This window comes from Blattabacterium cuenoti (assembly GCF_014252295.1).
Classification (GTDB): Bacteria; Bacteroidota; Bacteroidia; order Flavobacteriales; family Blattabacteriaceae; genus Blattabacterium; species Blattabacterium cuenoti_V.
Map to the genome: position 1 here is coordinate 1 of NZ_CP059215.1, position 57,671 is coordinate 57,671.

At 25.3% G+C, this 57,671-nt stretch carries 46 protein-coding genes, 3 tRNA genes and 1 other RNA gene (1 of these 50 running past the window's edge); 34 read left to right on the forward strand and 16 right to left on the reverse strand.

Features of this window, described 5'->3' with window-relative positions:
- The 3 genes from nusA to aspS are packed head-to-tail and all read left to right on the forward strand — an operon-like array spanning nucleotide 1 to nucleotide 5,622.
- On the forward strand, nucleotides 1-1,254 hold the full coding sequence (gene nusA, locus H0H40_RS00005) for a transcription termination factor NusA (RefSeq protein WP_185869036.1): 1,254 nt from the start codon (nucleotides 1-3) through the stop codon (nucleotides 1,252-1,254).
- A gap of 40 nt (nucleotides 1,255-1,294) precedes the next feature.
- The gene (gene infB / locus H0H40_RS00010) at nucleotides 1,295-3,913 is read left to right on the forward strand and encodes a translation initiation factor IF-2 (RefSeq protein WP_185869037.1); all 2,619 of its coding nucleotides are present in this window, start codon (nucleotides 1,295-1,297) and stop codon (nucleotides 3,911-3,913) included.
- Nucleotides 3,913-5,622, forward strand: coding sequence for an aspartate--tRNA ligase (gene aspS, locus H0H40_RS00015; RefSeq protein ID WP_185869038.1), 1,710 nt, complete (start codon nucleotides 3,913-3,915; stop codon nucleotides 5,620-5,622). The genes infB and aspS overlap by 1 nt, the downstream gene beginning before the upstream one ends.
- On the opposite strand, the gene H0H40_RS00020 is transcribed toward aspS, so the two are convergent.
- Nucleotides 5,608-6,105, reverse strand: a complete 498-nt coding sequence (locus H0H40_RS00020) for an inorganic diphosphatase (RefSeq protein ID WP_317167207.1) — start codon at nucleotides 6,103-6,105, stop codon at nucleotides 5,608-5,610. The two genes, aspS and H0H40_RS00020, sit on opposite strands and share 15 nt — an antisense overlap.
- A gap of 16 nt (nucleotides 6,106-6,121) precedes the next feature.
- Complete coding sequence (locus H0H40_RS00025) at nucleotides 6,122-7,342, reverse strand: dihydrolipoamide acetyltransferase family protein (RefSeq protein WP_185869039.1); 1,221 nt, start codon at nucleotides 7,340-7,342, stop codon at nucleotides 6,122-6,124.
- 102 nt (nucleotides 7,343-7,444) lie between these two features.
- Between H0H40_RS00025 and H0H40_RS00030 the strand changes: the two genes are divergently transcribed.
- A complete protein-coding gene (locus H0H40_RS00030) occupies nucleotides 7,445-8,983 on the forward strand; it encodes an NAD(P)H-hydrate dehydratase (RefSeq protein ID WP_185869040.1) in 1,539 nt (512 codons plus the stop codon).
- On the opposite strand, the gene lnt is transcribed toward H0H40_RS00030, so the two are convergent.
- The 7 genes from lnt to H0H40_RS00065 all read right to left on the reverse strand — a co-directional run bounded on the left by lnt (nucleotide 8,965) and on the right by H0H40_RS00065 (nucleotide 16,550).
- Nucleotides 8,965-10,548 carry an apolipoprotein N-acyltransferase gene (gene lnt / locus H0H40_RS00035; RefSeq protein ID WP_238785684.1) on the reverse strand — a complete coding sequence of 528 codons (1,584 nt, stop codon included), beginning with the start codon at nucleotides 10,546-10,548 and terminating at the stop codon, nucleotides 8,965-8,967. The two genes, H0H40_RS00030 and lnt, sit on opposite strands and share 19 nt — an antisense overlap.
- A gap of 70 nt (nucleotides 10,549-10,618) precedes the next feature.
- Nucleotides 10,619-11,024, reverse strand: a transfer-messenger RNA (tmRNA) gene (gene ssrA / locus H0H40_RS00040).
- Nucleotides 11,025-11,028: 4 nt separating this feature from the next.
- A complete protein-coding gene (gene rodA / locus H0H40_RS00045) occupies nucleotides 11,029-12,261 on the reverse strand; it encodes a rod shape-determining protein RodA (RefSeq protein ID WP_185869041.1) in 1,233 nt (410 codons plus the stop codon).
- Nucleotides 12,245-14,155 carry a penicillin-binding protein 2 gene (gene mrdA / locus H0H40_RS00050; RefSeq protein WP_185869042.1) on the reverse strand — a complete coding sequence of 637 codons (1,911 nt, stop codon included), beginning with the start codon at nucleotides 14,153-14,155 and terminating at the stop codon, nucleotides 12,245-12,247. Before mrdA ends, rodA begins: the two co-directional genes overlap by 17 nt.
- A gap of 3 nt (nucleotides 14,156-14,158) precedes the next feature.
- Nucleotides 14,159-14,662: a hypothetical protein gene (locus H0H40_RS00055; protein ID WP_185869044.1), complete on the reverse strand. Its 504-nt coding sequence runs from the start codon at nucleotides 14,660-14,662 to the stop codon at nucleotides 14,159-14,161.
- Complete coding sequence (mreC, locus tag H0H40_RS00060; RefSeq protein ID WP_185869045.1) at nucleotides 14,662-15,495, reverse strand: rod shape-determining protein MreC; 834 nt, start codon at nucleotides 15,493-15,495, stop codon at nucleotides 14,662-14,664. The genes H0H40_RS00055 and mreC overlap by 1 nt, the downstream gene beginning before the upstream one ends.
- Before the next feature lie 14 nt (nucleotides 15,496-15,509).
- The gene (locus tag H0H40_RS00065) at nucleotides 15,510-16,550 is read right to left on the reverse strand and encodes a rod shape-determining protein (RefSeq protein ID WP_185869046.1); all 1,041 of its coding nucleotides are present in this window, start codon (nucleotides 16,548-16,550) and stop codon (nucleotides 15,510-15,512) included.
- 89 nt (nucleotides 16,551-16,639) lie between these two features.
- Between H0H40_RS00065 and folK the strand changes: the two genes are divergently transcribed.
- From folK to H0H40_RS00100, 7 genes are all read left to right on the forward strand, one after another.
- Nucleotides 16,640-17,149 (forward strand): 2-amino-4-hydroxy-6-hydroxymethyldihydropteridine diphosphokinase, encoded by a 510-nt coding sequence (gene folK / locus H0H40_RS00070; protein WP_185869047.1) that lies wholly within the window; start codon nucleotides 16,640-16,642, stop codon nucleotides 17,147-17,149.
- Nucleotides 17,150-17,221: 72 nt separating this feature from the next.
- Nucleotides 17,222-19,402: a putative LPS assembly protein LptD gene (locus H0H40_RS00075; RefSeq protein ID WP_185869048.1), complete on the forward strand. Its 2,181-nt coding sequence runs from the start codon at nucleotides 17,222-17,224 to the stop codon at nucleotides 19,400-19,402.
- A 12-nt stretch (nucleotides 19,403-19,414) separates the two neighbouring features.
- Nucleotides 19,415-19,798: a Rid family detoxifying hydrolase gene (locus tag H0H40_RS00080; RefSeq protein ID WP_185869049.1), complete on the forward strand. Its 384-nt coding sequence runs from the start codon at nucleotides 19,415-19,417 to the stop codon at nucleotides 19,796-19,798.
- Nucleotides 19,799-19,864: 66 nt separating this feature from the next.
- Nucleotides 19,865-21,505, forward strand: coding sequence for an OstA-like protein (locus H0H40_RS00085; RefSeq protein ID WP_238785685.1), 1,641 nt, complete (start codon nucleotides 19,865-19,867; stop codon nucleotides 21,503-21,505).
- A complete protein-coding gene (locus H0H40_RS00090; RefSeq protein WP_185869051.1) occupies nucleotides 21,502-22,698 on the forward strand; it encodes an aspartate aminotransferase family protein in 1,197 nt (398 codons plus the stop codon). Before H0H40_RS00085 ends, H0H40_RS00090 begins: the two co-directional genes overlap by 4 nt.
- A 5-nt stretch (nucleotides 22,699-22,703) precedes the next feature.
- Nucleotides 22,704-23,459, forward strand: coding sequence for a tRNA pseudouridine(38-40) synthase TruA (gene truA, locus H0H40_RS00095; RefSeq protein ID WP_185869052.1), 756 nt, complete (start codon nucleotides 22,704-22,706; stop codon nucleotides 23,457-23,459).
- The gene (locus H0H40_RS00100) at nucleotides 23,456-25,207 is read left to right on the forward strand and encodes an ABC transporter ATP-binding protein (RefSeq protein WP_185869053.1); all 1,752 of its coding nucleotides are present in this window, start codon (nucleotides 23,456-23,458) and stop codon (nucleotides 25,205-25,207) included. Before truA ends, H0H40_RS00100 begins: the two co-directional genes overlap by 4 nt.
- On the opposite strand, the gene H0H40_RS00105 is transcribed toward H0H40_RS00100, so the two are convergent.
- Nucleotides 25,204-26,433 (reverse strand): peptidylprolyl isomerase, encoded by a 1,230-nt coding sequence (locus H0H40_RS00105; protein WP_185869054.1) that lies wholly within the window; start codon nucleotides 26,431-26,433, stop codon nucleotides 25,204-25,206. The genes H0H40_RS00100 and H0H40_RS00105 overlap by 4 nt on opposite strands.
- 56 nt (nucleotides 26,434-26,489) lie before the next feature.
- Between H0H40_RS00105 and lptB the strand changes: the two genes are divergently transcribed.
- Both lptB and H0H40_RS00115 read left to right on the forward strand, forming a co-directional pair.
- A complete protein-coding gene (lptB, locus tag H0H40_RS00110; protein WP_185869055.1) occupies nucleotides 26,490-27,203 on the forward strand; it encodes an LPS export ABC transporter ATP-binding protein in 714 nt (237 codons plus the stop codon).
- Nucleotides 27,204-27,229: 26 nt separating this feature from the next.
- Nucleotides 27,230-27,850: a thiamine diphosphokinase gene (locus H0H40_RS00115; RefSeq protein ID WP_185869056.1), complete on the forward strand. Its 621-nt coding sequence runs from the start codon at nucleotides 27,230-27,232 to the stop codon at nucleotides 27,848-27,850.
- Nucleotides 27,851-27,873: 23 nt separating this feature from the next.
- Here H0H40_RS00115 and mdh read toward each other — a convergent pair whose 3' ends face one another.
- Nucleotides 27,874-28,806: a malate dehydrogenase gene (gene mdh, locus H0H40_RS00120; RefSeq protein ID WP_185869058.1), complete on the reverse strand. Its 933-nt coding sequence runs from the start codon at nucleotides 28,804-28,806 to the stop codon at nucleotides 27,874-27,876.
- Nucleotides 28,807-28,881: 75 nt separating this feature from the next.
- Here mdh and gcvP point away from each other — a divergent pair, with 75 nt between their 5' ends.
- Nucleotides 28,882-31,761, forward strand: coding sequence for an aminomethyl-transferring glycine dehydrogenase (gcvP, locus tag H0H40_RS00125; protein ID WP_185869060.1), 2,880 nt, complete (start codon nucleotides 28,882-28,884; stop codon nucleotides 31,759-31,761).
- 25 nt (nucleotides 31,762-31,786) lie between these two features.
- Here the strand turns inward: gcvP and tsaD are convergent, their stop codons facing one another.
- Complete coding sequence (tsaD, locus tag H0H40_RS00130; protein ID WP_185869062.1) at nucleotides 31,787-32,818, reverse strand: tRNA (adenosine(37)-N6)-threonylcarbamoyltransferase complex transferase subunit TsaD; 1,032 nt, start codon at nucleotides 32,816-32,818, stop codon at nucleotides 31,787-31,789.
- Between the two features lie 125 nt (nucleotides 32,819-32,943).
- On the opposite strand from tsaD, the gene H0H40_RS00135 reads away from it, so the two are divergent.
- From H0H40_RS00135 to H0H40_RS00165, 7 genes are all read left to right on the forward strand, one after another.
- Nucleotides 32,944-33,162, forward strand: coding sequence for a hypothetical protein (locus H0H40_RS00135; protein ID WP_185869064.1), 219 nt, complete (start codon nucleotides 32,944-32,946; stop codon nucleotides 33,160-33,162).
- On the forward strand, nucleotides 33,159-33,413 hold the full coding sequence (locus H0H40_RS00140; RefSeq protein WP_185869065.1) for a hypothetical protein: 255 nt from the start codon (nucleotides 33,159-33,161) through the stop codon (nucleotides 33,411-33,413). The genes H0H40_RS00135 and H0H40_RS00140 overlap by 4 nt, the downstream gene beginning before the upstream one ends.
- Before the next feature lie 438 nt (nucleotides 33,414-33,851).
- On the forward strand, nucleotides 33,852-34,370 hold the full coding sequence (locus tag H0H40_RS00145) for an Lrp/AsnC family transcriptional regulator (RefSeq protein ID WP_185869066.1): 519 nt from the start codon (nucleotides 33,852-33,854) through the stop codon (nucleotides 34,368-34,370).
- 111 nt (nucleotides 34,371-34,481) lie between these two features.
- Complete coding sequence (locus tag H0H40_RS00150) at nucleotides 34,482-36,512, forward strand: HD family phosphohydrolase (RefSeq protein WP_185869067.1); 2,031 nt, start codon at nucleotides 34,482-34,484, stop codon at nucleotides 36,510-36,512.
- 49 nt (nucleotides 36,513-36,561) lie between these two features.
- Nucleotides 36,562-36,648, forward strand: a tRNA-Ser gene (locus H0H40_RS00155).
- Between the two features lie 10 nt (nucleotides 36,649-36,658).
- Nucleotides 36,659-36,733: transfer RNA gene (locus H0H40_RS00160), tRNA-Pro, on the forward strand.
- A gap of 9 nt (nucleotides 36,734-36,742) precedes the next feature.
- A tRNA-Arg gene (locus H0H40_RS00165) sits at nucleotides 36,743-36,816 on the forward strand.
- Here H0H40_RS00165 and clpP read toward each other — a convergent pair.
- Entirely contained in the window at nucleotides 36,814-37,485 is a 672-nt protein-coding gene (gene clpP, locus H0H40_RS00170; protein WP_185869068.1) for an ATP-dependent Clp endopeptidase proteolytic subunit ClpP, read from the reverse strand. The two genes, H0H40_RS00165 and clpP, sit on opposite strands and share 3 nt — an antisense overlap.
- 132 nt (nucleotides 37,486-37,617) lie before the next feature.
- Between clpP and H0H40_RS00175 the strand changes: the two genes are divergently transcribed.
- The 12 genes from H0H40_RS00175 to odhB all read left to right on the forward strand — a co-directional run bounded on the left by H0H40_RS00175 (nucleotide 37,618) and on the right by odhB (nucleotide 54,599).
- A complete protein-coding gene (locus H0H40_RS00175; RefSeq protein ID WP_185869069.1) occupies nucleotides 37,618-39,078 on the forward strand; it encodes a lipopolysaccharide biosynthesis protein in 1,461 nt (486 codons plus the stop codon).
- Between the two features lie 19 nt (nucleotides 39,079-39,097).
- Nucleotides 39,098-39,481 carry a dCTP deaminase/dUTPase family protein gene (locus H0H40_RS00180; protein WP_185869070.1) on the forward strand — a complete coding sequence of 128 codons (384 nt, stop codon included), beginning with the start codon at nucleotides 39,098-39,100 and terminating at the stop codon, nucleotides 39,479-39,481.
- Between the two features lie 41 nt (nucleotides 39,482-39,522).
- Complete coding sequence (locus H0H40_RS00185; RefSeq protein WP_185869071.1) at nucleotides 39,523-40,548, forward strand: sugar phosphate nucleotidyltransferase; 1,026 nt, start codon at nucleotides 39,523-39,525, stop codon at nucleotides 40,546-40,548.
- A gap of 55 nt (nucleotides 40,549-40,603) precedes the next feature.
- Nucleotides 40,604-40,795, forward strand: coding sequence for a Sec-independent protein translocase subunit TatA/TatB (locus tag H0H40_RS00190; RefSeq protein WP_185869072.1), 192 nt, complete (start codon nucleotides 40,604-40,606; stop codon nucleotides 40,793-40,795).
- A 62-nt stretch (nucleotides 40,796-40,857) separates the two neighbouring features.
- Nucleotides 40,858-41,964 carry a lytic transglycosylase domain-containing protein gene (locus tag H0H40_RS00195; RefSeq protein ID WP_185869073.1) on the forward strand — a complete coding sequence of 369 codons (1,107 nt, stop codon included), beginning with the start codon at nucleotides 40,858-40,860 and terminating at the stop codon, nucleotides 41,962-41,964.
- Between the two features lie 13 nt (nucleotides 41,965-41,977).
- Nucleotides 41,978-42,973 (forward strand): recombinase RecA, encoded by a 996-nt coding sequence (gene recA / locus H0H40_RS00200; RefSeq protein WP_185869074.1) that lies wholly within the window; start codon nucleotides 41,978-41,980, stop codon nucleotides 42,971-42,973.
- A gap of 21 nt (nucleotides 42,974-42,994) precedes the next feature.
- A complete protein-coding gene (locus H0H40_RS00205) occupies nucleotides 42,995-43,759 on the forward strand; it encodes an MBL fold metallo-hydrolase (protein WP_185869075.1) in 765 nt (254 codons plus the stop codon).
- A gap of 128 nt (nucleotides 43,760-43,887) precedes the next feature.
- The gene (ccsA, locus tag H0H40_RS00210) at nucleotides 43,888-47,061 is read left to right on the forward strand and encodes a cytochrome c biogenesis protein (protein ID WP_185869076.1); all 3,174 of its coding nucleotides are present in this window, start codon (nucleotides 43,888-43,890) and stop codon (nucleotides 47,059-47,061) included.
- Nucleotides 47,062-47,063: 2 nt separating this feature from the next.
- On the forward strand, nucleotides 47,064-47,861 hold the full coding sequence (locus tag H0H40_RS00215) for a lysophospholipid acyltransferase family protein (protein WP_185869077.1): 798 nt from the start codon (nucleotides 47,064-47,066) through the stop codon (nucleotides 47,859-47,861).
- Nucleotides 47,862-47,874: 13 nt separating this feature from the next.
- Entirely contained in the window at nucleotides 47,875-50,574 is a 2,700-nt protein-coding gene (gene alaS, locus H0H40_RS00220) for an alanine--tRNA ligase (RefSeq protein WP_185869078.1), read from the forward strand.
- Between the two features lie 21 nt (nucleotides 50,575-50,595).
- Nucleotides 50,596-53,376, forward strand: coding sequence for a 2-oxoglutarate dehydrogenase E1 component (locus H0H40_RS00225; protein WP_185869309.1), 2,781 nt, complete (start codon nucleotides 50,596-50,598; stop codon nucleotides 53,374-53,376).
- A gap of 29 nt (nucleotides 53,377-53,405) precedes the next feature.
- The gene (gene odhB, locus H0H40_RS00230; protein ID WP_185869079.1) at nucleotides 53,406-54,599 is read left to right on the forward strand and encodes a 2-oxoglutarate dehydrogenase complex dihydrolipoyllysine-residue succinyltransferase; all 1,194 of its coding nucleotides are present in this window, start codon (nucleotides 53,406-53,408) and stop codon (nucleotides 54,597-54,599) included.
- 45 nt (nucleotides 54,600-54,644) lie between these two features.
- On the opposite strand, the gene H0H40_RS00235 is transcribed toward odhB, so the two are convergent.
- From H0H40_RS00235 to H0H40_RS00245, 3 genes are read right to left on the reverse strand one after another with little or no spacing between them, the layout of a single operon-like run.
- Nucleotides 54,645-55,202, reverse strand: coding sequence for a hypothetical protein (locus H0H40_RS00235; RefSeq protein ID WP_185869080.1), 558 nt, complete (start codon nucleotides 55,200-55,202; stop codon nucleotides 54,645-54,647).
- 34 nt (nucleotides 55,203-55,236) lie between these two features.
- Nucleotides 55,237-55,914 carry an alpha/beta hydrolase gene (locus H0H40_RS00240; RefSeq protein ID WP_185869081.1) on the reverse strand — a complete coding sequence of 226 codons (678 nt, stop codon included), beginning with the start codon at nucleotides 55,912-55,914 and terminating at the stop codon, nucleotides 55,237-55,239.
- Nucleotides 55,915-55,922: 8 nt separating this feature from the next.
- Nucleotides 55,923-56,597 (reverse strand): ABC transporter ATP-binding protein, encoded by a 675-nt coding sequence (locus H0H40_RS00245; protein WP_185869310.1) that lies wholly within the window; start codon nucleotides 56,595-56,597, stop codon nucleotides 55,923-55,925.
- A gap of 111 nt (nucleotides 56,598-56,708) precedes the next feature.
- On the opposite strand from H0H40_RS00245, the gene sucC reads away from it, so the two are divergent.
- A protein-coding gene (sucC, locus tag H0H40_RS00250) for an ADP-forming succinate--CoA ligase subunit beta (protein ID WP_185869082.1) crosses the window boundary here: on the forward strand, nucleotides 56,709-57,671 show its 5' portion. The gene runs 240 nt beyond the window's last position; 963 of the gene's 1,203 nt are visible here — the first part of the coding sequence; its start codon is at nucleotides 56,709-56,711; its stop codon lies off the right edge, out of view.

The following is a 57,671-nucleotide window of genomic DNA, read 5'->3' on the forward strand; positions in this document are numbered from 1 at the left end:
ATGGATAATGAAGCTTTAATAGATTCTTTTTCAGATTTTAAATATGAAAAAAATATAGATAGAGTAAGTCTAATGGCTATATTAGAAGAATCGATTCGATGTGTTTTAAGAAAAAAATACGATTCATCTAAAAATTACGATATTATTGTGAATCCAGACCAAGGAGATTTAGAAATATGGAGGAATCGCATAGTAGTGGAAGATGGAAAAGTTAAAGATATAAACAAAGAAATTGAACTATCTACAGCACGTAAAATAGAACCTGATTTTGAAATAGGAGAAGAAGTCACAGAAAAAGTAGAATTGCAATCTTTAGGACGGAGATCTATTTTATCTCTAAGACAAAATTTACTTTCAAAAATCAATGAATATGATAATACAAATACTTATAAAAAATTCAAAAATAAAATAGGAGAAATTATTAATGTTGAAGTTTATCATATTTTATCTAAACAAATTATTATGAGAGATGAAGAACAAAATGAAATGGTTTTACCCAAACAAGAACAAATACCAAGTGATTTTTTTAGGAAAGGAGATCCAGTAAGAGCATTGGTTAAACGAGTAGATTGGAAAGACAACAAACCTTTTGCTATTCTTACTAGAAAAGATGAATCTTTTTTGGAAGAACTTTTCAAGTTAGAAATACCAGAAGTATCTGATGGTTTAATTACAGTTAAAAAAGTAGCACGTATTCCAGGTGAAAAAGCTAAAGTTGCTGTAGAATCTTATGACGATCGTATAGATCCAGTAGGGGCTTGTGTAGGAATGAAAGGTTCTAGAATTCATCCTATTGTTAGAGAGCTGAAGAATGAAAATATAGATGTTATAAATTATACTTCTAATACACAATTATATATTACAAGATCCCTAAGTCCTGCTAAAATTTCTATGATGGAAGTAAATGAAGAACATAAATATGTAAACGTATATGTAAATCTTGAAGAAATATCAAAAGCAATAGGAAAAGGGGGACAAAATATAAGATTAGCAAGTCAATTAACTGGATACAAAATCCATATATTTAGAGATTTTCCTTATGAAGATGATGTGGAATTAACAGAATTTTCTGATGAAATAGAAGCAGAAGTTTTAGAAAAATTTCATAAAGTAGGTTTAAACACTGCAAAATCTGTTCTAAATTATAGAAAAAATGATTTAGGAAAACGAACCAATCTTGAAGAAGAAATAATAAATAAAGTAGTTTCTATATTGAAAAAAGAGTTTGAGGAAGAATTAAATATTAATACATAAAATTTTTATTTTTTACTCTGTACACATTTTAAATTTAAATATGGCTGATAAAATCAGATTAAAAACAATATTAACTCAATTCAACATTTCTTTACAAAGAGTAGTAAGTTTTTTACAAAAAAAGGGAATTGAAATAGAACATAATCCTAATGCAAAAATAAAAGATCAGGTATACAAATTTATTGTGCAAGAATTTCAAAATTGTAAAGAAATACGAGATAAATCTGAAAAAATATTTTTACAAAAGAGGATTGAAAAAGAAAAAATAAAAGAAGAATTATTAAAATCAAAAAATATTAATTCTTTGCAAGATACTCAAAATAAAATTGTAAGTATACAATCGGAAAATTTAATTGAATTTAAAAAAATAGAGAAAATAGGAAAAACAAATATTGATAAAAAAAAATATGACGTTACAGAAGAAAAAAAAAATAATTTGCATAAGAAAAAGAAAGTAGAAAATAAATTTAAGGACAACAAACCTGAACACATCGATACTATCTATCAAAAATTAGATGGAGTCATGTTAACAGGAGATAGAATTGATTTATCTCAATTTGAGAAAAAAAAAATAAAACAAGAAATCAAAAAAAAACGAAAAAGAATTAAAAAAGAAATTTTTATTGATGATATAAAAAATATTGTTAGAAAAAAACAGGATAAAGAAAAAAAACTTTTTTTTAAACATTCTTCTGAAAAAAGAAGAGATAAACATAAAAATAAAAAAAATTCTCAAAAATCAGGAATTTCTGACGAACAAATAGAAAAACAAATTAAAGAAACTTTGGAAAAGTTATCGTCTAAAGGAATAAAATCAAAATCGTCAAAAATTAGAAAAGAGAAACGTCAACACAAAAAAGAAAAAAAACTTTTAAAAAATGAAAGAGAGAATGAAAAACAAGAAAAAATATTAAAAGTAGCTGAATTTACAACGGTTAACGAATTAGCATCTATGATGGAAGTGAATGCAACTGATGTTATTGTATCTTGTATGTCTTTGGGAATAATGGTTACTATGAATCAAAGATTAGATGCGGAAATACTAACTTTAGTAGCAGATGAATTTGGGTACAATGTAGAATTTGTGGGATTAGATTTAGAAGAAGCTATTCAAGATGATAAAGACTTAGAAGAAAATTTAAAACCAAGGTCTCCTATTATAACTGTTATGGGACACGTGGATCATGGAAAAACATCTTTATTAGATTATGTTAGAAATACTAACGTAATTGCTGGGGAAGCTGGTGGAATTACTCAACATATAGCTGCATATAGTGTTGAATGTCATGAAAATAAAAGCATTACATTTTTAGATACTCCAGGTCATGAGGCATTTACCGCTATGCGTGCGAGAGGTGCTCAAATAACAGATATTGCTATCATAGTTATTGCAGCTGATGATCAAGTAATGCCACAAACTAAAGAAGCTATCAGTCATGCCCAAGCAGCGAATGTCCCCATTGTCTTTGTATTTAATAAAATGGATAAATCTAATGCGAATTCTGATAAAATTAGAGAACAATTAGCAAATTTAAATTTTTTAGTAGAAGAATGGGGGGGGAAATATCCTTCTCAAGAAATATCAGCTAAATTAGGGACAGGAATAGATAAATTGTTAAAAAAAGTCCTTTTAGTAGCTGAATTACTAGATTTAAAGGCTAATCCCAATAAACCTGCAATAGGAACAGTAATTGAGGCTTCTTTAGATAAAGGAAGAGGTTATGTTACAACTTTACTTTTACAGGGAGGAACATTAAAAGTTGGAGATTATGTTCTTGCAGGAAGTCATCATGGAAAAGTAAAAAATATTTTGGATGAAAGAGGTAAATCCATACATTTTGCAGGACCATCCAAACCTATTACTATATTAGGATTAAACGGAGCTCCTACTGCTGGAGATAAATTTAAAGTTTTTCAAGATGAAAAAGAAGCAAAACAACTTGCTTCTAGAAGAGAGCAATTACAAAGAGAACAAAATATACGAGCTCAAAAGCATCTTACATTAGATGAAATAGGAAGACGTATTGCTTTAGGAGATTTTAAAGAATTGAAAATAATTCTTAAAGGTGATGTCGATGGTTCAGTAGAGGCTATTGCCGATTCACTTCAGAAATTATCTACGAATACTATCATGGTTAATATTATTTATAAAGGAATTGGACAAATAACAGAATCTGATGTATTATTAGCAAGCGCTTCAGACGCAATTATAATAGGATTTAATGTAAGACCTAATATTGGTTCTAAAACCATAGCAAAAAAAGAAAATATAGAAATACGAACTTATTCAATCATATATGATGTCACTAATGACATTCAAGAAGCTATGGATGGTATGCTTTCTCCGGAAATAAGAGAAAAAATATTAGGAAATGCTGAAATTAGAGAAATTTTTAAAATTCCAAAAATAGGAACTATAGCTGGGTGTATGGTTATAGAAGGAAAATTATTACGTCACGCAAAAGTGAGATTAATTCGAGAAGGTATTGTTATACATAATGGAGAATTTAATTCTCTAAAACGTTTTAAGGAAGACGTGAAAGAAGTAACTAAAGGATATGAATGTGGTTTAGGAATGAAAAATTATCACAATATAAGATCAGGAGATATTGTAGAAGTTTATGAGGAATTGTCTACAGAAAAAAAGTTAAATAAATAATGTATAGAACACATAATTGTGGAGAATTGTGTAAAAAAGATGTTGGAAAAGAAGTTATATTATCTGGATGGATTCAAAAAAAGAGAAATTTAGGATCTCTATGTTTTATTGATATTAGAGATTATTTTGGAGTGACTCAACTTATTTTTTCTAAAAAAAAATTAATAGATAAAAATTTTCTTTTAGGAAAAGAATTTTTAATTAAGATTAAAGGAAAAGTAGTTGAAAGATCATCTGTAAACTCAATTATTCCTACAGGAGAAATAGAAATTTTAGTGAAAGAGATAGAAATATTGAATTCTTCTCCTATTACTCCTTTTACTATCGAAAATAAAACAGATGGAAATGAAGAAATTAGAATGATTTATAGATATCTTGATATAAGAAGAAATCCTATAAAAAAAAATTTGATTTCTCGTCATAATATTTCTTTAGAAACACGTAATTTCCTTTCTAAAAATGGATTTCTAGAAGTAGAGACTCCCATATTAATAAATCATACACCAGAAGGTGCTAGAAGCTTCGTCGTTCCATCTAGAATACACATGGGAAAATTTTATGCATTAGCACAATCTCCACAGCTATTTAAACAATTATTAATGATAGGTGGGATAGATAAATATTTTCAAATTACAAAATGTTTTAGAGATGAAGATGCTCGTTCTAATAGACAAATTGAGTTTTCACAAATAGATTGTGAAATGGCTTTTGTAGATGTAAATGATGTATTAATTTTTTTTGAAAGTTTTATAAAACATCTCTTTAAAAAGATAAAAAATATTCAATTGAAACCTTTTCCTTGCATCTCTTATTCTAATGCAATGAAAATGTACGGAACAGATAGTCCTGATACCCGTTTTGATATGTTATTTGTAGAATTAAATAATTTAGTTCAAAAAGAAAATATTTCTTTCTTAAAAGAACAAGAATTAGTAATAGGAATAAAAATTCCGAAATGTCATAATTATCATGATAAAATGAATTATTTGAAAAAAAAGATAAAAAATAAAAATATTTTTTGGATACAATACTCATACGATGAAACTTCATTTTCTTCTAATTCATATTTTATGAATAAAAAAATGATCAAAATTTTTATTAAATATTTTAAAGCTGTACCTGGTGATTTATTATTCATTTCTTATGGAAAGAAGAAAAAATCTAGAAAACAACTAGGAAAAATTCGTTTGGAAATAGCTGATTATCTCAATTTAAAAAATCCAAACGTTTTCAACCCTCTATGGGTTATAGATTTACCTCTTTTAAAATGGAATAAAGAATCTAAAAAATATAAATCAATGCATCATCCATTTACAAGTCCTAAAGAAGAAGATATTCATTTTTTAGAAAAAAATCCGGAGAATATTCGATCTAAATCTTACGATCTGATTATAAATGGGACAGAAATTGGAAGTGGGTCAATACGTATACATAATAAAAACATACAAAATTTGATTTTTAAATATTTAGGACTTTCTGAAAAAGAGATAGAATCTAAATTTGGATTTTTTATAAAAGCTCTTGAATATGGTACTCCTCCTCATGGTGGAATAGCTTTAGGATTAGATAGATTAATTAATATGATAGAGGGGGGAGATGATATCAAGAATTTTATTGCTTTTCCAAAAAATAATTATGGAAAAGATTTGATGATAAAAGCTCCATCTACTTTGGAAAAAAAACAACTGAAAGAATTACATTTTCGTTAAATTATTGGTATATCGTGAACAAGACTGTTTGTACACAAAAATTGCCTCTTCTTTATTTTTCCAATTTCCTATTTGGACTTTTTTATTTTCTAAATCTTTATACACTGAAAAAAAATGTTCTATTTCTTTTTTAGAATGTATAGAAATTTCATGAATACTATTTAATGTATTATAATTAGGATCATTAATAGGAACACAAATAATTTTTTCGTCTTCTCCTTTTTCATCTACCATAAAAAAAATACCAATAGGTTTTACTTTTATTAAGCATCCTGGAACCGTAGGTTCTGTCAAGAAAACCAACGCATCTAATGGATCTCCATCCATAGAAAGTGTTTTTGGTATAAAACCATAATCGGTCGGATAACTCATAGGAGAGTATAAAACTCTATCTAACCGAATAAGATTATTTTTTTTATCAAATTCATATTTATTTCTACTTCCTTTTGGAATTTCAATAAGTACATCGAAATTTATTTTCATATTTCCTTTTAAATTTTTATATTTTTGTATAACAATTAAACTTTTCCAAATATAAAGCAACTTTTTTAGCAAATCCTCCTCCTAAGACTCCATCGATCACACGATGATCATAAGAATGTGATAAATAAATTTTGTGTCTAATTCCTATTAAATCTCCTTCTGGTGTTTCTATAATTGATAATTTTTTTTGAATTAAACCTATAGCCATAATAGCAACCTGCGGTTGATGTATAATTGGAGTTCCAAAAACATTTCCAAAACTACCAATATTACTAATTGTATATGTTCCTCCTTGAGTTTCTTCAGGTTTCAATTGATTAGATTTAGCTCTTTTTATCAAATCATTAATAATTTTAATTAATCCCCCTAAACTATAAGAATCTGCGTTTTTTATAACAGGAACAATTAAATTACCATTAGGTAAAGCTGTCGCTAATCCTATATGAATATTTCTCTTTTTGATAATATTGTTCCCATCAACGGAAATATTAATCATAGGAAGATCTTTAATAGCTTTTACTACACATTCTACAAAAACAGACATTAGTGTTAATTTTTCTCCTGTATTTTTTTGAAAGGAATCTTTTATTTTTTCTCTCCATTTTACAACATTTGTGACATCTGCTTCAACAAAAGAAGTAACGTGAGCAGATATATTTTTGCTATTCATCATATTTTCTGCAATGATTCTACGCATTCTATCCATTTCTACAACCTCTTCATTATCTCTCATTAAATCCTTTTTTTTGTTCCATGTTTTACACGAAAAAAATATATTATTCCTTTCTTTAGAAAGAAGAATTTTATTTTTTTGAATATATTTTAATATATCTTTTTTAGTAACGCGACCTTTTTCTCCAGTCCCTTCTATTGTTTCTAATTCATAGAAACTAATACCTTCTTTATGAGCAATAGTACGAACAAGAGGAGAATAAAAACGATTTTTATTTTCTTTTGTAGTTTTACCTTCTATTGTGGAAAATTTTTTTAATTTTTCTACCGTTTCTAAAATCGCTATCGAACTTCCTATCTTAGCTACCTCATTAGGATAAAATAATTTCTTTTTTAATATACCATTGACCGGAGAAGAAATTTCAGAGTCTACTTTATCTGTAGCAATTTCTACCAAAATATCTTCTTTTTTCACAAAATCACCCTCTTCTTTTAACCAACGAATGATCGAAGCCTCTGCTACACTTTCACCCATGGCTGGAAGGATCAAATTATACTCTGGCATATAAATTAATCGTTTTATATTTGCAGATACTAATCAGATTTTTCAATCTAAAAATAAAAAATTTACAAAATCAAACCAAAAATAATAAATTCATTTTAAAAAATGAAAATTCTTTCTTTAAATCAAATCAGAAAATTTGATCAATATTGTATTGATTACGAATCAATTTCTTCTATTAATCTAATGGAAAGAGCAGCTAAAAGCTGTTTTAATTGGATTATCAACAAGAAATGTTTTCAAATTAACAAAATTCCATTTATAGTATTGTCAGGAAACGGGAATAATGGAGGAGATGGACTTCTTTTAGCTAAAATGTTATATTTATACGGTGCAAAAGTTTCCATATATATAGTGAATATTTCCAATCATTTTTCAACTGAATTTTTAATTTGTAAAGATAAATTATTAAAAGATGGGATTCCTTTGAAAATCCTTCTTGAAGGAGAAAAATTTCCACTGTTGGATAATAATAGTTATTTAATCGATGCTATTTTTGGTATAGGATTTAATCGTCTTATAAGTCAATACTGGAAATCTTTTTTTCATTATATAAATGAAAAAAAATTTCAATATGTATTATCTATAGATATACCTTCTGGTCTTTTTATGGAAAAAAGTCATGAAGATTTTACAGGAATAATTAAAGCAACTCATACTCTAACTTTTCAAACTCCAAAACTACCTTTTCTTTTACCAAATTACGAAAATTATGTTGGAAAATGGAACATATTGGATATTGGATGTAAAAATGATTTTTTTCAAAAAATTCACACTAAAAATTTTTTTATAGATAATCAGTGCATTTATTCTATATACAAAAAAAAAAGGAGGAAAAAATTTTCCCATAAAGGAAATTATGGGCATGGAATTCTTATAGGAGGAAATTATGGAATGATAGGATCTATTGTACTTTCCGCAAAAGCTAGTTTAAGAACAGGAATAGGTAAACTAAGTGTATATGTTCCTTATTGTGGATATGAAATTATTCAGAATTCTATTTCAGAAGTAATTGTAAAAACAGATCAAAAAAAAGATTGGATAAGTGATATTATTATACCAATCAATATTGGTATAAATGCCATAGGAATAGGTATGGGTATGGGAGAAAATTATAAAACAGAACATGCTTTAGCATCTTTTCTATTAAAAAAAAAGCATAAAAATCTACCTATGGTAATAGATGCAGATGCTTTAAACATATTATCAAATAGATTAGAATTATTGAATACTCTTCCAAAGAATACTATTATTACTCCACATCCAAAAGAGTTTAATAAATTATTTGGATACTGGAAAAATGATTACCAAAAATTGGATCTTTTAAAAGAAATGTCCGCAGTATATAAAATTTTTATTGTATTAAAAGGTGCTCATTCAATTATTTCTACTCCCTATGGAGAACTATATTTTAATAGTACGGGAAATCCAGGAATGGCAACAGCAGGAAGTGGAGATGTTTTAACTGGAATGATAATGAGTTTATTATCTCAAGGATATTCTCCTAAGGAATCATGTATAATGGGTGTTTATTTGCATGGATTAGCAGGAGATATTGCTTTAAAAAAATCAAGCGAAGAATCAATTATTTCTAGCGATATTATTAATAACATAGGAAAAGCTTATCAGAATATAGAAATGTAAAATAAATAGAATAGAATTATTATTATTACTGATAAACTTATTTTATAAATAAAATCTCCATGTTTTATATAAAACGTTTTTTTGTTGTTTACGTATATTCTATTATAGAGTATTCCTTCCTTTCCATAAGGAATATGTGATATTATTTCTCCTTTATCATTGATAAAACAAGAAATTCCTGTATTAGCAGATCTAGCTATATATTTTCTATTCTCAATAGCTCTTATACGTGCATAATGCATATGTTGTTTATGACCATCTGAGTTTCCCCACCATCCATCATTAGTAATGATAATCATTAATTCTGCATTTTTTTTCTTAAAAAAATTAGAAACATATTCTCCGAACACAGATTCATAACAAATAATAGGCGCTATTTTCACTTTTAAATGAGGATGATGAAAAATTGAAGGATAATTTTCTTTACCAAGCTCTATTACGGTTCCTCCAAAATTGAGTAATGTATTGCCTAATATAGGACCAAAAATTTTTTTATAAGGAAAAATTTCTACTGCTGGAACTAATTTTGATTTATGATGATATTCTATATTGTCATTTTCTTTTATTCCTATTTGAATAACTGAATTAAAAGTATCTATCCATTGTATATTTTTTGATTTTCCTATGAAAATAGGAACAGATGTTTTGCTTTTTTTTTCTTTATGCAAAGAAAATAATTCTACGCCAGTTATAAATACTGCATTTGGATATTTATTTATTAAATAATTTCTAAATACAGAAACAATTTTATTATTTTTTATATTTTTTATTGAAATTTTATTTCCATTTCCATGAAATGTAGTTTCAGGAGATAAAATCATCATAGATTTTGTAGATATTTTTTGATTCATTAATTTTTTCAATTTCAAAATTAGGTTTTTTTTTGAAATATGATATTTTTGATAATATGGATCGATATTTGGTTGTAAAATTAATGTATCTACAAATTTTCCATATTTTTTTTCTTCATATTTAATATATATTAAATTAGATATAAAAATCATTAAAAAAATTTTACCTATATTGAATACAATTTTTAAATATAAAGAAGAAATATTTCTGTTTTTTTCATATTTAAGAATTGATTCTGTTAATCCTATATTAACTATCCATATCCATACAGATCCTCCTAAAGTTCCAGTATATTCATACCATTGGATCCATTTTATATGATTAGAAAAGCCATTTCCTAGGTTTAACCATGGCCAAGATAATTCCCATTCCAAATGAATTTTTTCAAACAAAATCCATAAACAAACTAAAAATGCGTATCCTATCTTTTTACTTTTTACATATTTTTTTATCCATGAAAAAAAAGTAAAAACAATTGACATAAAAAAAGAATTTAGTAATACAGGAGCTAAATATGCTTCTACTGCAAAAGAACCGTTTATTCTTTTTGAATAAGATAACCACCATGTAGAAGTAGCATTCCATATTAAAAAAGTAATAAAAGAGAGAAAAAAAATATAAAAATTCCTCAAGGAATTTTCTACATACAACAATGGAATAAAAGCAATAAATAAATAGATAGGATTACCATTAGTAGGCCATCCTAAACTCAATAGAATTCCTGAAAGAATGCTGTATAAAAAAAATTGAATCCTTTTTATATTACATAAAATTTTTGAAAAGGGATGGAGCTGGCGGGATTTGAACCCGCGTCCAAACAAGTAGTATAAAGATTTTCTACATACTTATCCAAAAAGTAAGTTTTCCGTATTTATTCAAGTTTTGGATCTAAAATAAAAACTAAGATTCAAAAATGTTTTTCAGAAAACTTAAGAATCATCTGTTTTCTTATCCTTAAAGAAATTTTGTACCTCTATATCAGAAATTATAAGGAACAATTTCTGAGAGATATTTTGCTTCTGCATTATTTTCGCAGATTAAGCTATAACATTAAAACATTAAGCAGCAAAAGCGTATTGTTGTTCGCCATTTATTTTTTTTGTAAAGCTTGATTTACGTGTAAGACTTTACGTAACACGGTATGCTTATTTTTATAACTAACCTTGCTGTCAAATCCAAAATCAGCCCCTTATTTATATAAAGTTAGTCTGATCTGATGCATCCATTCTGACAAATATAAATAATAAAATAGTAAAAGACCAAAGAGAAGACCCTCCATAACTGAAAAAAGGTAAAACAATTCCTATTGTAGGGAAAATACCCATTACCATACCTAAATTGATGACAAAATGAGTTAGAATAATATTTCCAACTGAATAACCAAAAACTCTTCCAAAAACATCTTTTTGTCTTTCAGACAAGAAATATATACGACTAATAAAGAATAAATAAAATGCAATAAAAATAATACTTCCTATAAACCCCCATTCTTCTCCTACAGTACAAAAAATATAATCAGTATGTTGTTCAGGAACAAATTTACCTTTTGTAACAGTTCCTTTTTGATATCCTTTTCCAAAAAATCTTCCAGAACCAATAGCTGTTTTCGAGTATAATAAGTTATATCCTACATTCTCTCTATATTTTTTGTCAAATTCATTTTGAAATAGAATATTAATTCTATCCCTATGATGTTTTTTCAAAAATTTTTGAGAGAGAAATGAAGAAAAAATAGAAATAGAAGAAAAAATAAAAAATAAAAATATGTAAAAAAATAAATCAACGAATGATATATTTTTTCTCTTTTTTTTCAAGAAAAAAATAAAAAATATAAATAAAAATAAAACTATTATCCACGGAGGTATATTTAAGGAAAGAACAAATAAAACAATAGAAAATAAAAAATAAAGTATGAAATAAATAGATAATCCTTCTCTATATAAAGTTAAAAGAAAAGAGAAAAAAACTATAGAAGAACCTGGATCTGGTTGAAAAAAAATTAAAGTAGCCGGCAATATAAATATAACACACGAATAAAATAACATCTTATTATTATATTGACTCATTAAATATGCTATCATTAAAGATGTAGATATCTTAGATAATTCAGAAGGCTGAAAACTAATAGGGCCAAAAACATACCAGGATTTTGATCCATTTACATTCTTTCCAAAAAAAAATACTCCAATCAAAAGAAGTAACGTAATCAAAAAGAAAAAAGGTGTAAAATATTTATAGTGAACAGGTCTAAATAAGAAAACAAAAAATATGAAAAAAAAACTTAATAAAATCCATACTACTTGTTTGTCTGCTTTTTCAGAAGAAACTGAATACAAATTTATATATCCAAAAAAAATTATGAAAATATAAATTGTCACTATTCCCCAGTCTATGTTTCTTAATAATATTTTATTTCTTTTTATCAAAAGAATTTTTTCTATAAAAACTATTTAATCTTTTCATTTTTGCTATAGTATTATACACTTTTTGCAATCCTGAAGTCATAACTTTTTTTTCCAAATTTTTTCTATATACATTATTATTTATATACTTTTCTGCGATAAGAGTAGCAATAGGACCTGCCCAACGAGATCCAAACCCTCCATTTTCTATAACAACGGAAATAGCAATTTTAGGATCCTCCACAGGAGCAAATAATATAAAAATAGAATGATCAGGTAAAGCAATTGTTTTTTTACGATTACTAATTTTAAGAAAATTTTGAGCTGTTCCTGTTTTTCCTGCCATTCTAATATCATATGATCTAAAATTCTTTCCTGTCCCAATTATAAAAACTTTTTCCATTCCATTAATAATTAAATCAAAATATTTACTTTTTACTTTAGTATATTTAGCCTTAGTATAGTTTGGATCACATATAGGACGATGATTTATATTTTTTACAATATGTGGTGTATAAAAAAAACCTTTATTTGCTATGGCACAAACCATATTTGCTAACTGCATAGGAGTTACATTGATTTCTCCTTGTCCTATACTATTGGAAATAATAGTAATGGCATTCCATTTTGTAATTCCATATTTTTTATTATAATAATCGCCTGAAGGAATAATCCCTTTTTCTCCTGTAGCCAAATCATTGTATAAATAATTTCCGAATCCAAAACTTTTTACAATATCACTCCATTCATTAACTCCTTTTGTTAAATTTTTAGGATATTTTTCAATAACACGTTTATAAACCTGTGCAAAATAATTATTGCAAGAAACAGCAACAGCCGTTTCTACTCCTATAGGGTATCCATGAACTCCAGAATGGCATTGAATTCTTTTCTTTCCATATTTAAATCCTTTATAACATATAAAAGTTGTTTTCGTATCCACAACTCCCATTTGAAGAGCAGCTAATTCCGTTAGTAATTTGAATGGAGAAGCCGGAGGATAACGAGCTTGTGTTGTCCTATCAAATAAAGGATTATCTATGGTATTTCTCATCAATTTTTTTAATTCTTTAGAACGATTTATTCCTACAAATAAATTAGGATTGTTAATAGGACTAGATACTAATGATAAAATTTCTCCATTTTTAGGATTTATAGCAACAATTCCTCCTTTTTTCTGATACATAAGTTGTTCTGCATATTTTTGTAAATTCCAATCTAGAGTTAAGGAAATATCACTTCCACTAACTGCTTTTACATCATTTTTTTTATTATTATAATTTCCTATTATACATCCTATTCTATCTTTTAACCAATATTTTACACCTTTTTTACCCCTTAGTGTTTTTTCATAAGATTTTTCAACTCCAGATAATCCTATAAAGTCTCCCATTTGATAATAATTAGATTCTTTTTGAATATTCTTTTGAGTAACTTCTCCTATATATCCAAAAACATTAGCAGAACTTTCCACTTTATAATCTCTAAGAGATCGTTTTGTCCAATCGAATCCTTTGTATTTATATAGCTTTTCTTGGATGAAAGCAAACTTCTCTTTTGAAATAAAAGGAAGAAAAACAGATGGTAAAAATTTAGAAAAAGATTTTGCTTTTTCTAAATTTTTAGAAAAAGTTTTTTTTTCAATTCCAACAAGATTACAAAATTCTATAATATTAAAATGTTCATCTATAAGAATAGGAATAACTATTAATTCATAAATAGATTGATTAAAAACCAATAAATTATCATTTCTATCGAAAATAGAACCTCTCTCAGGAATAATTATTTCTTGTTTAATGGAAGTATTAAAAGCATTCAAAATATACTTTTCCGTATATATCTGTATAAAAAATAATCTAATTGTAAAAACCAAACCTATGAAACCTAATAAAATATAAAATTTATATAATTTTTTCAATGTTTAATTTTTTTTGAAAAAAAAATATATAATACATAAAATAGTTGTAAAAATACTGCTGAATGTTGTTCTCAATAAAATAATTTGACTAAAAGTAGTTTCTTTCAATATTTCTAATATCAATAAAGATAAATGATGCGTGAAAATTAATGAAAATATATAAAGAGTTGTTCTAAAAAAAGGTAACTCATAAATAGAAAAATCATTTCGATTTATAAAACTCTTTCCATCAAAAAACTTTAGAAAAGGAATTCTTAAAAAAGCAGATAAAGTAGTAGAAAATGCGTGGATTCCTCCAGAGTTCATACAATGATCTATAATCCATCCAATCAAAAAAGAGAAAAATAAGAATAAAAATTTATTCTTATTGTATGGATATACAAATATAAATAGTACATATATATAAGAATAGTATCCTAAAAATAATGGATTTAATATTGATATTTGAATTAAACAAAGAAGAGAAATAAAAAAAATAGAAACAATAAAATTTTTGATAAAATCCATTATTTATTTTCAACTTTATAAAATTGAATATTATTCCACTCTTTTTTAAATAAATTTTTTACAACATAGGCATTTTCTATAGTAGAAAAATTAGCCATCAATTTTACCTTTATAATATAATTAGCATGTTCTTCGTCTAATCTATAAGAATCCACCTTTCCAATTTCTATTCCTTCAGGAAAGGTAGATGATTTTCCATCTGTTTCTACTATATCTCCTTTATTTATTTCGGAATGTCTAGGAATATCATATAAAATAACATATTCATGATCTAATCCATCCCAACTTAAAGTTCCAAAATATCTATTTTTTTTCAATCTAGCATTTACTTTAATTTTTGGATTTAAAAGAGAAATAGCAATACTAAAATGTGAAGATGTTTTTATAATAATTCCTGCAATTCCATCAGATAATATAATGCCCATATCAGGTTTGATTCCATCAATATTTCCTTTATTTATAGTTATATAATTTTCCTGTTCATGAATACTATTATTTATAATTTTCACAGGAGTAAAAGTATACTGTTGTAAATAATCAATATTTTCTTTTTTAAAATCTTCAGATATTTTTTCTATTTTAGAAAATATGTGTTCGTTCCTCAATTTTCTATTTTCGTTTAATAATCTTTTATTTTCAATTTCTAATAAAAAATAATTTCGTAATTTATAAATAGTTTCATAAATATTTCCAATCATAAAATTGGATGATCCAGTATAAATATATTGATGAAGTTTTGAATTTGAAAAAGAAAGAAAGATAGCAAAACATTCTAGTAAAAAAAAGAAAATAAAAAAACGCCATTTCAAAATAAAATTAAAAAATTCACGCATAAGATTTATCTATCCTATTTCATTAAAAATGTAAATTTATTAATATTCTTTAACGCTACACCTGTTCCTTTTACTACAGCTCTTAAAGGATCGTCTACTAAAAAAACAGGAAGTCCAGTTTTATTGGATATTCGTTGATCTAAACCTCTTAAAAGGGATCCCCCACCAGCCATATATATTCCTGTTTTATAAATATCCGCTGCAAGTTCTGGTGGAGTTCTTGAAAGAGTTTCCATTACAGCATCCTCAATTCGTAAAATTGATTTATCGAGAGCAGGAATGGTTTCTTTATAAGAAAGATTCATTTCTTTTGGCTTTCCAGTAGATAAATCTCTTCCTTGTATATGAATATCCTCTGGAGGATTCTCAATAGAATCCATAACTGCTCCTATATCTATCTTTATTTTTTCTGCAGTCCTTTCTCCAATATATAAATTATATTTTGTACGAAGAAAATAAGCAATATCATTCGTAAAAACATCCCCAGCTATTTTTATAGATTTTTGACAAACTATTCCTCCTAAAGCTATAACTCCACATTCCGTAGTACCTCCTCCTATATCAATAATCATGTTTCCTTCTGCTTTTGTAACTGAAATTCCAGAACCTATGGCTGCAGCCATAGGTTCTTCAATAAGATAAACTTCTTTTGCATTAAGGTGTTGAGCTGAATCTTTTACAGCTCTTTTCTCTACTTCCGTTATACCGGATGGAATACAAATTACCATTGTTAATGATGGAGTAAAAAATTTACTATTTATTCCTGGTATTTTTTTGATAAATTCTCTTATCATAAGTTCAGCTACTTGATAATCAGCAATGACTCCATCTTTTAATGGTTTATATATTTTAATATTCTCATGTGTTTTTCCTTGCATTTGTTTCGCCTCCTCTCCTACTGCTAATACTTTTTTTGTTCTTATATCTATAGCTATTATTGAAGGTAAATCCACTATAACCTTATTGTTGTACATAATAAGTGTATTTGCTGTTCCTAAATCTATAGCTATCTCTTGAGTAAAGAGGTTCTTCATAAAATCTACTACTACTCCCATTAATATTTTTTTTATGAAAATGTTATCCTAATTTAAATAAAAATTACAGTTTTTCAGTATATTAAACATGTTATAATAAATTTTTTCTTTTGAAAGAACATCATGTTTTTTTGTTACAAGGTAGTAATAAAGAAAATCGTAAAGAATATTTAGATCAATCTTTAATTTTAATATCTCAAAAAATAGGAGAAATTATTAAGAAATCTTCATATTTTGAAAGTGAAGCATGGAAAATGAAAAATTCATCTTTTTTTTATAATAGAGCTTTATACGTAAAAACTTTTCAGTCCCCTATTAATATTTTAGAAAATATTTCGAATATAGAATTTCTTGTAGGAAGAAGAAAAAAACATACAGACATAGGAAAAAAGAAATACGAAAATAGAGAAATAGATATAGATATTTTATTTTATGATGATATGGTTATATTTAGTTCTATTTTGTCTATTCCACATCCTTTATTACACATGAGAAAATTTGTTTTAGAACCTATGTGTGAAATTAATCCGAATAAAAATCATCCTATATTTAATTTAACAATTATAGAAATATTGGGAGTATGCACTGATAATCTAAATATCAGAAAATTATCAAATTGAGTTTCTTTTCAAGCATAAAAAAAATAATTTGTGTGTATAAAAAAGTCTCTTTTTTTCATTTTTTTCGTTATCATGTTCTTTTTTTCTGATTCTATTTTTGTGAATGCAAACAACGAAAAAAAAGAAAATAAAGATTTTTTTGAAAAAAAAAATAATTCTGTATTTGAAAGTATTATAAAGTACAAATCTGATATACAGGAGTATAATATAAAAGATGGAAAATCTTATCTAAAAGGAGATGCATCTATAAAATATGATGATATAAAAATTCAGGCAGATTTTATTGAATTCAATTGGAAAAATGGAGATTTATACGCAATTCAGAAAGAAAAATGTGCTTTTTTACAAAAAAAAAATCAAAAATACTATTTTAATAATCTTCATATTAATTTAAAAAGTAAAAAAATAGAGGCGAAAGATTTTTTTATAAAAAGAATAAATTACATGATCACAGCAGATAGTATTGAAAAAAACGATCAAAATATGAGTTTAATGAAAAAAATTAGATATACATCAGATCCTTTTTTTTTAGAAAACAAAGATAATGATCCAGATTTTTATTTAAAAACAAATTTTTTAAAATATCATCATATTAAGAAATATATTTTTTCTGGTCCCGTTTTCTTTTATTTATATAAAGTACCAATGCCTATATTTTTACCTTTTCTATATTTACCTGTAAAAGAAAACAAATATGGAATAATATATCCAAAAATTGGAATTCAAAACAAAAAGGTTTATTTAGAAGATGTAGGATTATTTTTTCCAATTTTTAAATTTCTAAATTTCAGAATATTAAGTTCTATATACAATTCTGATAATTGGAGATTTAAAACAAGAATGGAATATAAATTGAAACATTCTTATAACGGATTTTTCGATATAAATTACAAATTTATATCGAAACAAAAATTGAATTATCAATTTCAATGGGAACATAATCAAGATTATAAATCAGATTACGATACAAATTTCAATGCAAAAATTAATTATAATAATATAGAAAAAAGCGATAATGAATTTCTTTCATATTTGAGTGTAAGAAAGAAATTTTCTAATTTTTTATTATTCATGGATGCTTATATGTTTCAGCAAAATAGTAACAATAATCAAGTAGGAACAAAATTTGTAATTCCTGAATTTATTTTTCATATGAAAAACATGCCATTTAGCAATAAAAAAAACTTTTTTTTACGTTTTCTAAGCATAGAAAATAAAATATCGATTTATAATTTTGTAGATTGTTTTCACAAATATAAAAAAGTGTCATTGAACACTGGATTTAATCAAAAAATGAGTATTTCCACTTATTTTTCTTTTTTCGATTCTTATTTGAAAATTTCACCTAAGATTCTTTATGATGAATTTTATACATGGGAATTTCATCAGTTTTCCGTTTTAAACTTTCGAGAGATAGATTTTTCAACAGATGTAATATCTATTCCATTCTATTTCAATAAAATTTTAGGAATAAAAAGAAATTCCATTTTTTTGAGTCATAAAATAGAACCTGTGTTATCTTTTTATATCAGATATTTTCCTGATACTTTTTATAATAAAAAAAATCATTCTGAGAAAAGAATGGATTTTATATTGAATAATGATTTTTATTTGAAAATAAAAAATGTATTTGATAAAAAACTAAAAATAATCAATAATTTTAGATCTTCATTTATAGTTAACAATAATTCTATGAAATGGGATAATTTTCATGTTGAAGGATATACAGATTGGATAGAAGGGTTAGGAGTGAAATATAAAGGGGGTATAAACTCCGTAAAAAAAAATGAGAATATGAATAAAACAACGTATTTTGATTTTTCTTTTTTTTGTAGTTATGAAACTAATTTAGCATCCGTAAAAAACGGATATAATAAAAAGAGAGGAAAAATTCGTTATGATTATTTTTTATTTGATAAAAATAATTATGCAAATTATCCTATCCCATTTAGTTTTAATATTGATTATCATTCTAGTTATGAAAATTATGTCAATCAAGAAAAATCATTTAAAACTTTTTTAAGTATAAGTGGATCTGTGAATATTACAAAATATTGGAAAATTAATATCAATACAAATTATGATTTATTGAAAAAAAAAATAATATTAGCAAATATTATTTTTTATAGAGATTTAAGAAGCTTTGAAATGAGTTTTAACTGGGTTCCTTTGGAAACTCCTTCTTGGAATTTTTTCATTGGTATAAAAGATCCATACCTAAGAAATATCATACAATATAATGAAAAAAACTAAATTAAAATTAATATGATCCTCAAGAAATTTTCAATAGAACAAATTCCATCTTATGGCCCATACAACACATGTGTACTTGTAGGTAATTTTTTATTTGTTTCTGGACAAATAGCAGTAGATCCAAAAACTGGAAAATTAATTTCCGATCTTATAGAAGTTGAAACAAGAAATATAATGGAAAATTTGAAAATTATTCTTTCAAAGAATGGAATAGGATTTCAAGATGTTATTAAAACTTCTATTTTCGTGAAAAATATGAATCATTTATCCAAGATAAATGATATATATTCTGATTTCTTTCATAAAGGAAATTATCCAGCTAGAGAAACTATCCAAGTTTCTGGATTACCAAAAAACGCAAATGTAGAAATATCTTTAATTGCATATAAAGATTAAATATTTACTATTTACGTTGATTTCATTGTGAAATATTCTTTTTTATTCTTTTTTTTTATTTCATTTTTGAATCAAATATATTCCGAAAATATACATTTGGTTCATGCTGATTTAATACAAAAAAATAATAACGATGATACTATTTTTTTAGTAGGAAACGTTTATTTTAAATATAAAAAATATCATCTTTTTTGTGATCAAGCAATCTATCATAAAAAAAATAATAGATTACATGGATACGGAAATGTTCAATTGAAACTAGAAAAAAATAAAATAGTTTCTCGAGAAATAGATATAAAAAATAATTTTTCTCATTTCAAATTTTCAGGAGAGGTTTCTTTGTTTATAAAACATATAAAATTAACAGCTGATACAATTAATTATGATTTAAGAAAAAAATTTCTTCAAGCTGTTAACAATGTTGTTTTTCTTTTCAATAAATTGAAGTTAAACACAAACATGTTAGAATATGATTTTATAAAAAATCAAATTTTTTATAAAAAAAATAGTATAATTCATTATGAATCCTATATCATACATAGTAAAGAAGGTTATTTTTTTCCTAATAAAGAGAAAGCAGAATTAAAAAATGGAATTAAATTAATTGGTGATAATTATACTGTATATGCAAATTTTTTAGAATATTTTTTAAAAGAAAAAAAAATAAATTTTGACCATTATGCTGTTATAGTACAAAATGATAAACCAGATAATTTTATCTTTTTTAAAAAATCGTTATTTTTTATACGAAAAAAAACATTTTTATTCGAAAAAAATATTCGAATTCATTATAATGAAAAGATTATAAAAGGAAAATATTTTTTTCTTGATCAAAAAAAAAAATATGGATTTATTAAAAATTTTTTATTGGAAGATTTTAAAAAAAAATATTTCTTAATAAGCGGATATGGAGAGTTTGATTTCAACAATTATTCTTTAATTTTAAAAGAAAATCCAAAAATAGTCAATGTCTCAAAAAAAGATTCTTTTCTTATTAATTCAAACATTTTAAAAATAAATTTAAAAAAAAATTCTGAATATTATCTTCAAGCTTTTTCTGTTAAAAGTTTCTTTTTGAATGAATCTATTCAAGGAAAATGTAATGTTTTGAATTATGAGTCATCACATGATTATATACAATTTAATGGAAATCCTATTTTTTGGTTTCAAAACAAACAAGTAACTGGTGAGTCTATTTATATCTATTTTTTGAAAAAAAAAGAATATTTTGTGAAATCCATAAAAATTATAAAAAATGCTTTTTATATAGAGAAAATAAATTCAAAAGAATTTAATCAAGTACAAGGAGATATTATTTCTGGTTTTTTTGATCAAGAAAATACTTTAGAAAAAATTTTAATTCAAGGAAATATTAAGAGCATTATTTTTCTTTCTGAAAATGAAATGAAAGAAAAAAGATTAATTAACAAATCTTCTTGTGGAATGTTATCTTTGTATTTAGATAAAGAAAAAAAAATCAATAATATTTTTTGTGTAAAAGAATCTTATTCAGAATTAATCCCTTTATCTAAAAAAACTCCAAATGATTTTCTTTTTCTTTCAAAATTCTCTTGGAGAGAGAAAGAAAAACCAGAAAAAAATAAAAACTTTTTTGTTTACAAAACAATAGAAAAATATAAAAAAGAAAATTCTTTTGAAGAAGAAAAAATAAAACAAATCATAAAAAACATAACTCAATTCTTATGAAAGAATTAGAAGAGGATTTTTTTCAATATCAAACTCAAATTAACCCTTCTCCTATGAAAATCGTAGTTGATTATGCTGATGGAAACTATATTTATGGAAAAAATGGTCTAAAATATTTAGACTTTGTAGCAGGGGTTTCCGTTAATGTATTGGGACATAGAAATAAAATGATAAGAGAATCCATAAAAAAACAAGTAGATAAATATCTACATACTATGGTATATGGAGAATTTATACAAAGTCCTTGTGTAAATCTTTGCAAGAAGATAGCTGAAAATACTCCTAGTCCATTGACCAGTACTTATTTGGTGAATTCTGGAACGGAAGCAGTAGAAGGTGCTTTGAAATTAGCTAAGTGTTATACTGGTAGGGAGGAAATTATTTCCTGTAAATGGGCATATCATGGTAGTACTCACGGATCTATGAGTATAATGGGAAATGAAAAAAATAAAAGACCTTTTAGACCTCTTATTCCTTTAGTTAAATTTATAAAATTTAATAATGTAGAAGAAATAACTTCTTCAATATCAGAAAAAACATCTTGTGTAGTTTTAGAAACTATTCAGTGTTCTAATGGAATTGTGCTTCCTGATAATTCTTTTTTAAGAAAAGTAAGAGAAGAATGTTATAAAAAAAAGGCTTTAATGATACTTGACGAAGTTCAAACTGGATTTGGAAGGACAGGAAAGCTTTTTGCTTTTGAACATTATGGGATAGTTCCTGATGTTTTAATAATGGGGAAAGGAATGGGAGGAGGGATGCCTATTAGTGGGTTCACTTCATCTGAAAAGATTATGAAAACTTTTTGTGATTCCTTTCCATTAGGACATTTAACTACTTTTGGAGGGAATGCTGTAGCGGCTTCTGCTTCTTTAGCTACTTTAGAACAACTAGTAAATTCTAATATAATGGGAAAAGTTCTTCTTAAAGAAGAACTTTTTAGAAAAAATTTAGTTCATGATGAAATAAAAAGTGTAAATGGAAAAGGACTGATTTTATCTTTTGAATTAAAAGACGAAAATTCAGTAGAAAAATTATTACAGAATTGTATTAATAAAGGATTGATTTTATTTCGTTTTTTATTTCATAGTCATTTTGTACGTATATCTCCTCCATTGACTATCACAGATAAAGAAATAGAAAAAGGATGTTCTATAATTATTGAAAGCTTAAATCAATTAAAAAAAAAATAATGTAATTGAGATTTTTTATTGAATTATCTTATAATGGTAAATATTTTTATGGATGGCAAGTCCAAAAACAAGTAAGCACGGTAGAAGGACATTTAGAATATTGTTTATCTAAATTATTAAAAAAATCTATCAATGTAATAGGTGCTGGAAGAACAGATAAAGGAGTACATGCAAAACAAATGTTTGCACATTTTGATTATGATTATGAAGAAATAATCATCAATAACAAAAAATTGTTGGAAAAATTGAACATTTTCTTGCCAAGATCTATTAATATATTAAATATTTTTCCTGTAAAAGAAAATGTTCATGCAAGATTCAATGCTATAAAAAGGACGTATAAGTATTATTTAACACGTGAAAAAAATCCATTTTATCAGGATTTTTCTTGGTATTGTTTTTACCCATTAAACATTCGAAGTATGATTACTGCTTCTAGAGAATTAATTAAATATCAAGATTTTAGTTCTTTTAAAAAAAAAAGTAGCTCTGAAAAAGGAAATAATATATGTCAAATAAGTCATGCTTGTTGGTCTGTGAATAATAATATTTTATGTTTTACTATTGAAGCTAATAGATTTCTAAGATCTATGGTTAGGTCTATTATTGGAACGCTTATTAACGTTGGAAGAAATAAAACTACTCTTAGTGAGTTTATAGAAATCATAGAATCCAAAAATTCTAATTTTTGTAAACCAATAGTCCCTGCATCCGGTCTTTTTCTTACGAAAATTCTTTATCCAGAAGATATTTTTTTATGAAAAAACAATTCAAAAGGAAGAGATATTCCTTAAAAGAACTTATTAAAATTAGTTTAGATTATAAGTTAACACTAATAGCAACAATAACTACTTCTATATTAATATCTTTTATTTCTTCTTATCGTCCTAAGATGATACAAAAAGCTATAGATGTTCATATTCTTTATAAGGATTTTTTTGGATTGAAAAATATATTGATGTTAATTATTATTCTTCTTTTCTTGGAGAGCATTTTTCATTTTATTTTATTATACCTTTCCAATGTATTGTCTCAAAATGTAATTGAAAGAATTAGAATTCTTTTATTTGAAAGATTGCTTCATTTTAGAAACTCTTTTTTTAATAAAACTCCAATAGGAAAATTGGTATCTTATACAGTATCAGATATAGAAACTATAGCTGTAATATTTAATGATGGAATATTACTCGTTTCTGGAGATATTTTAAGAATTGTTATGATTACAGTAATGATGTTTACCGTACATAAAAAATTGTCTTTTATTGTTTTTTCTTCTATTCCCTTTATGTATGTCATTACTCGATTTTTTCAAAAAACACTAAAAAAAACGTTTCATAAAGAACGAGTACAAACTTCTCTTTTGAATAGTTTTCTGCAAGAAAATATTATAGGTATGCATGTTATTCAGCTTTTTAATAAGGAAAAAGAAGAATATTCAAAATTTGAATCTATTAATAAAAAATTAATGCATGCTCATTTTAAAACTATTTTTTATTTTTCTATTTTTTTTCCTATAGTAGAAATTGTTTCTGCATTGACAATAAGTGTTGTTATATTTTATGGAGGTATTTATGCAATTGAAAAAGAAAACATAAAACCAGGACAAATTATCGCTTTCATTTTTTTCATTTATCTTCTTTTTCGCCCTATGCGACAAATAGCGGATCGATTTAATATTATACAAAGAGGAATAGCTGGTATAGAAAGAATATTCTCTATATTAAATTCTGATGAATTTATTATTAATAAGGGAAACTTACGTTTAAAAAAACTAAAAGGACATATTGTATTTAATAATGTTCATTTTTCATATATTGAGAATGAAATAGTTTTGAATGGAATTTCTTTTGAAATTTACCCTGGAGAAAAAGTTGCCATAGTAGGATCTACAGGGTCTGGAAAATCTACAATTACTCATTTAATATCCAGATTATATGAAATCAATAAAGGTTATATTTCTATTGATGGATATCCTATTCAAAATGTGGAATTACAAAATTTAAGATCTCATATAAGGGTTGTTACTCAAGATACTTTTTTATTTAATGATTCCATCATAAATAATATTACATTAGGAGATTCTTCCATTAGTATTGAAAAAATAAAAAATATGGCAAAAAAAATTGGAATTCATAATTTTATAAAATCATTACCTAATGGTTATCAATATATTGTGAAAGAAAGAGGGGAATTATTATCTCTTGGAGAAAAACAATTAATTTCTTTCTTAAGAGTTCAAATGCATCCTTATTCTATACTTATATTAGATGAAGCTACAGCTTCTTTAAATAAGGAATTAGAAAAAATGATTTATAATGCTACAGATTTTCTAACTAAACAGAAAACTTCTATTATTATTACCCACCGTCTTTCTACATTAGAGAATGCTGATAAAATATTAGCTATTAGAAAGGGATGTATTGTGGAGAAAGGGACTCATCAAGAATTGATTCAACTTAATGGATATTATGCTTCTTTATATAAAGAATCTTTTAAGAAAAAAAATTAAGTATACTTGATATAAGTTCTTTTGAATGTTTCTTTTGACCAGTTTTTTATCACTTCTTTTTTTTTCATGTTTTTTACAATATTTTTTAATATTGTGTAATCCTTTTCAAAAGAAATAGGACGAGATGGAATAACATCTAATAATTTTACTATGAAAAATGCTTCTTTCCCATTTATAATTTCCTGATAAGGTTTGGAAACTTTACCTACTTTTAAAAAAGTTAATATTTTTTTCATATTTTTTGATAGTTCATTTTCTTGCACCCAAATTTTATTCCATATTGAGTAGTTCACTATTGAATTATTTTTTTCCTTTTCCATAATATTTTCAATGTTTGCATTAGATATTTTTTTTGGAATTGAGTCTACAAATAATTTTGCTTTTCTTAATTCGTATTTTGTATAATTAGGCTTAATGAAAATATGCCTTATATCTACTTCATCTTTTCTTTTTTTTTCTAACTTAATTAAATGAAACCCGGAAGATGTTTCTACAGGATTTGATATTTCTTTTTCTGATAATGATTGAACTACATTTTTTAATTCTTTTGGAAGACTATCTACTTTCACTCCTTGAATTAAACCACCATTTAAAGATGAATAGGTATCTTCAGAATATAAAATAGCTTGTACAGAGAAATCTATATCAGAATGTATTTTTCTCTTTAAATTATTTAATAATTCGATATTTTTTTTTCTGTTAATTGAACTTAATTTTGGATAAAAAACTATATAAGAAATGCACATTTTTTTTGGAATTAAAGGGATTTGATTACTTTTTTTAGTAAAAAAATATTTGACTTCTCTAGGTGAAATTTCTACATCATCCGTTTTTTTTCGATAAAATTTTTCTATATACTGATTATTTTTAATTCTTTCTTTTAATTTCTCAATAAATTCTTTATTTCTAATTTGTATCGAAAATTCTTCTTGATTTGCATAATTTTTACTAATTTCTGATAATAACTCTTGAGTTTTTAATTCTAATTCTCTGTCGCTTATTTGTATACTATTATCTTTTTTTGCGTAGTAAAGCATTAATTTTTCAATCAAAAGATCATCTACAAAATTTTTTTTGTTATCATGTTTTTCAGTTTTTATTTCTGAATCTAAAATAATCTCATTTCCTACTATAGCATATATTCCTCCTAATTTTTCAAATGAAAAAGAAAAAGGAAAATAAATGAAAAAGAAGAATAAAAAAAAAGAATATCTTTTGAATATCATAATTGTGAAAATACAGGTTGTATATTTTTATAATAATACAAAAAAATTATAATATAATGACTTTATTAGCTAAAAACTTATATAAAAAATATAAAAATAAATATGTGGTTAATAATGTTTCTTTTAAGTTAAATAAAGGAGAAATAGTTGGATTAATTGGTCCTAATGGAGCTGGGAAAACGACCTCTTTTTATATGATTGTAGGAATAATTAAACCGGATAAAGGTAAAATACTTCTTCATAAAGAAGATATTACAAAAAAACCAATGCACCAACGTTCTAAGAAAGGAATAGGGTATTTATCTCAAGAACCCTCTATATTTAGAAAGTTATCTGTAGAAGATAATATCTTATGCATATTAGAAATGCAAAGAAAATTTTATAAAGAAAGGAAAAAAATAACAGAGAAATTGATTGAAGAACTAGGATTACAAAATATCCGAAATCATAGGGGAGATCTTCTTTCTGGAGGAGAAAGAAGACGTACGGAGATTGCAAGATGTCTTGCTATAAATCCTGAATTTATTTTTTTAGACGAACCTTTTTCTGGAATCGATCCAATAGCTATAGAAGAATTACAAAAAATTCTTCTTTCTCTAAAGAGAAAAAATATAGGTATATTAATTACAGATCATAATGTACAAGAAACTTTTACGATAACAGATAGAATCTATCTAATGTTTCAAGGAGAGATTTTAAAACATGGATCTACTGTAGAAATAATGCAAGATTCTGTAGTAAAGAAAGTTTATTTAGGAAATCGTTTTTAAAAATAAAAAAATATAAAGAAATAAAAATGAATCATCGTTTTAAAGGTCCAGAAGTTGGATTATTTCTTAATGGAGAACCTCCTGTTTTTTTAAAAGAAAAATTTTCTTTTTATAAAAAAATTTTTGCGGCAGATGGAGCTTTTTATTACTTAAGTAAATCAGGTATTTCAGTAGATTATATTATAGGAGATTTAGATTCTATTAAAAAAATTCCTTCGGAGAACAATTTTTCTATTATTTATGATCAAAAATATACTGATTTTGATAAATCTTTGAATTTAATTCATAAAAAAGGATTTTTTAATATCAATGTTTGGGGAGCAAGTGGAAGAGAACAAGATCATTTTCTGGGAAATTTATCTACAGCTTTGAAATATAAAAAAAAATTATCCATCATATTTCATGATAAATATCATTCTTATTTTTTTTCTGATAAAAAAACATTTTTTTATCAGAAAAAAAATAAGAAGGTATCTTTATTTCCTTTTCCAGAAGTAAAAGAACTGCATACTCATGGTCTCAAGTATCCTATTCACAAAGGATTTTTAAAAATAGGTAAGAATATAGGAATAAGAAACGAATCTAATGGGGAGAAAATTGAAATAACTTATAAAAAAGGAGAATTACTAATTTTTTTAGAAAAATAAAAATTTCCCATTATAATTTTCATTTAAAACGAAAAAAAGTTCAATTTTTCAATCATTTTTCTTATATGATTAGAAGATTTAATTAAAAGACATTTTTCATTTTCATTTAATTTTAAATCTATGATTTTTTCTATTCCAGATTTTCCTAAAATAACTGGAACTCCCAGATATATATTTTTTAAATTATATTCTCCTTTTAAAAAGGCTGAACATGAAAAAATACGTTTAGAGTCTTTTAAAATAGCTTCTATCATTTGTACAACAGAAGCACCTGGAGCTATCCAAGCAGATGTTCCTAATAAATTAACTATTTCTTCTCCTCCTTTTTTTGTTTTTTCAACAATAACATTGTTCTCTTCTTCTGATATAAACTCTTGTATTGGTATTCCAGATATAGAAGTATATCTGTATAAAGGAACCATTGTATCTCCATGTCCTCCTAATAATAAACATTGAATATCATTAGGTGATAATTTTAATTTTTTGGATAAAAAATAACGATATCTTGCAGAATCTAATATTCCTGCCATTCCAATTACACGGTGAGAATCAATTTTAGCAGTTATGTAACTTACATATGCCATAACATCTAATGGATTTGATACAACAATCAATTTTGCTTCTGGAGAAAAAAAAATAGCTTGTTCTGTTACAGAACGAATAATTTTTGCATTAATCTTAACAAGATCATCACGAGTCATTCCAGGTTTTCTAGTAACACCACAGGTAATAACAATGATTTCAGAATTTTTTGATTTTGAATAATCATTAGTCAATCCAATTATTTCAGTATTTGATCCAATAATAGGTAGCATTTGAGAGATATCCAAGCTCTTCCCTTCAGAAAACTTCTCTTTAATGTCTAATAAAACAATTTTTTTAACTATATCTTTTTGAGCTAAAAGACTAGCACAAGAAGACCCAACGTTTCCTGCTCCAATAATAGTAACTTTCATATTATTTTATTTTAGATAAGCTTAAATATTTGCCTAAATTTGTAATCTCTAAAGATAAAAACAATTTCTTTTTTTATGAAAGAGGATTACATCAAAAGAAAAAAATTCTATCATAGACATATAGGACCATCTTGTAATGAAATTCACGATATGCTGAAAGAATTGCAATGTTCCTCTATTAAGAATTTTATTAAAAAAGCAATTCCTAAAAAAATACGTTTAAAAAAAAAATTAAATATACCTAATTCTATTTCTGAATATCAATATTTAAATCATATTCATAGAATTAGTAAAAAAAATAAAATCTACCGTTCTTACATAGGATTAGGATATAAAAATACTATTACTCCAAGTGTTATTCAAAGAAATATTTTAGAAAACCCAAGTTGGTATACTCCTTATACTCCTTATCAATCTGAAATATCTCAAGGTCGTTTAGAAGCTTTAATAAATTTTCAAACTGTGATTTCAGATCTTACTGGAATGAAAATAAGTAATGCATCTATGCTAGACGAATCAACAGCTGCAGCAGATGCAATGTTTATGATTTATCAAGAAAAAAGAAAAAAGGAAAAAATCAACAATGATTATTATTTTTTTGTTTCAGACGAAATTCTTCCACAAACTTTTTACGTATTAAGAACAAGATGTTTCGGGTTAGGAATCCATCTTATAAGAGATACTCATAAAAATTTATTGAAATATGATAAAAATAAAATATTTGGATTAATAATTTCTTACCCTTCTTGTTTAGGAGAAATATATGATTATACTAAAACTATTGAATTTGCAAAAAAAAATAATATCTCAGTAATTGTTTCTGCAGATATTTTATCTTTATCTTTATTAAAACCTCCTGGAGAATGGGGGGCTGATGTTGTAGTAGGATCAAGTCAATCTTTCGGTGTCCCTATGGGGTATGGTGGTCCTCATGCTGCTTTTTTTTCTACTCATGATAAATATAAACGTTTTCTTCCTGGAAGAATAATTGGATTATCTGTAGATATCAAAAATAAAAAAGCATTTCGTATGGCTTTACAAACTAGAGAACAACATATTAAAAGAGAGAAAGCCACTTCGAATATTTGTACATCACAAGTTTTACCTGCAATTATGGCTTCTATGTATGCTGTATATCACGGAAAAAAAGGATTAGTAGCAATAGCTAAAAACATTCACAAGTATGCTAAAAAATTGGAATTTTTATTGGTTAATAGTATTAATAATATTTCTCAAGTAAATTCATTTTATTTCGATACTATTAGAATAAAAATTGATTGTATCGATGAAATTAAAAAGGTTTCAGAAAGAAAAAAAACAAATTTCAGGTATGTAGATAAAAATCATATAACTATCACTTTAGATGAAACAACATGCGAAGAAGATATAAATCATATATTATCCATATTTCATGAAGTTTATAATCAAAAAAGAAAAAAAATTTCTTATAATGCGAGAAGAGATAGTGATAAATATAAGTTTCCTAGTTTTTTAAAAAGAACTTCTAATTTTTTGAAAAATGAAATTTTTCAAAAATTTCATTCAGAAAATGAATTGATGCGTTATATAAAACGTCTGGAGAGAAAAGATCTCTCTTTAAATCATTCTATGATTCCACTAGGATCATGTACTATGAAACTTAATGGTTCTACAGAATTATTTTCTTTGAGTCAACATGAATGGAGGAATATTCATCCTTTTGTTCCTGATAAACAAGCAATGGGATATCATTTTATCATTCATAATTTAAAGAAATATCTCAAGGAGATAACTGGATTTTCTGGTATATCCTTGCAACCTAATTCTGGAGCTCAGGGGGAATATGCTGGATTAATGGTCATAAAATCTTATCATCATTCATTACAAGAATACAAAAGGAATATAGCATTAATTCCTTCTTCTTCTCATGGAACTAATCCTGCTTCAGCAAATATAGCAGGGATGAAAGTTGTTTTAATTTCTACAAAAAATGATGGATCAATTGATCAAAACGATTTATTCAAAAAAGTAAAAGAAAACAAAAACTTTTTATCTGTGTTGATGATTACTTATCCATCTACTAATGGTATTTATGAAAAACATATCCAAGATATTACATCTATCATTCATGAAAATGGAGGACAAGTTTATATGGATGGAGCAAATATGAATGCTCAGGTTGGTTTGATAAAACCAGCAGATTTAGGAGTGGATGTTTGCCATTTAAATCTTCATAAAACTTTTGCTATTCCTCATGGAGGAGGTGGTCCTGGAATGGGGCCTATCTGTGTAGCTTCTCATTTGAAACCTTTTCTTCCTGATCATCCTTTTTTTGGGGAAAAAAATAAAGATAATAATAAATTGACAATATCATCTTCTCCATATGGATCTTCTTTAATTCTCACAATTTCCTATGCTTATATTCGTTTACTCGGTCCAGATGGAATTAGAAAATGTACAGAAATATCTGTATTGAATGCCAATTATATAAAAGAAAAATTAAAAAAATTTTATAAAATATTATATGTAGGAGAAAATAATACAGTAGCGCATGAATTAATTATAGATTGTAGGATTTTTAAATCTTTCGGAATAGAAGTTGTAGATATAGCAAAAAGAATGATGGATTATGGATTTCATGCTCCTACTATATCTTTTCCCGTAGAAGGATGTATGATGATAGAACCTACAGAAAGTGAATCTAAAGAAGAATTAGATCGTTTCATTGAAACACTTATTAACATACGTAAAGAAATTCAAGAAATTGCAGATGGTAAATTTTCTAAGAAAGAAAATGTTTTAAAAAATGCTCCGCACAGTATAGAATTATTAACTGAGAATGACTGGAAATATGCTTATAGTAGGGAAAAAGCCGCATATCCATTATTTTGGGTTAGAGAAAGAAAATTTTGGCCATCAGTGAATCGCGTTGATGATGGATATGGAGATAGAAATTTAATTTGTACATGTACTTAGTATGAGTAAATTTGCAATAACATTCTTAAAAATTTTTAAATTTTGAATATGGAGAAACATTAATAGAATCGAATAAGTTTTTTTCATATTTCAATAATCCTGTAATAGCTATCATTGCTCCATTATCTGTGGTGTATTCTTTTTTAGGAATGAAAATTTCCCATTTTTTGTTCTCTTTTGCAAAAGATATAAAAACTTGTCTGATATCATGATTTGCGGAGACTCCTCCTGCTAAAGCAATTCTAAAAATATTAGTTTTCAGAGTTGCTTTTTGCACTTTTTCTAAGATAATTTCTGCCATCGTTCTTTGAATGGAAGCACAAATATCAGACAAGTTTTCTTTTATAAAAGATGGATTATTATGTAATTTGTTTTTGATAAATTGCAGGACATGACTTTTAAATCCACTAAAACTAAAATTTAGACCATTGATTAATGGCTTTGAAAAAACAAATTTTTTGCAATTTCCATTTTTAGAAAAAAATTCTATAATAGGTCCTCCAGGATAATGAAATCCCAATATTCTAGCTAACTTATCAAAAGTATCTCCTATAGAATCATCTAAGGTAGATCCTAGTATTTTCATTTGAAAAAAATCATTTACTTTCACTATTTGAGTATGTCCTCCACTTATAACTAATCCTAAAAATGGGAATTTAGGAGAACAATTATTAATATTTGAGTTATTTATAAAATGAGCAAGTATGTGAGCTTGAACATGATTTACTGTTATTAAAGGAATATCTAGGCCCATTGAAAATGATTTTGCGAAAGAAGCACCTACTAATAAAGAACCTATTAGTCCTGGCCCTAAAGTAAAGGATACTGCGCTAATTTCTTTTTTACTGATTTTCGCTAAATTAATAGCTTGATTTACAGTTTTTACAATATTTATATCATGTAGTCTTGAAGCTAATTCTGGAACTACTCCTCCATATTTTTTATGGATATTCTGATGAATAATAATATTAGATAATACATCTCTATTTCTAATAATAGAAACAGCTGTCTCATCACATGATGACTCTATACCAATAATAATAGGTTTTTTTTTCATAAGAAAATAACAATTTCATTGAAAATGAACAATGTTTTTTTTGCATAAATTTTTTACAAAAAAAATAATCCTTTAAAAGGAACACAATTACTTGTTCTAAGTTAAGAATAGAAACATCAAATTTTGTGTATCTAGACTCTAGAAAAAATATTATAATTAAAAATCAAAAAATAGAAGCTTCTATATCTTCACTACAATCTCAAATTTTTACTCAAAAAAATAAATTTTTTATAGAAAAATTTTTTTGTAATTCAATATATTATTACCCTGAAAAATTAGTAATCCGTGATTTCTTTATAAAAACATCTAATAGTTTTTTAAGAGGAAATTTTTCTTCTTTTTGAAAAAAGAATATAGAGAAAAACTTGAAACAAGTGGAAAATATTTTGTAACAGATGGATTATTTCATTTTTCTAAAAAAAAAGAAATAATTCCACTTATAAGATTGGACAAAAGATTTAAAATAAAACAAGGAAGTTTCATTACTTGGGAAAATAATTTCGATAAATCCGATATTAATTTAACTGCTTATACAAATAAGTATATTTCCACAATTAATTTTTCAAAATATTCAAAAATATATAAATACAAATAAGTATATTTCCACAATTAATTTTTCAAAATATTCAAAAATATATAAAAAAGTGGTTCCTATGGAATTAGGAATTAATATTTCTGGTAATATAAAAAATCCAAATATTAATTGAGAAAATTTTTCCTAAAAAAAACGAAAAAATTCAACAAAAACATTTAATGAATGGAATTCTTTTGAAGAAAAAACAATACAATTAGCATCTATTTTAATATTAGAAGGATTTATTCTGAAAATTATAAATAATATTTTATATTTTTTTATTTTCAATGTAAAAAAAATATTATCAAATTTATATATAAGTTATACTCTAAATGTAGAAAAATCAAATCATTTATGTCATCATATTACTTATTTGTTGAAAAAAACTACCTATTTTCTTCCAAAGAAAGTTTTGTATCTTGGTATCTTTAATACTTTTATTCAAAAAAATATAAAACGATGATTCTAAGATATAATACAGATGAAATAGACAATACTATCGTCAGAAAATTAAATATAAATTCCAGAACTCCATATACTGAAATTAGTAAACAAATTAGCGAAGAAATAAGACCATTATCAGTAGGTACTGTTCATGTTAGAGTTAAAAAATTAGAAGATGCAGGTATTATAAAAGGAAGCACTTTGATTATAGGATATGAATCTTTGGGATTTCATTTAATAGCTTTTGTAGGAATTTTATCAGATTCTCGGGAATCTAAATTCGTGAAAGAAGAATTAAAAAAAATTCCTAATGTAGTACAATTATATATTACTTCAGGTAAGTACAATCTTTTTTGTAGGATTATTGCTAGGGATCCTTCAGATGCTAGAGATGTTATTTCTAAAATTGGAGAAATAAAAGGAGTTCTTAGAACGGAATCTACTATTTGTTTAGAAGAAAGCATTAATGATGAAAATAGACTATTATCCAATATTTTGCAAAATAATCAATCATCTTATAAAAAAAAAACATAATGATATCATCATAATGAATTGATAATTATTGTTTAATGTTTAATACTTCTTCTCGAAAAGAGAACAATTTCATCCTTCCAAAAAAATTGTATGGGTTCAATTTTTTAGGTAATGGCTAACTTCTTAAAATTTTATACATATAAAAATATTGTAGATAAGGTCCTAGTTCCAGTTATTGCAGTCTTATCATTAACATTTTCATTTCCAAAAAAAGATATTTTTCAATATGAATTTTTAAAAGAAAAAAATTGGAATTATAAAGATTTATTTTCTCCATTTGATTTTTTCGTTGAAAAAAACAGAAAGGATATTGATTTTGAAATAAATAAACTGAAAGAAAACCAGGAAATATTTTTTACTCAAAAAAAGGAAGTAGTTAAAAACATAAAAAAAAAGATAAAAAAAAATTTATTTATAAGTAGCGATAAGCATAATTATAAAATCGTTCAAAAAATATTAAATACTATATATAAGTATGGATATATAGATAATATTCCTCCATATGCATCAAATATTGATATAATTTTTTTCCAGAGAAATAAAAAATGGATTCCAACTTTATATAAAAAAATTTATACTAGAAAAAAAGTAAATAATATCATTAATAAAAATTTCTCAAAAAAGAATTATCGTTCCAATATCTTAAAAATGATTTTAAAAAAAATTATTGTTCCAAATTTTTTTTATAACAAAAATTATACTGAATTTTTTTTTCATGAAAAAATTAGATCTATCAATAAAATAAAGTATTCCTTTTCAAAAGGAGATAAAATTATTGAAAATAATGAAATAATAGATGAAAAAAAATTTCAAATTTTGTCTTCTTTCAAAAAAGAATATGAAAATAAAATATGGAATAAAAAAAAATATTATTGTCTTATTATAGGATATTTTTTCATAATCAGTATGATTTTTATTCTATTTATATTATATCTTTTTTATTTTCATAAAAAAATATTTCAAAATAATAGAGTAATTAATTTTTTAATTATAAACATATTACTTGTATCATTGATCACTGTTTTCACCATAAAATATCATTCTAAAATATTATATATAATTCCTTTCTGTCTCCTTCCTATAAGTATTCGAGCTTTTTTCAATTTTCATTTGAGTCTCACTATTCATTTAATAACCATTTTATTGTTGTCTTTAATAACTCCAAATAGTTTTGAATTTATTTTTATTCAGTTTACTACAGGATTCCTAGTTTTATTGACAAATAATAACATTTATAAAATGAAAAATCTATTTATTGCTGTAGGAAAAATAACAATTACTTATATAATTGTATTTAGTTCACTCACTTTGATTCGTGAAGGTTCTTTAGAAAAAATTTCTTGGTATACTTTCTTTCTATTTTTTTTTAGTGGAGTTTTAACTTTATTTGTTCATCCATTAATATTTCTTTTCGAAAAATTATTAAATATTACTTCTGATATTTCATTGTTAGAATTATCGGATACTAATACTCCTATATTAAGATTATTATCTCAAAAAGCTCCAGGTACTTTACAACATGTTTTAACAGTATCTAATCTTGCAGAAGAAGCTGCTGTAGCTATTGGTGCTCATTCATTATTGGTAAAAATAGGATCTATTTATCATGATATAGGAAAAGTAGAAAATTCCAATTTTTTTTCTGAAAATCAATACGATATAAAAAATCCACACGAAAAATTAAGTCCTATAAAGAGTGCAAAAATTATCTTAAAACATGTTTCAATTGGAATTGAGTTAGCAAAAAAATATCATTTACCTGATTCTGTTATTGATTTTATAAGAACACATCATGGAAACAGCCTGATTCATTTTTTTTACGAAAAACAAAAGAAAAAGTATCCATATATCAAAATAGATAAAAAACAGTTTCAATATTCTGGACCAAAACCATTTTCTAAAGAAACGGCTATTGTCATGATAGCAGATTCTGTAGAAGCAGCTTCTAAAAGTATTAGAAATCCATCTTTTAAAGCTTTAGAAGAATTAGTAGAAAATGTTGTTAATAAAAAAAAAAAGGAAAATCAGTTTTCTAATGCAGATATTACTTTTAAAGAAATAGAAAAAGTCAAAAAAGTTTTTCAAAAAAAACTAATAAATATTTATCATACTAGAATAGAATATCATAATCATAATACCTAATTATTTTTGTTTATTTTGTAGATCTATTTTAGATTTGTATTCTTTCTTTGGAGAGTTGCCGGAGTGGTTAACGGAACAGTTTGCTAAACTGTCGGTATATAAAAATACTGCGTGGGTTCGAATCCCACATTCTCCGCAAAAAAAAACGGGGTATGGCGTAGTTTGGTTATCGCGCCTGGTTTGGGACCAGGAGATCGTAGGTTCAAATCCTGCTACCCCGATTATTCTAAGATCACGTAGCTCAAATGGATAGAGCAACTGCCTTCTAAGCAGTAGGTTACAGGTTCGAGTCCTGTTGTGATCACTTTTTCCCTTCTAGAACTTCATCTATCATTCCGTATTTTTTTGCTTCTTGAGAAGTCATCCAATAATCTCTATCTGAATCTTTTTCTATTTTTTCAATAAAAACACCAGAGTGCTTCGATATAATTTCGTAAAGATCCTTTTTTAATTTTAAAATTTCACGAACTGTAATTTCGATATCTGAAGCTTGTCCTTGTGTTCCACCCAGAGGTTGATGTATCATAATTCTTGAATGCTTTAATGCAGATCTCTTATTTTTAACTCCTGCACAAAGTAAAACAGCAGCCATAGATGCCGCCATACCAGTACAAATGGTAGATACATCAGGTTCTATAATTTGCATAGTATCATATATACCTAATCCTGCATAAACATCTCCTCCTGGAGAATTAATATATATTTGTATATCTTTCACAGAATCAACGGATTGTAAAAATAATAATTGTGCTTGTATTATATTTGCCACCTGGTCTTCTATAGTTGTTCCTAAAAATATAATTCTATCCATCATTAAACGAGAAAAAACGTCCATTTGGGCTACATTAAGTTTTCTTTCTTCAACAATATAAGGAGTCATAGACCGAATATATTCATCTATTGTTAAACTGTTGATTCTTTTGTGTTTAGTAGCATATAGCATAAATTCTTTTGATTTTTTTCTATAATCCATTATTTTTATATTGATGACTTTTATAGTCAAAGTTACTCATAATTAATCTCTATTTCTATGAAAAATTTTTATAAAAAATATACACATGTATAAAAAATATAGAAATTGGAAACTTAAAATTTTGCATTTAATTTGTATAAAAAATTAGCAACACAAACAATTATTTACTCCATTGGATCAATTTTACCAAAAATTATTAATTATGCTTTTTTAAGATTTTTTACTATTTCTTTAAAAAGAGAAGAATTTTCTCTTTATACAGATATGTATTCTTTATCTTTTTTGGCTATAGGATTTCTTTCTTTCGGATTAGAAAATACTTATTTCAGATTCTTGTATAAAAAAAATTATAATCAAGAAACTGTTTTTTCAACAGGAGTTATAATACAATTATTAATTATAACTTTTTTTTTGATTATTTCTATTAACTCTATTAACTATTTAATTTCTATTGCTGGATATCATAATCATCCAGAGTATTTTTTTATGTTTTTCTTTATCATATTTTTTGATACTATTTGTATTCTTCCTATGGCATGGCTTCGTGCACATGAAAAACCACTGAAATATACTGTTATAAATGTAATAAATATACTTATACAATCATTTTTAACAGTATATATGTTTTTTTGTTCTAATAATTTTTACATAAAAAAAACTTGTTTAGTTTCTATTTTTGAATGGATAAATTCTTTTACAGATAGGACTGGTTATATATTTTTCGCAAATATGATATCATCTTTAAGTAATTTGTTTTTAGTGTTTCCTATTCTTTTCAAAGAAGTAGTTATCCAAAAATTTGATAAAATTCTTGCTAAGAAAATGTTAAGTTATGGAATTCCTATTATGTTGGGAACTATTGCCTTTTCTATTAATGAAAATCTTGATAAAATTTTGATTAAAAGATGGGGGTCTGATGAAATGAACGGATCTTATTCTGCATGCTATAAAATAGCATCTTTTATGAGTTTGTATATCAGAGTTTTTAGATTAGGAATTGAGCCTTTTTTTTTTAAAAAATACGGTGATTCTGATGCAGAATATTATTATGAAGAAATAAATTATATGTTTATCCTTTTCGGATTAATTTTTTATGTTTTAATATGTGGAAATATTCCCATTATTATAGGATTGTTTATTCATCAAAAATATCACTTTGCTATGTCCATTATTCCTATAATAATGATGGGAAATCTTTTCTTAGGAATTTACACAAATTTATCCATATTTTATAAAGTATTAGATAAACCTATTATTGGTACTTATATCTCTTTTATAGGAGTATTAATTACTTTTTTATTTAATATTATTTTTATTTTGATTCCTAATAGCAGTTTTATGATACCTGCTTGGGGAACTTTTGCATCGTATGGGTGCATGTTAATCATTTTATATATTTGGGGAAAAAAAATTTTTTCTAAATTTTTTAGAAAAAAAATAAATATCATAATTCATTTTTTATTCGCAATTTTTTTAGTTTTTGTAATCAATAAAAAAAGGGAAATAATGTTCAGATTTTTTTTTCAACTCCTTTATTTGATAATTATTTTTGTACTAGAGAAAAAAAGATTTTTTAATTTAATAAAACGGTAACCATAAAAGTTAATATACTGTGATAAATAAAGTATTTCAATTAATTTTAATTGCTAATATAGAAAAATCTATTTTCATTAATTTTTTGGAAAGAAAATTAATACCAACAGGTATTTTTATTCGTTTTCACCAAAAAATGAAGTATCATTTTTTGGTGAAAAAAAAATTAGTGGAAGCTATTTGCATTATACATTTTGCAAAAAATAATAAAGAGAATCCATTCTTGGATCAAGAAATTAAAATCCTTTTAATAAACGTTTTTTTTGAAAAAATGAAGATTCAATCTAATGAACAACTAGTTGTAGTAAATATATTTCAAGGAAATAAAATAAAATGGGAAAAATGTTCTATTTTAAATACGAGTGTGAGGGGGAGCAACAGTTTTGGAAGTACTGGTATATGAAATATATGAAAAAAGTATACACCACAAATTAATAAGTAGATATGAAGATTATAATTCCTATGGCTGGAAAAGGATTGCGTTTACATCCGCATACTTTAAGTACTCCAAAACCATTAATACATATTGCAGGAAAAACAATTTTAAAAAGACTGATAGAAAATTTATCCGAAGTTATAAAAATTTTCTTGGTTCAAGAAATTGTTTTTATTATAGGAACTTACGGAAATAATATTGAAAAAAAATTAATAAAATTGGCTAATGATGTAGAGATTAATCCTATCATTTATTACCAAAAAACTCCACTTGGAACGGCAGATGCCTTGTTAAAGGCTAAGGATTCATTGAATGGAGAGCCAGTAATTATTGTTTTTTCCGATACTTTATTTTATAATACTTCTTTAGAAAAAGAAATTTCTATTAAAAATCGAGAAAATAATATTATATGGACAAAAAAAGTTAAAAATCCCCATTTATTTGGAGTTGTTAAATGTGATTCTTCGGAAAGAATTACTCATTTTATAGAAAAACCAAATAATTATATTTCGAATCTAGCAATCATTGGTCTTTATTATTTTAATAATAGTCTTTCTTTAAGAAAAGAACTGCAATTCCTATCAGGAAAAAACAATAAAAATGAGAAAGAGTATCAATTGACCTCTGTTTTGGAAAATATGAGAAAAAAAGGAGAAAAATTTATTAGCAAACAAGTTCAAGTATGGATGGATTTCGGAAATAAAAAAAGAACTATTTATTCTAATTCAAAAATATTGTCTATTGAATACAAAAATTCACAGCTAATTCATAAAAAAACAATTGTAAAAAATAGTTTAATTATAAAACCTTGTTCGATTGGAAAAAATACAATCATTGAAAATAGCATTATAGGTCCTTATGTTTCAATAGGAAAAAGTACAAAAATTAAAAATAGTAATATAAGAAAATCCTTGATTCAGAATTATACAAAAATTCAAAATGCAAATCTGCATAATTCTATGATAGGAAATCACACTTATTATATTGGAAAAGTGAAAGAAGTCAGTTTAGGGGATTATTCTTCTTACAATTAAGAAAATTGATTAAAAATTGATAATTTTTTTTATATTTGGATAAAAATCCCATTAAATGGATTTATTTTCTGTTTTTTTAATACTACTTGGAACTTTTGGAACCACGGAAATAGTGGTTATTGTCATTCTTGCGCTTTTACTTTTTGGGGGTAAAAAAATACCAGAATTAATGAAAGGATTAGGAACAGGATTGAAAGAATTTAAAAAGGCTTCTGAAGGAAAAGAATCTGAATCTGAAGAAGAATAAGAAATTTCTTTCATTTTACGTTTGTTCATTAGTACTTTTTTCTACAGTTTGAGAAACTAATAATGGCAACGATAACAATAAGAAATATTATGTTTTTTATGCTAATCTTAAAAAGCTTGATTCTTCAATCAATATCAAAACCCTTTTTATTTTTACATAAAGATATTTATGATCAAAAAAAAGATGTAGATAATATTTATACAGAAAAATTGTGGAAAAAAATGCTTGTAGGAAAAAAAAAATCTTCTCATGGAAAAAAATTATATCATAAAAGAAATATTCTTATTACTAATATAGATACTGAAGAGCTGAAAGCTAGATTTAGTTTTTTAAATACAAAATCTAGAATGAAGGTTTTTAAATACAATAGCATTGTACATGCTTCTGTAGAAAGCTATCTTCGTATGGGTGAATACATAGGAAAGATTATTTCGTTCGCAAATTTTTATTTTCCTATGTTTGAGGAGAAACTCGAAACCCATCGTCTTCCAAAAGAATTAAAATATTTAGCAATTGTAGAATCAAATTTAAATCCTATTGCTACTTCCAAAGCAGGAGCTAAAGGAATTTGGCAGTTTATGCCTGAAACTGGAAAAATATACAATCTTAATATCAATGATATTTATGATGAAAGAAACGATCCTGTAAAATCAACAGAAGCAGCTTGCCGTTATTTAAAATTTTTGTATAAAAAAATAGGAAATTGGGAACTAGTTTTAGCAGCTTACAATGCTGGACCAGGAACTGTATATAAGATTTTACAAAATAATCAAAATAGAAAAGATTTTTGGGAATTATGGGAATTTTTTCCAAAAGAAACTCAAAATTATGTTCCAAAATTTATTGCTATTAACTATGTAATGAATTATTACAAGGAACATAATATACCTGTACAACGATCATCTCCATATAAATATAAGTATAAAGAAACAATTTTGATTCCTATAAAAGAAAAAATTTCTTTAAAATTTTTTTCCTATAGTTTAAATATGTCTTATCAAGATTTAATTCTTTTAAATCCACAATATCTGGTAGATATTATTCCTCCTGGAAATAAGTTTTTTTTGAGATTGCCTAAAAGAAAAGTTCTCTTTTTTCAAAAAACTCAAAAAATTGGTAATCATGGACAAAGGGACCCCATACTTAAAAACATCCCTCAACACCCTTAACATTTTCAATATTATGAAGGAAAAAACTGACCAAAAAAGAAGATCATTAGAACTTGTTCTGGAAAAAATGGATAAAATGTATGGGAAAGGGACTGTTATGCGAATGGGAGACTCTAATATAGAAAATTTAGAAATTGTTTCTTCTGGATCTCTAAGCTTAGATATAGCTTTAGGAATAAAAGGATTTCCAAAAGGTCGTATCATTGAAATATTTGGACCAGAATCTTCTGGAAAAACTACTTTAGCTTTACATGCAATTACTCAATCTCAAAAATTAGGAGGATTTGTGAGTTTTATTGACGCTGAACATGCTTTTGATTGTTTTTATGCAAAAAAAATAGGAGTTAATATAAAAGATCTAATCATATCTCAACCAGATAATGGAGAACAAGCACTGGAAATAGTAGATAATTTAATTAGATCTTGCGTTATTGATATGATTGTTGTTGATTCTGTAGCGGCTTTAACTCCTAAAAGTGAAATAGAAGGAGAAATGGGTGATTCTAAAATAGGATTACAAGCTAGATTGATGTCTCAAGCCTTGAGAAAACTAACTTCTAGTATAGGAAAATCAAAAAGTATTCTCATATTTATTAATCAATTAAGAGAAAAAATAGGTGTTTATGGAAACCCTGAAGTTACTACAGGAGGAAACGCTTTAAAATTTTATTCATCAATACGATTAGATATACGAAAAGGAAATCAAATTAAAAATGGAGAAAAAATATTAGGCAATAGAACAAGAGTAAAAGTAGTAAAAAATAAACTATCTCCTCCTTTTAGAACAGCTGAATTTGATATAATGTACGGAGAAGGAATATCAAAAATAGGTGAAATACTAGATTTAGGAGTTGATCTAGGAGTTATTAAAAAAAATGCATCTTGGTTTAATTATAAAGATATGAAACTAGGTCAAGGAAGAGATTCTGTAAAGGAATTTTTAAAAGGGAAAAAAAATATTTTAAATGAAATAGAAACAAATATAATAAATCAATATGTTCGAAAATAAAAAATTGGTTAGTTCATACATATGAAAATTACCTTTTTAGGAACTGGATCTTCTCAAGGTGTTCCTATTATTGGATCTAAACATCCAGTATGTTTATCTAAAAATCCAAAAGATAAGAGACTTAGAAGTTCTGTTTTAATTGAAAAAAATCAAAAGAAATTACTAATTGATTGTGGACCAGATTTTAGATATCAAATGTTGAGAAGTAATCATTGTAGATTAGATGCTATTTTTATTACACATGAACACCATGATCATATAGGTGGATTAGATGATATAAGATCAGTTTATTTTCAAATGAAAAAACCCATACCTGTTTATGGGTTGCGAAGATCTTTAAAAGAAATAAAAAAAAGATTTTTTTATTTCTTTTCAGAAAATCATAAATTAAATACATCAAAAATATCCATACATGAACTAGATAATTGTAAAGATTTCTTTTTTATGGAGCATTTTCAAGTTTTTCCTTTATTTATATGGCATGGGGATCTTCCTATTTTGGGGTTCCGTATAGAAAATTTTGCATATATTACGGATGCAAGCAGTATTTCAGTTCAAACAATTCAACAGTTAAAAGGATTAGATATATTAGTCTTGAATGTTTTAAGAAAACTTCCAAAAAATCATTTTACTATTTTCGAATCTTTAAATGTAATTCAAGAAATTTTTCCTAAAAAAACTTATTTAACGCATATTAGTCATGTGCTTGGATTTCATGAAGATCTTGAGAAAGAATTACCGAAAAATGTCTATTTAGCTTATGATGGATTAATCATATATGTATGAAAAATACAATAAAAATATCTTTTCCAAAGATTCCTAAATTAGGATCCTCATCGTGATAATCTCATTATTAATATTGTACAAATGATTTTTCTTCTTTCTAAGAATATTTCTATTAATTCAACAAAAATATGCAGCAATTAAGAAAAATTTTTTTTTCCACAAAAATAACTTCTTTTTTATTTTTATTGTTTGCAATATCTATGGCTCTAGCTACTATTCTGGAGCAGAAATATTCTACCAGTGTTGCAAAAGTATTTATTTATGAATCTACTTGGTTTGAGATTATAATGTTATTAATTATAATAAACCTTATTGGAAATATATGGAAATATAAATTATGGAATTATAATAAAATTCCTCTTTTTATTTTTCATTTATCATTTGTATTTATCCTCATTGGAGGAATTTTTTCGAGATATTATAGTTTTGAAGGAATAATGTCTATAAGAGAAGGAGAAACAAATAGAAAGATTATTTCTAGAAAAAATTATTTTAAATTAGAAATTAATCAAGGAAATTACACTAAATTTTATCATGACCCTTATATCCTTTCTTCTTATCATAGTGGATATAAAAAAAATTTTTCTTTTCAAGGAAATCCATTAGAAATAAAAATTTTGGATTTTATTCCATGTGCAAAAGTTATTTTTTCTCAAAAAAAACCAAAAGAAAAAATTGTCAAGATTATTTCAAGTAGTCAAAAAGGAAGAACAGAAAATTTTGTTAAAAATGGAGATGTCACGAAAATAAATGGTGTAATATTTTCTCTCAACAAGAAAATTCCTTTTGGAATACAAATTTTTGAAAAGAAAAATAAGCTGTTTTTAAAATCTTCTTTTACAGGAGAATGTATTAATATGATTAATAGAAAAAACTATTTTGTACTCAAAAATACTTTTGATGTTTTAAGAATAAAACACTTATATCGATTTAAAACAGATCATGGAATGATTCATTGGGTTGTTCCAGAAGGAATTGTAAAAGGAAAATTAGAATATATAAAATCATGTGAAAAAGATGGAGATGATAATAACGGTTTATTAAATGCTATTACAGCAAAAATATCTTTTCTAGATCAATCTAAGTTAGTAACTTTTTTAGGAGGAAAAAATACAACAAAAATGAGCAATCCTTTATTGTTTAGGGATTGTAAAGTATCTATTGGATATGGATCTTTATCTTTGCATCTTCCTTTTTTTTTGAGATTAAATAATTTTAAAATAGAAAATTATCCAGGTTCTGAATTTCCTTCCTCTTTTATGAGCAATGTAACTATCATAGATAAAAAAAATCAAAAAAATTATTTGATTTATATGAATAATGTTTTGAATTATAAAGGATATAGATTCTTTCAGTCTGGATATGATCCTGACAAAAAAGGAACTCATTTCTCTGTTAATAATGATTATTTAGGTACCTATTTTTCCTATATAGGTTATTTTTTAATGAGTATAGGCATGTTTATGACTTTGTTTTGGAAAGGAAGTAGGTTTAGTTATTTAAAAAATAAATTAAAATATTTATATTCCAAGAATTATTCAATTTTACTTTTTTTATTATTATTTCTAGGGAATAATTGCGATTCTTTTTCTCAAGAAAAAAATACAAATAATAAAATACACGAATTCAAAAAAATTCCTTTAGAAAATGTATATGATGCTATCCATATTCCTAAAAAACATAGTGAAAATTTCGGACGTTTATTAGTACAAGATTACAAAGGAAGAATAAAACCTATTAATACTATAGCTATTGATCTTCTTAGAAAAATACATAAAAAAAATTCTATAGAAAATATAGATGCTAATCAATGGTTTATATCTATACATCAAGATAATATTTTTTGGACAAAAGTTCCTTTTATTAAAGTAGATAAAAAAGGAGGAGATAAATTTTTAAACAAGGTAAAAGCAAATAAACAACATTATGTTTCTTTGATGGATCTCTATATTTTAGATCCAAAAACATTAGGTTTAAAGTTTGTACTACAAGTAGATTATGAAAAAGCTTTTTCTAAAAATCCAATGTACAGAAATCAGTATGATAAAGCAGTCTTAAATCTTAGTGAACGTGTAGGAATTATTCATGAAATTTTTCAGGGTAAATATATTCGCATTTTTCCTATTCCTAATGACGTTAATCATACCTGGTCTAGTTGGATTATATTAGAATCAAACAGATTAAATTTTCCTGGATTATTTATGTATAATAATTATCTAAAATCTCTATTAGATTCTCAAAATGAGAAAAATTGGAATATTGCAGATAATGAAATAAAAAAAATACGATTGTATCAAATAAAACATGCAAAATCTCTTCTACCTTCTGAAAATAAAATTTCGATGGAAATCATTTACAATAAACTTAATATATTTTATATTTTATCTTTTCTCTATGCTTTTTTTGGAATCGTTATTATAATCAATTCTTTTTTAAGAATTTTTTTTCATAATAAATATTTGCATTTTTTTTCTAAAATATTTTTTTTTATTTCATTATTTTTATTTGTTTTAAATTTTTTTGGTTTAGTTTTTAGATGGTATATTTCAGGACATGCCCCATGGACTAATGGATATGAATCAGCTATTTTTATCGGTTTTTGTTTAGTAGGAATAGGATTTCTATTTTATAGAAATAGATTTGTTTTAGGAATAACCGTTTTAATATCATCTATTTTATTAATGATAGCGAATGGAAATACAATGGATCCAGAAATAACAAATTTAGTTCCAGTTTTAAAATCTAATTGGTTAATTATACATGTTGCAACAATAACAAGTAGTTATGGTTTTTTTTTCACAGGATCTTTTTTAGGATTTTTTGTGTTGCTTTTATATATATTAAAAGCATATATTCACTCTTATAGAAAGAGAATTCAAATGAATATTGAGAAATTAACGATTATTAATGAAATGTGCCTTATTATAGGTATTTTTTTATTAACAATAGGAACTTTTTTAGGTTCTATTTGGGCAAATAATAGTTGGGGTAGATATTGGAGTTGGGATCCAAAAGAAACTTGGGCATTAATTAGTATTATGATTTATGCTTTTGTATTACATATGCGATTTATTCCATGGATGAAAAGTATATTTGCTTTTAATTTTTTTAGTATTTTATCAATAAGTTCTATTATAATGACTTATTTTGGAGTAAATTATTATTTATCTGGATTGCATTCCTATGCCAAAGGAGATCCTATTCCAATTCCTTTTTGGATATATTGTAGTTTATTAATTTTTTTCATTTTCACAAGTTTTTCATATTATTCTTCTAAATTTTATAATATTACAAAAAAATAAAAGTGGATTTTCATTCATTTTTTTTAAAAACCAATGAAAAAAAAAAAAGTACTCTTTTTAGAGACGCATTCGGAAATTTACATTTTATAAAACGTTTTTTAATTTTCACTTTTGGTTGCATTTCCTATAATCGTTATAATGGATTTAATCAACTACAATTAAAGGGGACAGAATATATTAAAGATCTACCTGATAAAAAAGTTCTATTTGTCTCTAATCATCAAACTTATTTTGCAGATGTATTCGCTATGTTTCATGTTTTTTGTAGTGTAAAAAATGGATTTGTAAATAGCATAAAAAACCCAATTTATCTTCTAAACCCAAAAGTTAATTTGTATTATGTGGCGGCTAAAGAAACTATGAATAAGGGGTTTTTAACAAAATTATTTATTTATTCTGGAGGTATCACTGTAAAAAGAGCATGGAAAAAAGGAGAAAACAAAGTAAGTCAGTCAGAGAATATATCTGAAATAACTCGTATGGGAATAGCTATTAATGATGGATGGCTAATTACCTTTCCACAAGGTACGACTCAAGAATTTGCACCAGGACGAAGAGGAATTGTTCATGTAATTAGAAAATATAATCCTATCGTTGTACCTATTGTAATAGATGGATTTCAAAAGGCTTATGACAAAAAAGGAATTCGAATTAAAAAAAAAGGGATATTACAGAAAATGAAATTTAAAAAACCTATTCAATTAGATATAAAAAAAGATTCTACTGAAAACATTATGGAAAAAATTATGGATGCTATAGAACAATCTCCTAAATATTATAGAAAAAAAATTCATAAATAATAATGTATTGATTATGAAATACAAATTGATAAAAGACACTTTTCTCAGTTTTTTTCAAAAAAAGGAGCATAAAATTATTCCTTCTTTTCCTATTTATTCAAATAATGATCCTACTCTTTTTTTTATCAATGCAGGAATGAATCCTTTTAAAGATTATTTTTTAGGTCACATGAAACCGGATTATTCTAGAATAGTAAACGTTCAAAAATGTCTTAGAGTAACTGGAAAACACAATGATTTGGAAAACGTAGGATATGATAATTACCATCATACTATGTTCGAGATGTTAGGAAATTGGTCTTTCGGAGATTATTCCAGAAAAGAAGCCATAGAATGGGCTTGGGAATTATTAATTGATGTTTATAATATTCCAGAAGAAAATATTTACGTATCTATTTTTATTGGAGACAAAAAGGAAGGATTATTTATGGATGACGAAACTTTCAAATGTTGGAAAAATTTAATAAAAAAAGATAATATTCTTTTCTTTGGAAAAGAAGAAAATTTTTGGGAAATGGGATTAACAGGTCCTTGCGGACCTTGTTCAGAAATTCATATAGATTTACGTAATGAAAAAGAAAAAAAATTTTTACCAGGAAAAAATCTTGTTAATAAGAATCATCCAAGAGTCATAGAAATTTGGAATCTTGTTTTTATAGAGTTTTTACGTAAATCAGATGGTATTTTAGAGAAACTTTCAAAAAAACATGTTGATACAGGGATGGGATTAGAAAGGTTATGTACAGTATTGCAAGGAAAATTTTCTAGTTATGAAACTGATATTTTTTATCCAATTATTCAAACCATTAAAGAATTTTTGGGAAAAATTTATAAAGAAGATTTTCATCAAAAAGTGTCTATACACATAATAGCAGATCATTTAAGATCTATTGTTTTTTCCATTTCCGATGGAATATTACCATCAAATAATGGAGCTGGCTATGTTATCAGAAGAATTATTAGAAGATCTATAATTTATGCAAATCGTTTTTTGTATCAAAAAGGACCTTTTATTTATCAATTTGTAGATTTTTTAGTAAACAATATGGAAAATGATTTTCCAGAATTGGAAAATAAAGAAGAACACATAAAAAATGTAATTTTGGAGGAAGAATTATCTTTTTTAAGAGTTATTGAACAAGGGAATCAAAAAATTCAACATATCATAGAAAAAACTAAACAAAAAAATGAAATCATTGTTGATGGAAAAACTATTTTTCAATTATATGACACTTATGGTTTCCCTATGAGATTATCAAAAATATTAATTGAAAAAAATAACATGTCAATTGATGAAAAAGCATTTCATGAAAAACTGTTAGAACAAAGAAATAGATCCAAAAAAGGATATATAAAAAAAAAAGATTGGATAAAAGTACATGATCATCAATTTATTAACGGAAATATTAGTCTTGTAGGATTCATAGGATATGATACAATAAAATGTGAAATTTTAATTGTAAAATACAGGAAAGTAGAAAATATACTAGAAAAAACTCATTATTATGAGTTAGTTTTTTCAAAAACTCCTTTTTATCCGGAAGGAGGAGGACAGTTAGGAGATAATGGAATCATAAAAAATGAAAATGATGAAATTCATATTTTCAATACTAAAAAAGAAAATTCCATTATTATACATTATACTAAAAAATTGCCTTCGAATGTTTCTTCTCATTTTCATGCTATAGTTAATCAAAATAGAAGATCAGAAATTGAGAAAAATCATACTTCTACTCATTTACTGCACTTTTCTTTGAAAGATGTATTAGGAAATCATATACAGCAAAAAGGTTCTTATGTAGGAGATGAATATTTACGATTTGATTTTTCTCATTATAAAAAGATAAGTCTTGAAGAATTGCATAGAATAGAAAATATGGTACAAAAATTAATTTTTTCTGATCTTCCTTTAGAGGAAAGAAATTTTTCATCCTTGCAAGAAGCTAGGAAAAATAGATCTATTAGTGATACATTCGAAAATAAATATAAGAAAGGAGTTAGAGTTATAACTTTTGGTGATTCATCTGAATTATGTATTGGTACACATGTAAGACACACTGGACTAATTCAAATTTTCAAGATAATATCAGAAACGTCTGTATCGTATGGAATACGAAGAATTAAAGCAATAACTTCGAAAAAAGCAATACAATACTTAAAATCAATTCATGATCAATATCAATCTCTAAAAGAGATGATGAAATATCCTGAATCTCCTTTAAAAAATTTTATTGATTTACAAAAGCATAATAAAGAATTAAAAAAAGAAATATCAAAAATACGGTTACAGCAAGTGAATAGAATCAAAAAAGAATATTCTCTAAAAATTATTCAATTATCTTCAATTAACTATTTATATGATATCGACCTTTTTCAAGAAAAAGAATTAGATATGAATCTTGTTAAGAAAATAGTTTTAGATTTAAGATGTGAAATATCTAATTTATTTATGATTGTTGGGTTTCTAAGGGGGGGGAAGCCAGTTGTATTTATATCTATTTCAGATTCTGTAATTAAAAGTCAAAATATTCATGCTCATAAAATCATATGTAGGATTGCATCTTATATACATGGTAAATATTGGGGAAATTCTTTTTTTGCAGCGGCTATAGGAACTAAAAAAGATGGATTGAATTTAATTTTGAAAGATGCAAAAAACATAAAAAATCAAATAAACTTTGATAGATATTTAAAATGTTTAAATTTGGAATAAAAATAGTATATGAGTGAATCTATGAGTGATAGATATTCTTTTCTAAATTCCATTCATCTAAAAAATTTAGAATATCTATATAATAAGTATAAAAAAAATCCTAATTCAATAGAAAAAAGTTGGAGAGATTTTTTTCATGGATTTGATTTTGGAGAAAAAAACTATAAAACAGTTTTTTCATCAAAATCAAATAGTCAAGAAAGTTATAAAAAATCATTTCAATCATTTCATTTAAAAAATGATAATAATCTTATTAACCAGGAATTTTTAGTATATAATTTGATTAATGCTTACAGAAAAAGAGGTCATTTTTTTACTCATACAAACCCTATACGAGAAAGAAGAAAACATTTTCCTTCTTTGGATTTAGAAAATTTTTCCTTATCAGATAAAGAACTAGATATGTCTTTTGAAGCTGGAAAATTGATAGGAATTGGAAAAAATTCATTAAGAAATATAATCAAATATCTTAAAAATATTTATTGTGGGTCAATAGGAATAGAGTACATGTATATTTCAGATCCTACAAAAATTCAATGGATTGAACAATGGTTTCAAAAAGAAAAACTGCAATTTTCTGCAGAAGAAAAAAAGTTTTTTTTGAAAAAATTAAATGCAGCAGTTGCATTCGAAAACTTCATTCATACGAAATTTGTAGGTAAAAAAAGGTTTTCTATAGAAGGACATGAATCTATATTGCCTGGATTAGAAGAAATGGTAAAGTATGCATCCAGAAAATATTTGACAGAAGATTTTATAATTGGTATGTCACATAGAGGTCGTTTAAATCTTCTTTCTAATTTTTTTCAAAAAAATTATTCTCAAATATTTAGTGAATTTCAAGAAAAAGAATACAAAGAAAAAACTTTTTCTGGGGATGTAAAATATCATCTTGGATTTTCCACAATCAGAAAAGATTATAAAGAAAAATATATTAAACTGAATTTAGTACCTAATCCTTCACATTTAGAATCTGTAGACGCTATTGTGGAAGGAATTACACGTGCAAAAATAGATATCATTTATAATCAAAACAGTAATTCAGAGAAAATTATCCCTATTTTAATTCATGGAGATGCAGCATTAGCAGGTCAGGGTATTGTTTATGAAGTTATTCAACTATCTAGATTAAAAGGATACAAAACTGGAGGTACAATTCATATCATACTTAATAATCAAATAGGTTTCACTACAAATTACACTGAAGGACGTTCTAGTATTTATTGCAGTGATGTGGCAAAAGTTATACTTTCTCCAGTATTACATGTTAATGCAGATGATGTAGAGTCTGTCATACGAGCTATTCATTTTTCTGTAGATTTCAGGATGAAATATCATGAAGATGTTTTTATAGATTTGCTTGGATATAGGAAATATGGACATAATGAAGGAGATGAACCTAGATTCACTCAACCTTCTTTATACAAAGCTATTTCTAAACATACAAATTCTTATAACTTGTATAAAGAAAAATTAAAAAGAGAAGGAGTTGTTAGTAATGATGATATAATAAATATGGAAAAAGAATATGAAAACATTCTGAATATAGGATATAATAAAGCAAAGAACATAAAGTGGAATGTTTTGAATTCTTTTTTAGAAGAAGAATGGAAAAATGTTCCTATAGTATCTAATCATAAAGATATTTTTCATACAGTAGATACTAGAATTTCAATGAAAAGAATTATAGATATATCCAATAAAATTTTTTCTCTTCCCAATCATAAAAAATTTTTTAGAAAAACGGAATCTATTTTTCAACAAAGATTAGAAATGATTAGTAATCAATTAGTGGATTGGAGTATGGCGGAATTGCTTGCTTATGCTACACTTTTGGATGAAGGATTTCATATTCGTTTATCGGGAGAAGATGTAGCTAGAGGAACATTTTCTCAACGTCATGCAATTGTCAAAACAGAAGAAGAAGAAGAAATTATTCTTTTGAATAACATACGAAGAGAACAAGGAAAAATACAAATTTTTAATTCCCCTCTTTCAGAATACGGAGTATTAGGTTTTGATTATGGATACGCTATGTATTCTCCTCATGTTTTAACTTTATGGGAAGCTCAATTTGGAGATTTTGGAAATGGAGGACAAATTATAATAGATCAATATATCTCCTCCGGAGAAAACAAATGGAAAATTAAAAATGGAATTGTCTTATTGCTTCCTCATGGATATGAAGGACAAGGTCCAGAACATTCTTCTGCGCGCGTAGAACGTTATTTGCAACTTTGTGCTAACAACAATTTATTTGTGGTAAATTGTACTACTCCATCTAATTTTTATCATCTTCTAAGAAGACAAATGAAATTAAAATATCGTAAACCTCTTATAGTTTTTACTCCAAAAAGTTTACTTAGAAATTCCAAATGCTTATCTCAAATAAAAGATCTTTCTGAAGGAAAATTTGTTGAAATATTAGACGATCCTTCTGTGCAAGATACCAATCAAATAACTAAATTAATTTTTTGTTCTGGAAAAATATATTATGAATTGCTCAAAAAAAAAGAATCTATAAAAAATGAAAATACAGCATTGATTCGAATCGAACAAATTTATCCATTAAAGATGGAAAGAATTAAAGAATTACTTGTTACGTACAAAAACAAAAAAGAAATTTTTTGGGTTCAAGAAGAACCGGAAAACATGGGATTATGGAGTTTTATTTTAAGAAAGATAGGAAATATAATATCGTTTAATTTAATCTCTCCGTCTGAAAGTTCTAGTCCATCTACAGGGTCTTATCCAGATTTTTTAAAAATTCAGAATAAAATATTGGAAAAAGCTTTTTTTTGATTTTATAATATTTAAAAAAATTTATATTTATGATAATAAAAGTAAAAGTGCCTTCTCCAGGAGAATCAATTACAGAAGTAGAAGTCTCCACATGGTTTGTGAAAAATGGAGATTATGTTGATAAAGGTAAAACAATAGCAGAAATAGATTCAGATAAAGCTACTTTAGAAATTTCCGCAGAAGAAAATGGAGTAATTACTTTAATGGTAAAAAAAGGAGAAAGAATAAGAGTTGGAGATGTTTTATGCCTTATTGACACTTCTAAAAGTTCTAAAAATCAAGAATGCGCAGAAAAAATTCCTAAAAAAGAAAAAGAGTTGTATTTAGAAAACATAAAAATTCTTTCTCCAGCTTCAAAAAAAATTTTAAAAGAAAAAAATATTCCTATAGAATATGTAAAAGGAACAGGAAAGGATGGTAGGATCACAAAAGCAGATTGTATTCTTTTTCAAGAAGAAAAAAACTCTTTTTCAGAACCTCTTTCAGTACCTAGATCCAAGAAAATAACACCTCTTTCTTCTTTGAGAAGAAAAATTTCTGAAAGATTAGTATCTATAAAAAATGAAACAGCTACACTGACTACATTCAATGAAGTTGATATGCAAGAAATTTTTATTATAAGGAAAAAGTACAAAAATGTTTTTCAAGAAAAACATGGAGTACACTTAGGATTTATGTCTTTTTTTATTCTTTCTTGTGTCAGATCTTTACAAAGGTATCCAGATGTTAATGCTATGATTAGTGGAGAAAAAAAAATTAATTTTGAATATTGTGATATTAGTATTGCTATATCTGGTCCTAAAGGGTTAATGGTCCCTGTTATCAGGAATGCGGAAAATTTATCATTTCGTGAAATAGAACAGGAAATTAATAATTTATCAATACGTGTTCAAAACGGAACAATTTCTATAGATGAAATGACAGGTGGTACATTTACTATTACTAACGGAGGTGTTTTTGGATCTATGTTGTCTACTCCAATAATCAATCCACCACAAAGTGCTATATTAGGAATGCATAAAATTATGGAAAGACCTGTATCTATTCATGGGTCTATTGAAATTCGTCCTATTATGTATTTAGCTTTATCCTATGATCATAGAATAATTGACGGACGGGAATCTGTTGGATTTTTAGTATCTGTTAAAGAACATATAGAAAATCCAATAAAATTTTTAATGGGAGGAAGTGAAAAAAATATTCCTAGTGTATTAGAATTGTAAAAATTCGTTTAGTTGATAAAATTTTTTTGTAGAAAAAATGAAATGTTATGATTTTCTAATATAAGGATTTTGTTTGTTTTTATTTCCTATATTTATTTTTTTCATTTGCATTTGTATAATCTGAATTTGATCATGTAGTAACCCATAAGTATCCGTTTTTTTTGCTTCCAACAATAAAATTTTAGCCATTTTTTTCTCTCCTCTTGATAAAGACGCTATTGCCAAGTTCAATTTGGCAATTGCTATGTTTTGTTTAAACTTTAGTCCAAAATGTAGAGATTTCTGCATATAACTCTCTGATTTAAGTATATTCCTTTCAGAATATAAAATTCCATTCAAAAAATAATAATAAGCAATTTGATTCTTAGTAAGTTGTAACTTAGGGTTTTTTATATATCCCAAATATTTTTTTAATCCATTCATATCTTTTTTTCTTATTTTAAGAAATGCCAATAACAAAAATTCATTTCTGAAAATAAAAAAAACAGGTATAAAACTTAATAAAGTAAAAAAAAACCCGAAAAGATAATTTCTCTGTAAAAAGAAAAAAATGGATACAAAAAAAGTTATTATGAATAATATTATTTTTGAATATTTACTCATGATTTTGTTTATTATGGTTTATTATTATGGTTTATTATTTAGAATAAATATGTTTTTTTTTAATCCAATTCATAAGATCTTGATAATTTAAACTGTTCAAAGTATGTCCCGATTCATATTCTTTATAATCGAAAGAAAGTATTTCATTATCCTTAAGAAACTTTAGTCCTTTTTTGGTCCAATTTAAAGGTATGATTGTGTCATATTTTCCATGAGATATAAAGAACTCCAAATTAGAATAATGATTTTTGTTTATTTTTTCAGGTAAAATATTTCTTTCTAAATAACCACTTAAAGCAATTACTTTTTTTATTTTATTAGGTCTTTTAAAAGCAATAGCATAACTTAAAATAGCACCTTGACTAAATCCACATAACCAAACTTGGTCTTCTTTTAACTGATATTCTTGAATAGCTTCATCTATAAAAAAAGATATTTTTTCAATTGTTTTTTTAGCTTGTAAAACATCGATAAATTTTTTTTCATTTGAAAAATCAATATCATACCAAGAATATTTGTCTGTTCCAAGAGAATAAATTCCTTGAATGCTAATTATGAAAAAGTTATTAGGAAGATCTTTTTTAAAAGAAAAAAGATCTTCCTCGTTACTTCCATATCCGTGAATCATCAAAAAAAGAATACTTTCATTTCCATTACCATTAATTGGTTTTTTTATAATATGTTTAATAGAAAGTTGATTTTTTAAAAGCATAAAATATTTTATTTTTTTATTTGATAGATTTTTCCATTTTCTATTTTTAGTTGTTCATCAGCTATGTCTGCTAATTGCATATTATGAGTAACAATTAAAAAAGTTTGTTTTAGTTTTTTTCTAAGGAAGAAAAAATTATGTAATTTATCTGCGTTTTTCTTATCTAAATTTCCAGAAGGTTCGTCTGCAAAAATAACTTTAGGATCATTAATTAAAGCTCTTGCTACAGATAACCTTTGTTTTTGTCCTCCAGATAGTTCTTCTGGCTTATAGTTTTCATATTTAGAAAGATTTAATTTGTTTAATAAATTTTTAGCTTTTTTTTTTACATTCTTTTTATTTTTTTTATTTATAAACCCCGGTAAACAAATATTTTCTAATGCAGTAAATTCAGGAAGAAGTTGAGGAGTTTGAAAAATAAAACCTATCGTTTGATTTCTTATAATAGAAAGTTCTTCATCTGAAATAGATAATACTTCTTTTCCATTTATTTTTAAAACAGTTTTTAATTTTTTTTTTATAGTAGGTCTTTCCAAAGTTCCAAGTATATGTAACAAAGTACTTTTTCCAGCTCCAGATTCTCCCAAAATACAAACTATATTTCCTTCTTTTACAAAAAGATTCACTCCTTTGATTACTTCATCTTTTCCAAAAGATTTATAAATATTTTCAGCTTGAATCATTTTTTGTAAATTTTTATTTTTTAATTCTTTCGACATATTCAAGTTAAATAAACATTATCAAAAATAAGCGAATTTTAGTTTAAATTTACTTGTAAATAAAATTATTTTCTAATGAATTTACATGAATACCAAGGTCGTGACATATTGAACTCTTTTTCAATTCAGATACCATATGGTATCATTGCTTCCTCTCCAGAAGAAGCTGTAAAAGCGGCAAAAATTATTTTTCAAAGAACTGAAAAAAAATCTTTGGTAATTAAAGCGCAAATACATGCAGGCGGACGTGGAAAGTCTGGTGGTGTTCAAATTGTGAAAACTTTAGACGAAGTTTATGAAAAATCAAAAAATATATTAGGAAAATTTTTAGTTACTTCACAAACTTCTAAAAAAGGAAAATTAGTTAGAAAAATTTTATTGTCTGAAGACATTTATTCTTACGAGTTCAATCCACCTAGAGAATATTATTTATCCATATTACTCAATCGTGATATAGAAAAAAATATGATTCTCTATTCCAAAGAAGGTGGAATGAATATAGAATCTCTTTCCAAAAAGAATCCAGAAAAAATATATACAGAAAAAATAGATCCAATATTAGGATTACAATTATTTCAAACTAGAAAAATTGCTTTTAATCTGGATATGTATAATGATTCATTAAAAAATTTTAGTTCTTTTTTAATTTCTCTTTATGAAGCTTATAAAGCCTGCGATGCTTTATTATTGGAAATAAATCCTTTAATAAAAACATTTGATAATAAAATCATTCCTGTAGATATAAAAATAGTATTGGATGATAATGCTTTGTTCCGTAATAACAAATATTTTATGATAGAGGATAAAGAAGATGTTGATATTCTTCTTGAAAAAGAAGCTAATGAAGCAAATTTGAATTTTATAAAATTAGAAGGAAATGTAGGATGTATGGTAAACGGAGCAGGATTAGCTATGGCTACAATGGATATGATTAAATTTTGTGGAGGAGAACCAGCTAATTTCCTAGATATAGGAGGTTCCGCGGACAATAAACGTGTAGAAAAAGCTTTTTCTATAATATTAAAAGATCAGTCTGTT

Coding starts and splice junctions, on each gene's coding strand:
- nusA (WP_185869036.1), top strand. CDS start 1: ATGGATAATGAAGCTTTAATAGATTCTTTTTCAGATTTTAAATATGAA.
- infB (WP_185869037.1), top strand. CDS start 1,295: ATGGCTGATAAAATCAGATTAAAAACAATATTAACTCAATTCAACATT.
- aspS (WP_185869038.1), top strand. CDS start 3,913: ATGTATAGAACACATAATTGTGGAGAATTGTGTAAAAAAGATGTTGGA.
- H0H40_RS00020 (WP_317167207.1), bottom strand. CDS start 6,105: ATGAAAATAAATTTCGATGTACTTATTGAAATTCCAAAAGGAAGTAGA.
- H0H40_RS00025 (WP_185869039.1), bottom strand. CDS start 7,342: ATGCCAGAGTATAATTTGATCCTTCCAGCCATGGGTGAAAGTGTAGCA.
- H0H40_RS00030 (WP_185869040.1), top strand. CDS start 7,445: ATGAAAATTCTTTCTTTAAATCAAATCAGAAAATTTGATCAATATTGT.
- H0H40_RS00055 (WP_185869044.1), bottom strand. CDS start 14,662: ATGGATTTTATCAAAAATTTTATTGTTTCTATTTTTTTTATTTCTCTT.
- mreC (WP_185869045.1), bottom strand. CDS start 15,495: ATGCGTGAATTTTTTAATTTTATTTTGAAATGGCGTTTTTTTATTTTC.
- H0H40_RS00065 (WP_185869046.1), bottom strand. CDS start 16,550: ATGGGAGTAGTAGTAGATTTTATGAAGAACCTCTTTACTCAAGAGATA.
- H0H40_RS00075 (WP_185869048.1), top strand. CDS start 17,222: ATGTTCTTTTTTTCTGATTCTATTTTTGTGAATGCAAACAACGAAAAA.
- H0H40_RS00080 (WP_185869049.1), top strand. CDS start 19,415: ATGATCCTCAAGAAATTTTCAATAGAACAAATTCCATCTTATGGCCCA.
- H0H40_RS00090 (WP_185869051.1), top strand. CDS start 21,502: ATGAAAGAATTAGAAGAGGATTTTTTTCAATATCAAACTCAAATTAAC.
- H0H40_RS00100 (WP_185869053.1), top strand. CDS start 23,456: ATGAAAAAACAATTCAAAAGGAAGAGATATTCCTTAAAAGAACTTATT.
- H0H40_RS00105 (WP_185869054.1), bottom strand. CDS start 26,433: ATGATATTCAAAAGATATTCTTTTTTTTTATTCTTCTTTTTCATTTAT.
- lptB (WP_185869055.1), top strand. CDS start 26,490: ATGACTTTATTAGCTAAAAACTTATATAAAAAATATAAAAATAAATAT.
- H0H40_RS00115 (WP_185869056.1), top strand. CDS start 27,230: ATGAATCATCGTTTTAAAGGTCCAGAAGTTGGATTATTTCTTAATGGA.
- mdh (WP_185869058.1), bottom strand. CDS start 28,806: ATGAAAGTTACTATTATTGGAGCAGGAAACGTTGGGTCTTCTTGTGCT.
- gcvP (WP_185869060.1), top strand. CDS start 28,882: ATGAAAGAGGATTACATCAAAAGAAAAAAATTCTATCATAGACATATA.
- tsaD (WP_185869062.1), bottom strand. CDS start 32,818: ATGAAAAAAAAACCTATTATTATTGGTATAGAGTCATCATGTGATGAG.
- H0H40_RS00145 (WP_185869066.1), top strand. CDS start 33,852: ATGATTCTAAGATATAATACAGATGAAATAGACAATACTATCGTCAGA.
- H0H40_RS00150 (WP_185869067.1), top strand. CDS start 34,482: ATGGCTAACTTCTTAAAATTTTATACATATAAAAATATTGTAGATAAG.
- clpP (WP_185869068.1), bottom strand. CDS start 37,485: ATGGATTATAGAAAAAAATCAAAAGAATTTATGCTATATGCTACTAAA.
- H0H40_RS00185 (WP_185869071.1), top strand. CDS start 39,523: ATGAAGATTATAATTCCTATGGCTGGAAAAGGATTGCGTTTACATCCG.
- H0H40_RS00190 (WP_185869072.1), top strand. CDS start 40,604: ATGGATTTATTTTCTGTTTTTTTAATACTACTTGGAACTTTTGGAACC.
- H0H40_RS00195 (WP_185869073.1), top strand. CDS start 40,858: ATGGCAACGATAACAATAAGAAATATTATGTTTTTTATGCTAATCTTA.
- recA (WP_185869074.1), top strand. CDS start 41,978: ATGAAGGAAAAAACTGACCAAAAAAGAAGATCATTAGAACTTGTTCTG.
- H0H40_RS00205 (WP_185869075.1), top strand. CDS start 42,995: ATGAAAATTACCTTTTTAGGAACTGGATCTTCTCAAGGTGTTCCTATT.
- ccsA (WP_185869076.1), top strand. CDS start 43,888: ATGCAGCAATTAAGAAAAATTTTTTTTTCCACAAAAATAACTTCTTTT.
- alaS (WP_185869078.1), top strand. CDS start 47,875: ATGAAATACAAATTGATAAAAGACACTTTTCTCAGTTTTTTTCAAAAA.
- H0H40_RS00225 (WP_185869309.1), top strand. CDS start 50,596: ATGAGTGATAGATATTCTTTTCTAAATTCCATTCATCTAAAAAATTTA.
- odhB (WP_185869079.1), top strand. CDS start 53,406: ATGATAATAAAAGTAAAAGTGCCTTCTCCAGGAGAATCAATTACAGAA.
- H0H40_RS00235 (WP_185869080.1), bottom strand. CDS start 55,202: ATGAGTAAATATTCAAAAATAATATTATTCATAATAACTTTTTTTGTA.
- H0H40_RS00240 (WP_185869081.1), bottom strand. CDS start 55,914: ATGCTTTTAAAAAATCAACTTTCTATTAAACATATTATAAAAAAACCA.
- H0H40_RS00245 (WP_185869310.1), bottom strand. CDS start 56,597: ATGATTCAAGCTGAAAATATTTATAAATCTTTTGGAAAAGATGAAGTA.